Here is a 57,671-nt window from a genome sequence, read left to right as displayed (position 1 = left end):
CGAACATGCTCCGACCAATCCCATGCGGTACGAATTGACGATCAGCGTGGAGATTGCGGCAGGACGGCTGGGCATGACGTGGACCTACAGCCGTGCGCGCTATCGACGGGCAACCATTGAAGCCCTTGGCGCGTCTTATCGGCAACATCTTTGTGAATTAATTTCCCATTGTCTTTCGCTCGACGCCGGAGGCTATACGCCGTCTGATTTTCCGGATGTCGATATCGAACAAGGAGTCCTCGACGCCATTCTAGAGAAAGTGGAACGAAGCCATGCGAGATAAACCCGATATCGAGTCCATGTATTATCTGTCCCCGCTTCAGCAGGGATTGTTGTTCCATCGGATAGCCGATGCCGGAGAAGATCCTTATTTTTATCAGTATGTCTACTCGCTGAACGGTGCCTTGCATCCGGAAGCCTTCGAACGGGCTTGGCAAATGGTCGTGAAGCGCCATGCCATTCTTCGTACGGCGTTTGTCTGGGAAGGGGTGGACAAGCCTGTGCAGGTGGTGCGCCGGGAAGCGTCCCTATCGATCGAACGACACGATTGGCGCGAAATTCCGGAAGCGGAGCATCAGCCAAGGCTCCGGTCGCTGTTGGACCTGGACCGTTCGGCCGGATGGAATTTTCTTATGCCTCCCCTGATGCGGTTGCATCTGGTTCGCACGACAGCAGAGCAATGGCTGTTCATCAACAGTCATCATCATATTTTGCTGGACGGGTGGAGCATGGCCCTGCTGCTTAAGGATGTGTTGGCTGCCTACGAGGCGGTGGTGGAGAAGCGAACTCTCGCTTCCACGGCGCCTCGCCCCTATCGGGACTACATTTCCTGGCTGAACCGGCAGGATGTGCAGCAGGCAGAGTCCTACTGGCGGGAAGTCTTAAAGGGATTCTCAACACCGACCTCGTTGTTCATTGAGCCGCCTCAGGATCGTGTGGAGCAGAATTCGCTTCCTTTCGCCGAACAGTCCCTGCGAATCTCATCTACCCGAACGGCTGCTCTCCAGTCTTTCTCCAGGCAATTGCGGATCACGTTGAATACGATGATTCAGGGAGCCTGGGCGCTGTTGCTTCATCGATACAGCGGAGAATCCGATGTTCTGTTCGGGGCGACGGTTTCGGGTCGACCGGCAGATCTGCCCGGAGTGGCCGAGATGGTCGGACTGTTCATCAACACCGTGCCGATTCGATTGGCCATCCATCCCGACATGGCTCTTTCTGCATGGCTTCGAGGCGTGCAGGAACAGAATAGCCTTCTCCGCCAGTACGAATGGACGCCGCTCGCGAGTATTCAACGATGGAGTGAGACTGCAGGGGGTCGCGCACTGTTTGACAGTTTGGTGGTTTTCGAAAGTTACCCCGAAATGGATAATGGCGATCTTCCGCAGGCCCTGACGGTCGAACCCGTTTCTGTTCACCAGAATGAGACCTATGCGTTGACGACCGGTCGGAACAACTACCCCCTTTCACTGATGGTCGAACCTGGCCGGGAGACCGCGTTGATTGTCTCTTACGCCTATCGGCGCTTCGCGCACGCTGCAGTATCCAGGCTCTTGTGTCATCTCGATACGATCCTGGACAACATGATGACCGCACCTGAAAGACCGATTCGAGAACTCTCCCTTCTTCCTGACGAAGAGCGCCGGCAATTGACAATATGGAATCAAGCGACTTCGCCATGGCTGGCATCCGATGTCTGTGTGCATACATTGATCGAGGCGCAGGTTCAGGAATGGCCCGATGCCCTTGCGGTAGAGACTGCATTCGAACGCCTGAGTTTTCGGGAATTGGACTGTCGGGCCAATCGTCTCGCACACTATCTTCAGGAGCGTGGCGTGGGACCGGAGATACGAGTGGCGATATGTCTTGAACGATCGCTGGATCTGGTGGTGGCCTTGCTGGCGGTGCTCAAGGCGGGCGGGGCTTACGTCCCGCTGGATCCCGGTTTTCCCGAAGAGCGATTAGCGCACATGGTGACCGATAGCGGCGCAGTAGTCGTGCTCAGTCACAGTCGTCAGGCAGGGAAGCTTTCCGGGTTTCAAGACACTCTCGTGCTACTCGATCACATGGTCGGGGATATCGCACAATGTGATGATCATCGGCCATCAACAGGGGTCACGCCACAGAATCTGGCCTATGTCATTTACACTTCAGGCTCGACCGGTCGGCCTAAAGGCGTCGCGGTGGAGCATCGCCAGATTGTGCAGTATGTGCGCATGGTTATGGATCGCCTGGCCATTCCCGTCGAGGCGGGAATGGCTGCCGTCTCGACGGTGGCAGCAGATCTTGGGAATACTGCGCTATTCGGAGCGCTCTGCTCGGGGCGGTCGCTTCAACTGGTTTCGGCGGACCATGGGTTCGATCCCAATGCGATGGCAGCCTATATGCACGACCATGGGGTCGATGTGCTGAAGATCGTGCCCAGTCATTTACACGGGTTGCTCAGCGCCGAACATCCGGAACGGGTCCTGCCGAGACGCTGTCTGATTTTGGGTGGAGAAGCCGTTCGTCCGGAGTTGATCGAACGGGTCAGGACACTGGCACCTGCCTGTGCCATCGTTAACCATTATGGTCCGACTGAAACGACCGTCGGGGTACTCACGCACCTGGTGGAAGGGGTGAGTCATGGCGCAACGGGAGTGCCCATTGGCCGTCCGTTGCCTTTCACGCAAGTCTATGTGCTGGATCCTGATGGTCAGCAGGTTCCGATCGGCATGCCTGGTGAGTTGTATATCGGTGGAGGCCAAGTCACTCGAGGCTACCTCGGACGTCCTGAGAGCACGGCCGAGCAGTTTATTCCCGACGCGTTTGGCGGAGAGGCGGGTCACCGCCTCTATCGCACAGGTGACCGGGTGCGCATCCGCTCGGACGGCGCGATCGAATTCCTCGGACGTGTCGATAACCAGGTCAAGGTCAGGGGTTTCCGCATCGAACTCGGCGAGATCGACGCTCATCTTCGACACGAGCCCTCCATTGCAGAAGCGGTGACGGTGGTCAGAGAAACACCGGACGGCGCCCAGCGACTGGTGTCCTATCTTGTCGGAAATTCCACAATCGATACATCCATGATACGAGAAAGGCTGGCGCTCCGGCTTCCCGACTACATGGTGCCGCAGACGATCGTTGTGCTTGACGCGATCCCCTTGACCGCCAACGGAAAATTGGATCGGACGGCGCTTCCGGATCCGCAGCAGCGCGTATCTGTTGAGGATGTCGCGTATATCGCTCCACGCAATCCCATTGAAACGATTCTGGCTGCCGTCTGGATGGATGTCCTCCGGGTCGAACGAGTCGGCGTGCATGACAACTTTTTTGCGCTGGGGGGGGACTCGATTCGAACGTTGCAAGTGATCGCGCGTGCCAATCAGCAGGGTGTGAAATTGACCCCCAAAGAATTATTCGAGCATCAGACTGTTGCGACGGCTGCCGCCGTCGCGCGTTGGAAGGATGCGGCGCTTCCTCAAACGGGTTCTGTGCCCGAGACATCGTCGTCGGACCGGGCCCCGTCCCCGTCCCATAGTCAGGCTGCGAGTGAGAGCATCCAACCGATTCCGGAACAATTGCGTCCGGTTTTTCCCCTGACGGGGGTCGAACCGGACCGATTGCTCGAATTACGCGACGATTGGGACGGCATCGAGGATTGTTATCCTTTGTCGCCGATGCAGGAAGGGATGCTGTTTCACACGTTGATGAATCCTGGGTCTGGAATGTATTTGATGCAACAGCACTATGTCTGGGAAGGCCGGATGGATCGTGACGCCTTCGGTCGAGCCTGGCAGCGCGTGATCGACCGCCACCCAATCCTACGAACATCATTTATGTGGAAAGATCTCAATCAACCGTTGCAGCTTGTGCACCGAAGTGTGGACGCGGGGAATGTCATTGAAGACCTGGATTGGTCGTACCTGAGCGGGGAGGAGCAACGGGTACACATGACCAGGACGCTGGAGGAGGAGCTAGCCGTGGGCTTGGAGTTCACTCAGGCTCCTCTCATGCGGATCCGTCTCGTTCGACAGGGCACCGACCGGTGGACCATTGTGCGTAGCTTCCATCATATTCTCACAGATGACTGGTGTTTCTCCCTTTTGATGATGGATTTCATGGCGCATTATGAAGCATTCGTGGAAGGCCGTGATCTCAATGTGCCTTCTCCTCCTCCCTATCGGGAGTACATTGCGTGGCTTCAGCGACAGGATCTTGGTGTAGCCCGGCAGTTCTGGGAGTCGGAATTGGCCGGATTCACCACCCCGACTCCGCTCGGCATCGAATGCCTGGAACGCGACCTTCCTGTGACGGATTCGTCTGTGGGGGATGTGTATATGGAATTGTCACCAGAGGTTTCCCGACGGCTGCAGGACCTGGCACAGATATATCAATTGACTCCCAACACCTTCGTCCAGAGCGCGTGGGCTATTCTGCTGTCCAGATACAGCGGGGAGGAAAACGTGTTGTTCGGGGTGACGGTCGCCGGTCGCCCTACTGATCTCCCCGGTGTCGAAGCGATTATGGGCTTATTCATCAATACCCTGCCACTTCGCGTGACGGTCCTTCCCCAGATGTCATTGATGACCTGGCTCAAAGATGTATTAACCGCAAATTACCGGATCCGCCAGTACGAGTATGCGCCGTTGGTTCAGATTCAGCAGTGGAGCGAAGTGCCTCCGGGGCAAGCGTTATTCCGAAGTTTGTTGGTCTTTGAAAATGCACCAAAGGATTCACGGCTGGGCGAAGATCGCCAGGACCGTGTCATTTCGTACGAGCACGACCGGGTGCATACGAACTATCCACTGACGGTGGTCGGCTATCCGGGGGATACGATGGGTGTGCGTCTGTCCTATGACCGGCGAATCCTGGAACATGGTGCGGTCGAGCGCATGCTGGGACACCTGAAAATCCTGTTGGAAGCCATGGCGGCTTCTCCCAATGCCACAATCCATGAACTTCCGATAGTCGGAGAGGAGGAACGACAGCGCACCCTGATGGATTGGAACGATACCGATCGGGTGGAAAAGATTGATGAACAGTTTCCGGCATTGTTCGAGGCCCAGGTGGTGAAGACACCGGAGGCGATTGCGGTACAAAGTGGAAGCCACAGTCTCAGCTACAAGGAGCTCAACCGTGCCGTTAACCGAATTGCCCATGCCCTGCGCGCGTTGGGTACGGGACCCGAGACACTTGTGGCGGTATTGAATGAACGTGGGAGCACGCTCCTGTCGATGATCGTCGGCATCCTGAAGGCAGGTGGGGCCTATATTCCCTTGGATGTGCACCACCCTGTCGAGCGCCTTGCCCATGTGCTTACCGCCAGCTGGACGCGAGTCATCGTGAGCCGGGAGGACCATGCCGGGTTGCTGGCTAAGGTGATTGCGCTTCTCCCCAAGGAGCGGAAGCCGAAAGTTCTGTTCGTGGAACGGATAGCCATGGAGGACTGGCCCGAAGAAAATCCCTGTCCGATCGACGCACGAAGCCACCTTGCGTATGTCATCTATACATCGGGTTCGACCGGTTTCCCCAAAGGCGCCATGGTCGATTGCAAGGGGATGTTGAATCATCTCACAAGCAAGATTCCGACGTTACACCTCGGCCCTGCAGATATCGTGGCCCAGACAGCATCACAATGTTTTGATATTTCCGTATGGCAATTTCTCTCTCCGATTTTGTGCGGTGCCCGCGTTCACATCGTAGCGGACGACGTGGTTCGGGATCCTCAGCGGCTTCTGCAGGAAGTTGCTGACGGGAAGGTCACGGTGCTGGAGGTCGTACCGTCCCTCTTGTCCAGCATGTTGGAATGTGCCCCCGTGGCGTTGACACACCTACGGTGGCTCCTTCCGACGGGAGAGGCACTGCCTCCCGACTTGTGTCGTCGATGGTTGTCCCGTTATCCGCATGTCCCGCTGGTGAATGCCTATGGACCGGCGGAATGTGCCGATGATGTGGCCATCGCATGCATCGAGCACATGCCGGGCCAAGACATGACTCGAATGCCGATCGGCAAGCCGATAGATCGAGTGCGTCTCTACATCCTCGATCGCCATCTCGAACCTGTGCCGGCAGGTGTCGCCGGTGAGCTCTGTGTGGGAGGCGCGGCTGTGGGGCGGGGATATGTGTCTGATCCTGTCCGAACTGCCGAAGCGTTTGTGCCGGACCCTTTTAGTCGCGAGAGTGGGGGACGTCTGTACCGGACAGGAGATCTTGCACGTCATCGATCAGACGGGATGATTGAATTCATCGGCCGCCGCGACTATCAGGTCAAGATCAGAGGTTTCCGTATTGAATTGGGTGAGATCGAAGCGCGGTTATCGCAACATCCGGACATTGTTAGGAGCGTTGTGGTGGCGAGAGAAGACCAACCGGGACGTCAACAACTGGTTGCCTATATCGTGGCGACTCAGCCGTTGACTGGCGAAGCACTCCGCATGTTTGTCAGGCAAGCATTGCCGGATTACATGGTACCGGCCGCCATTGTGTTTCTCCCCGCGCTGCCCTTGACCCCTAATGGGAAAATCAACCGGAAAGCGCTGCCTGTCCCGGATAGCGATCGATCCGAGGAAACATGGGAGGCGCCGACTACCCCGACCCAGGATCTCGTCGCGGGAATTTGGTCGGAGGTTCTGGGAACGGATCGCGTTGGTCGTCACGATAACTTCTTCGACCTCGGCGGCCATTCCCTCTTGGCTACACGAGTGATGTCGCGCGTGCGGGCGGCGTTTCAGCTCGAACTCCCACTGCGGAGTCTGTTCGATTTTCCGATGGTCGAGGAATTCGCCGCCGCCATCGATCGGGCCGTGGTTCAGGATGCAGGCGGGCTGGCTCCGCCGATCGTGCCTGTAGCCCGGCAGGAACGTCTCCCGCTTTCGTTTGCGCAACAGAGACTGTGGTTTCTCTCTCAAATGGATCCGGAGAGCGGAGCCTATAACCTTCCATTTGCCTTACGATTGGAAGGGTCTTTGAACCGTTCCGCGTTAGAAGAGAGTTTTGCAGAACTGGTCCGTCGTCATGAAACATTACGAACCACCTTCCCATCACTCAATGGTGAAGCGCAACAGGTCATCGTTCCAGTGGAACGCTTCGCGCTTGAAACCGAAGATGTAACCGGATGTCCTGAAGAGGAGCGGGTGGCTACTGTCCTCCGACGTATGGAAGAAGAAGGACATCGGCCGTTCGCGTTAGAGCGAGATTTGCCGATTCGCGTCAAATTGGTACGGTTGAAGTCTGACGAGCATATTCTGTTGGTGACGGTTCATCACATAGCTGCAGATGCCTGGTCGTTGGCTCTCGTCACAAATGAAGTGGCCGCCGTGTATGCGGCACGGGTTGACGCATTGGCCCGGGCATCCGAAATCTCCGCGATCGCGCCGAAGGACGGTCTCCCTGACTTGCCGGTTCAGTATAGTGATTTTTCATCATGGCAACGGGAGTGGCTGCAGGGCATGCGGTTGGAAAAGGAAGTGAGTTATTGGAAGCAACGCTTGGGATCCAATCCGCCGCAGCTGGCGTTGCGGACCGATCATCCTCGTCCGGAGGTCCAGACTTACCGGGGCGGTCGTATTACGTTTCTTATTCCAAAGGAAGTGAGCGATCCATTGAGAGCGCTAAGCCGTCGTCAGGGGGCCACGGTCTTTATGACGCTATTAGCGGCATTTCAGGTGTTGCTGGCCCGGTCTACCGGACAAACCGATATTCTCGTCGGCACAGACGTGGCCAATCGAAATCGCCACGAGACCGAACATCTGATCGGATTCTTCGTGAATCTCCTTCCGCTGCGTACGGATGTGAGTGGTAATCCGTCGTTTATCGACTTGTTGGGACGTGTGCGTGAAGTGGCATTGGGAGCCTACGCGCATCAGGATGTCCCCTTTGAAAAGATCGTTGAGGCTCTCAAATTATCGCGGGATCTCAACCGGAACCCTTTGGTGCAAGTCTTGTTTGTCCTGCAGAACGTTCCCCCTCCTTCGTTACAACTTCCTGATTTGAAGGTGGAGGCGTTGGAATTTGAGCACGAGGTCTCACGGTTCGATCTTGGGTTATTTATGGAGGAGACCGAGGAGGGGTTCGTGGGTCTCTGGAAATACAGTCGCGATCTCTTTGAGCCCGACACCATCGCGGTGTTCGGACAGCGTTTTATGACTCTGCTCCGGCAAATCGTGATGTCGCCGGATCGTGGGATAGACCACCTGGATATACTGAGTGCGGAAGATAAGGAGGCGCGCATCATGGAAGCTAGGCAACGGGAAGAGGAGAAGTTGCAACGGTTTAAAAACATCAAGCCGAAGGCCGTGGCATTGTCACAGCGGATCCTGGTGACGAGTCGGCCGCTCTTGCCCGATCGTGCGCTTCCGCTGCTGTTTTCCCCTGCGGTGGAGGATGTCGATCTGATCGGTTGGGCACAGTCGAATCAGGCCATGCTTCAGCGCGACTTATTGAAGCATGGGGCACTGCTCTTCAGGGGATTTTCAACGCGAACGGTCGCGGACTTCGAGGCGGTCGCGCAGGCTGTCTGCCCTGACCTATTCGGTGAGTATGGTGATTTGCCTCGTGAGAAAAACGGGCGTCACGTCTATGGATCCACTCCGTACCCTCCGGATAAGGCGATTCTCTTTCACAATGAAAGCTCGCACCTGCATCGCTGGCCGCAAAAACAATTCTTTTTTTGTATGCAGGCCGCCCCTGAAGGAGGGGAGACTCCGATTGTCGATTGCCGAACCATGTATCAGGGCCTTCCTCCTGAACTCCGCGACCGACTCCAGTCAAAACAGCTCATGTATGTGCGAAATTTTACTCCCGGGGTCGATGTCAGCTGGCAGGACTTCTTTCGAACTCCCGACCCATCTGTCGTCGAGGAAATGTGTGCCCGGAACGGAATGGAATGCCTATGGATGGAGAACGACTCGTTGCGCACCAGACAGGTATGCCCGGCGGTGATCGAGCATCCCAGGACGGGCGAGTGGGTTTTCTTTAATCAGATCCAACTTCATCATGTGTCTTGCCTGGAACCGGCGGTGCGAGAGTCGTTGGTATCAATGCTTGGAATGGAGTCGATTCCGCGCAATGTCTACTATGGTGACGGCTCTCCCATCGACGAGGCGACTGTCGCGGATATTGGCGAGCTGTACGAGCGGACGGCGGTGCGGTTTCGTTGGCAGGAGGGCGATCTTCTCATGCTGGACAATATGCTTGTGGCGCATGCGCGGGATCCGTTTACCGGACCCCGCAAGATCCTGGTCGCGATGGGAGACATGATCAGCCAGGGCACTTTTCAATCCGTTACCGTATAGGAAGACGTATGCAACAGGAGATCCAAGTGCAAGGGCTTCGGCTGTCTCCCCACCAAAGGCGGCTATGGGGATTTCAACAACATGGCGAGGTGTGTCATACCCAGGCGGTCATCCGCATGGATGGTGAGTTCGACGGGGACCGGGTACATCATACACTCCGCCGGGTTGTGGCGCGTCATCACAGTCTCCGGACGACCTTTTATCGCGAACTCGGCGTCAAGGTCCCCTTTCAAGTCATTTTTGATCAGGATAATATCCTGTGGCAATGCCTCGACCTTCAGGGCCTTGCGCTCACCCGGCGTGAAGAGGTGGTTGAGGCCGAGCTGACGAACCAGCGCGCTGCCGCGGTCGACTGGGAACGGGGCCCGTTGGTCCGTGCCGCATGGTGTCTCATGTCGCCTGCACGATCACTACTGCTTCTTGATATTCCGGCCCTCTGTGCGGATCGGCGGTCGATCCAAAACATCGTGAGTGAGATGGGGCGATGGTACGGCGCGCGTGATGAAGATGATTCCACGGATGAGCCTGTCCAGTATGCGCAATTCTCAGAATGGCAGAATGAGTTGCTGACAGAGGATGAGGCCGAAGCCGGATGTGAGTGGTGGACCAAGCAAAACTTGTCTGCCTACCCGCCTCTGATCCTGCCCTTCGAACGATCACCAGCCCTCTCCTGCCGGTTCTCTCCGCTACGCTCGATTCGACAAGATGTGCCACAGGATGTGGCGAGGCGTTTGGAACAGATTGCGCGTGAGCAAAAGTCGTCAGTGGCAGTTATTCTCCACGCCTGCTGGCAAATGTTGCTCGCACGGGTGATGCGGCGACAAGATCTCATTTGTTGGTGGCGGTGTGACGGGCGTAAATACGACGAACTGCAGGACGGAATTGGACTATTTGAGAAATGGGTGCCGGTGTATGGACAACTTGACGGGCACATGTCTGTTCATGACGTGATTGTGCGAGCAGGGCAGGCCCATGGGCAAGCCATCGAGTGCCAGGAATACTTTCTCGGGGCAACGGACAGCGGGCAACGGAATGCGCTCACGGATCCGATCGGATTTGAATATGAGCGATTGGAGGATTCCTGTCGAATCGAGCAGGGCCTGCTGACACTCGAACGAACACTGCTCTGCACTGAACCGTTTAAATTACGACTGGCCTGTTCACAACAACACCGCTCGCTGTGTCTGGCCTGGCACTATAGTCCTGAACGGCTCTCGGGCGAATGGGTGGAACATTTGGCCGAACAATACATGACGTTGCTGGGCGGCATCCCAGAACATATCACCGATCCGATCGAGTGTCTGAGTCTGGTCGGCGTGCCTGAGCGTCAACGGCTGATCCATACATGGAATAATACGAAGCGCGCCTTCAATGAATCGGCGCCATTGCACCTACTGTTTGAAAGACAGGCGAGTCGACACGCTGCGGCCCCGGCTCTCGTCGCCGGTGATTGTGCCTTGACCTATGGGGAATTGAATGCCCAGGCCAACCAGGTGGCTCATGGCCTTATTCGCCGAGGGGTAAAGCAGGGGGATTGTGTCGGCCTGTGCATGGAGCGTTCCGCCGGAATGATTATTGGCTTATTGGGAGTGCTCAAAGCGGGAGCGGCATATGTTCCGATCGATCCGGCTCACGCGGACGTTCGCCTGGCGCCGCAAATGACTCAAAGTGGCGCAACGATTCTCCTGGTGGGGAATGAGTCGAGTGGCCCCTGGCCTGGATTCGAGGGAACGGTGCTGACACTTGATCCCCTCGCATCGGATTTTTCTGCAGAACCCGATATCGATCCGAATCGTCAGATTTCGTCTGACGATCTCGCCTATGTGATTTACACTTCGGGATCCACCGGAGTGCCGAAAGGTGTCGCCATTTCGCACAGGAGCGCGGTGAATTACACGCTGGCGCTCTGCCGGCAGTTGGACCTGAAGAAACCATTGAGGTTTGCAACAGTTTCTACGCTGAGTGCCGATCTCGGGAATACGGTGATCTTCACCAGTTTGGTTTCCGGAGGATGTCTCCATGTTATCTCTTATGAGATTGCGACAGATGGGCGATTGTTCGGTGCCTACATGGGATGCCATGCCGTGGATGTTTTGAAAATCGTGCCCTCTCATTTCAAGGCGTTGTTGGCCACTGCAACCGGCGGCCCCGTCTTTCCATCGCGTTACTTGATCCTAGGGGGCGAACCCCTGTCGCGCGAATTGGCTGAAACCGTGGCACAGCTCGGAAAGTGTATCGTGCTGAATCATTACGGACCGACCGAGACGACGATCGGTGCTCTCACGCATCGATGTTCCGAAGAATCGGACTCGACGCTGTCACAGAGTGTGCCCATTGGCCGGCCTCTCGACAATCTCGAAGCCTTTATCCTCGACCGACGGTTGGAGCTCCTCCCGGTGGGGGTACCCGGAGAACTGTATCTCGGCGGGGTGGGGCTGGCTCGCGGATATCTCGGTCTCCCTGACCGAACCGCCGAACGATTCCTGCCGCATCCCTATTCGACAGAGTCGGGTACACGCCTATACAGGACCGGCGACATGGCTCGGTATTTACCCAGCGGCGCAATCGAATTCCTGGGTCGACTCGATCATCAAGTGAAGATCAGAGGTTTCCGGATCGAACTGGGAGAAATCGAAACGATTCTGGCTCAGCATTCCGATGTTCAGGATGCCGTGGTGACGGTGCGCGAATCGGAGCAGGGCGAGCCTTATTTGGCTGCGTATTTGGTGGTGCGAGAGACGCTGTCGGACGGACAGCTGATTCAGGAATTTCTTCGGACGCGTCTTCCAGACTATATGATTCCGACAAGGGTGACGTATCTGCCTGCCTTACCCCTGACAGCAAACGGAAAGGTCGATCGGAAGGCCTTGCCTGAGCCGAACCCCGATGGAATGGGAAGAGCCGAGTTCGTGGCTCCTCGGACGGCCACCGAAGAAATTCTTGCTGGGCTTTGGAGCGAGGTGCTGAAGCGTGACACTCCGGGCATTCACGACAATTTTTTCGATCTTGGCGGGCATTCCCTTCTTGCCACACAAGTGATGTCCAGGCTGCGCCAAGCGTTTCATATCAATGTGCCGTTGCGGACGCTGTTTGAGTCGCCGAGTATTGCGCAATTGGCGGAGGTGGTAGATGCTGCTCGAACCCGCGGTGTCGATGCCTCCCGTCCCCCCGTTGTTCCGGTCTCGCGAATTGGCCCTATTCCGGTCTCGTTCGCGCAGCAGCGGTTGTGGGTGCTTGCACAGTTGGACCCGGACAGCCCGGCATACAATATTCCGATCGCGTTACAGATCAAGGGCCAACTCGATGTCCCAGCCTTAGAGGGGAGTTTCAATGAGATAGTGCGACGCCATGAGGTGTTGCGGACCACATTTACGACGGTAAACGGCGGGCTAATTCAGATTATGGCTCCCTCTCTCACGGTGATCTGTCCTCTCATTGATCTTCAACATATTCCAGAAAGGGATCGCGAAAGGGCCGCAATTCGATTAGCCGGGTCCGAGGCGCAACGACCGTTCGATCTTCGTTATGGACCTCTCTTGAGGGTAAGTCTCCTCCGGTTGCATCCGGATGAACATATCTTACTCCTCACTCTTCATCATATTGTCTCCGATGCATGGTCCGCCCATATTTTGATTCGTGAAGTGACGATTCTCTACGACGCTTTTCTGAAGGGACGATCTTCTCCGCTCTCCGATCTTCCTCTTCAGTATGCTGACTTTTCGCAATGGCAGCACGGATGGTTATCCGGTTCGATTCTGGAATCGGAATTACGTTATTGGAAAACTGTGTTGAGTGGCGAATTGCCGACCTTGCATCTTCCCACGGACCGTCCTCGGCCCCTTATTCAATCGTCCAGGGGAGGGATCGAAAGCCTGGTCCTTTCCGTGGATGTGTCGACGGCGGCTAAGGAACTCAGCCGCCGGACGAGTGCCACCATCTATATGACGTTGTTGACGGCATGGTATCTCCTCCTGTTCCGTTATTCGGGTCAAGGGGATTTGATCATCGGCACTCCCATCGCCAATCGCACCAGTAGAGAGGTGGAAGACCTGATCGGGTTCTTTGTGAATACACTCGCTATACGGATTCACGTTCGAGGATGTTCCACCGTGTCGGATATGATCGAACAGGTCCGCGAAGCGTGTTTGGGAGCCTATTCCCATCAGGACGTACCCTTCGAAAAGTTGGTGGAGGTGCTGCACCCGAGACGGGATATCGGCCGTGCGCCGATTTTTCAAGTCATGTTCGATCTTCAGAATGCGCCTTTCTCGGAGCTGGACGTACAAGGTCTTGAATTCACGTCGCTTGAAATTGAGAGTCAGACCGCCAAATTCGATTTATCGATGACGGTTCAGGAGTGGGATCAACAATTCGTCGTGTCGATCGAATACAGCAGTGATCTCTTTAATGCATCGACGATTCGGCGAATGCTCGAGCATTACGAACGGCTCCTTTCTGGTATGGCTGTGGGTCCCGAACGCCAGGTGATTGGCGTGCCGTTGTTGTCTCCTGAGGACAGACAGCAAATCCTCGCGCTCAATCGAGCGAATGAGCCGACACCGAGAGTTCGCTGCGTGCATGAAGAATTTGAGCGCCAAGTCGAACGCACTCCCGATGCCTCGGCAGTGATATGGGATGAACACGAGCTTTCCTATAGAGAACTTAATGCCAAATCCAATCAACTGGCTCGATTCCTGCGTGAGCGAGGAGTTGGACCTGAGAAGCGGGTCGGAATATGCATGGATCGTTCCCTGGATATGGCTGTGACGGTACTCGCGATTATGAAGGCCGGCGGCGCATATGTTCCAATCGATCCGAATTATCCCTCTCAGCGTCGGACTTCCTTAGCCCGCGATGCCGGAATCCATATACTCGTGACACATGAGGTCCGTATGGCCGAGGACAATGAGTTGTCGGACAACCTGCTATGTCTCGACGTTGCACAGGCTGAGATCGACGCATGCAGTCCGGACAATCTCGTCTCGCTCCCGGCGCTTTTGAATGCCGCATATGTCATTTATACATCGGGATCGACCGGCAAACCCAAAGGAGTCGTCATTTCTCATCAGGCATTGTCGCTTCATGCGGCGGCGGCGGCGCGAAGGTTTGGGATTCAATCGTCGGACCGCGTGCTTCAGTTTGCGGCGCTGAGTTTCGATGTGGCGGCAGAAGAGTTGTTTTCAACCTGGTTGTCCGGCGCCACAGTCATCCTTCAGCCCTGTCGGCTGTTCGATTCCATCCAAACTTTTCTGGATTTTCTCGTCCGGCAACGGATCAGTGTCGTGGGATTGCCTGCCTCGTATTGGCAACAGTGGGTAGGGCAGCTGGATGGGGCATTTGTTGAGGTTCCCCCGGATTTGCGGGTACTCATTGTCGGCAATGAAGCGGTTTCGGCGGCGGATCTGGGTCTATGGGTACAGCAGGTTGGAACACGCGTGCGCTGGCTGAATGCTTATGGACCGACCGAAGCGACTGTGACAGCCACGGTGTATGAACCTGATCTTGAACAACCGATTGTCGCGTCAGGTATCGTGCCGATCGGACGGCCGTTGCTTAACCGGTCGGTGTATATTTTGGATTCTACATTGAAGCCGGTTCCCATCGGTATGTCCGGAGAGCTGTATCTCGGGGGCGAGACTCTCGCGCGCGGGTATCTCCATCAGCCAGCTCTAACGGCTGAAATGTTTATGCCGGACGATTTCAGCGACATACCCGGGTCGCGTCTCTATAAGACCGGAGATTGCGCGCGCGTTAACAGCGACGGGACGATTGAATTTTTGGGTCGTATCGATGACCAAATCAAATTGCGTGGGTTTCGCATTGAGTTGGGTGAAATTGAGGCCACCCTTTGCCGACATCCCAATGTTCAAGAGGCGGCAATTGTCGCCCTGGAAGACGACAAAGCGGTCACGCGGCTGGTGGCGTACATCGTAGTTTGCGGTGATGTGAGCCCTGATCTGGGATGGTTGCGTCTATGGCTGGGAGAGTCCCTGCCCGACTATATGGTCCCTTCATTGATCGTTTCTCTCTCTCGTCTTCCTCGCACTGCTGGAGGAAAGATCGACCGAGCCGTGCTTCCGGATCCTGAATGGTCCGGCGAAAGCGGCGACGGTTATGTGGAACCGTCTACACCGATGGAAATCAGATTGGCCGCCCTCTGGAGCGAACTCCTCGGGGTGGGGACAGTCGGTAGCCATGACAATTTTTTTGATCTGGGCGGGCACTCTCTTCTCGCAGTACAGTTAATTTCAGGCCTCCAAAAAATCATCGATCGCCCTCTCTCTCTTATGGATCTGTTTCACGCGCCGACCGTGGCCGGCTTGGCCGGGTTGATCGAGAACGAGGAGGCGAGGACTTCATCGGGAATTGTGGTGTTGCGGGCGGGCAGCATTCATTCTCCGCTCTATTGTTTTGACCCCACCGGTACCCATGTGCAGGCTTATCGACCTCTTGCCTTGTCTCTGCCTGTCGAACAACCGGTCTATGGATTGTCGTTGAACCATATTTTCTCCATGAAGTGGCAGGAGATGTCTCTTGCCGCAATTGCGTCACAACAGGCGCGCTTGATCGTGAATCGCCAGCCGACGGGACCCTATCGCCTTCTGGGATGGTCGAATGGAGGAGTGATGGCTTTCGCAACCGCTCAGGTGCTGGAACAGCAAGGGAAGTCCGTGGACTTTTTGGGGGTCCTGGATACCCAGCCTGATCTTGCGGTGTATGGCGTGAAGGATGCGACGCCAATCGACGAACTTATGGCCTATATCCGGCGGGATCGAGAAGAGGCGTTCAACTCGATTTCCGAAAGCGAGCGAAATACACTCCAACAACGTCTCATGGATCTATCGGGAGATGCACGACTTGAATATGCCATTCGATGGGCGCAGGAGCGGGATTTTCTCTCGATGGCGGAGGCGGAGGCATCGGTCGGCGTCCTTAAGCTCGGCTATGCCTTGGCGAAAGAGGCCGCCCTTTTCTTGAACGCTTCAGAATCCGAACCGATTGCCGCGCCGATTCATGTCTGGTGGAGCAGTGCGACTCTAGCTCGTGTGGGGTCTGCTCCCATAGACTGGCGAAGGTACACCAAGGGTCTGGTTGAACAGTATACGGTCCTTGGGGAACATAGTGATGTCATTCAGAGTATTCAGGTGCATCAGACACTCGACGAGATCATGAACCGGCTCAATCACATGGCATAATTACTAGGGTTGGGGAAAACAGTTTCCCTAATTCGCCCTGCCTTGATCCTTCCATCCCCCGCTTGGCATAGTCGGACTCTCGATTTGGTGTGAATAAAAACACCGTCTAAATCAAAGCGTTTTGGCCTCGTCCTGCATCCTATTAGAGAGCATTGTTCAGATTCCTGGGCTTCGAAACGGGGCGGGGACAAAAACTCCTGCCAGCTATGGGCTCAGGTCGAATCTCGTGTCCAAATCATTCGAAATTAACCGCGCCACACCTTTCTAAATGAGCTGAAAGGCCGAAGGAGGAGTAGGTTTCGCATGTCCTTGTCCAGGTTCGATGTGGCGGTGTCTGCTGGCAGATGACCGACTGTCCAGGGCATGCGAATTTTTGGAGGCCCGGTATTGTGCGATCATGCGTGAGCGACTAATCCACGATGGCGAATGCCATCGTGGAAACCGGAATGGTCCAATTATGTTCTTCGCCTGAGTTTGGGATTAATGTGTGTTAGTAGTGCTCACCAGGCTCCATCCGGCATGGGGTCAGGTTTCCGGCCTTTTATGTCTTTGAAGGGAATGGACACCAATCGCTGACACCGCGCGCACTTAATTTCAATCCCGCAGTGTTCCCATCGTGCGACCAGCTTTCCACATTTACAGCGGATATCCTTTGTCATCTGTTCCGGTGTCCGATGAGGGCCGGGATTTTGGGAATTGTGGCCAGCCATTATATGTATTGCCTTCCGTGTCCAATCATGTGGCGTTCACCATCCATGCTGAACGCCATTTCGTCGCACCCGACTTCCCTCTCACAATGCATCGATGAGATGATGCTGAGATGTCATGTTCATTCCGATGACATTGAGCGGGCCTGTATTTTTTGAATTCATTCCCAAAATATATACGAGTGCAGATTTGGAGCCGGGACGAGGTCCTTTCCATTTTCTCTTTCTCCTTTAGAACCGCGTGGTTTATTGGCGATTTGATAAAGGAACATTCCGTTGTCTCCGGTCAAGTTGAGAACAGTGCTATTGGTTACTTGAAAACGACGCGGGACAGTTGGGTTGCGGGCAACTCGACTTCTCCAAACGCGGACTGACCTTTAAAGCTTCCGGCAATTGCCAGCTGGAATTCTCCTGTCTTCCCGTCCTTCAGAGTGACGTTTGCAACCGGCGGGGATTCCTTGCCAGAGGCTTTAAGATCGATTTCCTTTATGGAGAAAAACTTGATTTTCACCGTAGACGTGCCTCGCTTGACCGGTAATTCCCGAAGTTCGTGGGGAATAAAGGACGTTTCACTGACTTTTTCTTCATAATAAAAGATAATGTTGTCCATCTCCGTCTGAAGACCTTCTGTATCAGTTGCCACGGCCCGGAAGGATTCTCCGGACTCTGAGGCGGACCATGCTACTACCGGTGCCGCAACGCATAAAAAGGTACCGAACAACAGAACAACGTATGGGTTGGTCAACCTTCGATTCATTTTTTTGTTACACATCGCATACTCCTTTGGGTTAAATTCTTTGGTTGTTGGATGAATGATTGTCTTGGTATGTCGGATATCAGGGATGTAGAGGATTCCTCTTGTTGTTATCCATCGAGTTTATAGGTCAGAGGCACTAAAATGGTTATTTGCGGGTGCCCTAATGCATGATTAAGTGTCAACGGAGAAAGTTTCCACAGCAGGCTCAAGGCATCCTTATCAAGAATTTCATGCCCTGACGTTTCCGCCACCCGGAGGTGCAAAATTGTTCCGTCCTGGCGAATGACGGCTTCCAGCACGACTTTTCCTTCCCATTCATTCTGACGCGCTTCCCTCGGGTAGCTTTTGTATTTCTCAATTTGATGCCAAATAGTTTGTGCTAACCACCCATAATCTGCCTGGGCCTCAGGATACGACTGGATGGGGCGTTCCACCGCAGCGGTTCGCTGATGAATCCGTGGTGCTGGGCGTTCGCGAGCAATCTTCTTTTCTTGGGCTATCGGCACGGTCGGTTCGACTACTTCCGCTTTCGTCTGAATTGCCTGGGATTGCACTGAAGCTTCAGGGCGCGTCGTGGGTACGGATTCGGTCACCCGTTCGGCGACCAGGGTGGTCTGCATGGGAGAATCAACCCTTTCCCTGACCTCGGCTAAGGGGGTAGGGAGTGCTTGAGGAGAGGGCTCCGCCTGCTGAGTGAGACTGGTTTCTCGTTGCATGACCGGTTTCACCTGTTCCACGGATTTTGAATGGGTGGATGGCGAAAGAATGTGTTTGGCAGGCTCCGAGACGATCTCCTGTTTAATCGGCGTCGATTCCAGGATCGGCTTGGCCTGCACCGGTTCTGGAGTTTTTTCCTGTCTGGGCATTGGGACAGTGTCGGTATGGAGGACTTCCTGGGTTTTCTTGGTAGGCAGGGGTTTGTGTTCTTCGATGACGGGCTCTCTTTTCGTCATCGGTTGTTGGACGGGTGTTGGGAGAGGCACTTTCTCCGGTACGACTTGTTGGTGAACGGGCGTCGGTTTGGGCAGTTCCTGGGGTACCGGTTGGTTGTGGATTTTGGGAGGAGCCGGTTTAATGAAGGCCATGTCCAATTTCAACGGTTCTGATTGCGACGTCGGTTGCAGATCTGTAATGAGGAGAATGGCGAGACTGACAAATAATATGTGAACAAAGGTGGACCCTGCCCAGGCTTGAACCCGGCAATGGTCCGGAGCCACACTTAAGGCTTCTAGCGTGGCGAGGGTCATGATCGAATGACCTCGAGACTAATTTGCTCAAACCCTAATCCCTTCACCTCGTCCACGACCTCGACAAACCGTTCTAAGATTATGACTCGATCGGCACGCACGAGGATAAGAGAGTCTTTGGAGTGGGTTTGGAGAGCAAGGAGTAGGTCCGGGCGGGTCATCGGCCGGTCATTCAGGAAAATCTTTCCTTCCGCTGTCAGGGTCACCACCAAAGGAGTGTCCTTCTTTGTTCCGGCTTCCTTAGCCTTGGCGAGGTCGACAGGGATTTGACCAGTCGTGATAAACGTCGCGGTGGTCATCACGATGACCAAGAGCACTAACATGACATCCACCAGCGGGATCACGTTGATTTGGTTGAGTTCACGTTCCATGTTGCACTTTGTAGAGAGAGATTAATTCCGTCACTCGCCGTCTGAGCACATTATTCAGGACCACACAAGGAATGGCGACGAGCAATCCGATTGCCGTGGCTTTCAATGCCAGACTCAACCCGACCATGATGGTACTGACAGCCATCGTGCCGGATGTTCCCATGGTATGAAAGGTCAGCATGATACCCAACACCGTTCCCAATAAGCCGATATACGGCGCATTGGCGGCGACGGTTCCAATGATCACCAAGCGCTTGGTCAGGGCCACTTCAAACGTTTCCTGGTCGGGATATTTTCGAGGATCGACCTGCCGGTAAAACAACCAGCGTTCTATGGCAACAGCGATAGCCCAAAAACTCAAGGCGATTAAAAGCCCAATAATTCCGTAATCAATCAGTTGATGCAAAATTTCCATGGGTGTTATTCCTGACTTCTAAGGTTCGTGACCTTCACGGTGGTACCTCGTTGGGTTTATTGGAAATGGGTGTGTTTTATGTTAGGTAGGGCCTTTTGCGGGGATCCCGTGCCGGGACTGCATAAACTCTTTGACATAGAAAACGAGATGACATTAGTGACTTGGGTCGATCAAACCTGAACAGGTAGTGTCCGACTGGTCCATGGAGGGGAAACAGGTCAATCATGCCCGACACCGCAACAGGATTAAATTAATTGATAATGGTGATAGCGTCATATTGGGAGTAGACGTATGAATGAGGGAAAACCGGACATGCCGGACTATAATTTTTTAATGAATTTTATTGAATCCTATGCCTAATCCCGAGGTTGAAGGCTTCCCTTCGGTTTGTTGCCTTCCCTTGTCCATCGGTGGTTGCCATTTGAGGATGAAAGGTCTCGACGGGTACATTCATCTCAGTTTGCTTGACGAAGATTCGTCAATCCAATAAAAAAGTCAGCGGTACGGATAAACTGACCTGGTTGGATGGAAGAGGGTGACCCAAATCCAGCGGAGATGCTTGGCGTACGATGGTCAAAGCCGTTTGGTCGAGCACTTCAAATCCCGAACTTTCCTGGATTTCCATGTCGATCAGATGGCCACCTTCAAGAACTTTCATGTGGACCACGACTTTACCCTCCCATTTGTTTAATCGCGCAATTTCCGGGTAGAACTTTAACCGCTCTAACATCATCCTCAGATCTGTGATTAACCACCCATAATCGGGTTGTGTCTCCCGTCTCTGAATCGGTGGGTAAAATGCTCGTGCACGATGAATAACCCTCGGTTCTTCCCGGGCACTCGGTTGCATTACCTGTTCAGCCCGGTCTACGACTCTTTTGACCGGTGGAGGTACGTTTGCCGTATGACCGTGGGTAAACGGCACCGCGTTGATCCGTTCTTGATTCAATGGTTGAGAGTTTGCGGTAGTGGTTCTTGATGGTGATCTGGTCTGTTTTTGCCTATTGAACGATTGGTTGACCGGAAAATCCGTTGAGGGGAATGGCATCATTTTGGATTGGACAGTTGATGCGGTCGTAAGTTTTGTTGGACTTCCTTCTAATTTGGCGCGTGAGTGGTTACTTGATGCAACAGGTGCCAGGTGGTCAGAGGACTCAGAATGGGCTACCACGGTTTCTTGAGGAGGCGCTGAAGGCAAGGGAGACGGGGTATCGGATGTCACAGGCTCCGGGATGGGAGCGGTTGTCAGTGAAACATTCCAACGAAATGTGGAAGGTTCAATTTCCCTTTTTGGTTCGCCGGCGTGAAAGGCTACAGAATACCCAATCGACAAGATCAAGGCGTGCAACAGAAAAGAACCTCCAAGCGCTTTAGAGGATCTGAATCGGTTGCAGGAATGATACTTCGCAGGTCGCAGAATCGGATATGAAAAAGGCCTCTCATCAACCCAAATGGCTTTAAGCATGTTTTGACTTTCATGCCTTAACCATCAGAAAGAGGGATATAGGTATTTTGCCAAATGCTTCTCATTAACGAAGAAAAGCATTATGACCGTGCTGTTCCCGACATCATCACTCAAGACGCAAGACCCTAAAAACAAGGAGAGCCCAAAGGTGTAATGGACCTTTGGGCTCTAGTCTCACGGACTTCTAGCCTCTACTTCCTTTATGGAATGAGGGAATTTCTGCCTTGGTGAATTCTAAATACCCGAATCCTCTAACTTAAGATTTAATGGCAAAAGTTGATTTTTAGAAATACTGAGTATGAATATTGTAAGTATAAAATAAGTTTATTGATAGTGAGAATAAATATCATTAAATAATTGACACTGTCAATATGAATGGGAAAGTTTGAATTTTTTCCACTGTTTCTTTTCTAATGGTTAGGGATGTTGGAAGTCGAGGGTTCGGTGATCCAAAACACACCAACCGATTGGCTTTCAATAGGTGAAATTGACCCGTAGAGAGGTTTCCCTGGGCTTCATTTGTCGGGTAACAATCATCTCGAGGGCCAATCGAGGCAAGTAGACAAATTTGGGTCTTTACAACGCTACTAGCCGACATCCGAAGCCCCTGAGATCGGGCATCGATCCCACCTTCCATCCAGCCAGTGTTGGCTTTAAAACCTTAGGTTCATAGCCTATACTATCGCGTCGTTGACGGGTGTAACCCGACACACACAGGCCCAAAGGGCTCTAAAATGGGGTGCAAACCCAAGGCATAGGGGGCTGGCTGAAGTTCTGACAGGGTGATCTCTATTTTCCTATGACATACGCCGCGCAGGAATCACAATTTAATTTTCTTCATGTCAAGGGAGATGTTCTCGGTGGCTTGACCGCTGGAGTGGTGACCTTACCCCTGGCCCTGGCCTTTGGCCTTCAATCCGGACTGGGAGCGGTTTCCGGGCTGTATTGTGCAATTCTGCTGGGGGCCGTTGCCATTCTTTTTGGCGGCACGCGCACGCTCATCAGTACTCCAACCGGCCCCATGACGGTGGTCGCCGCGTTGACTGTTTCTCAAGCCATCAGTATCGCCGGGAGCCTGGAATTGGCCCTGGGGACGATTATCGGAATATTCATCTTAGCGGGTGTGGTGCAAATCGTCTTCGGGCTCCTCAAAATTGGCGGCAATATCAAATATATTCCCTTTCCGGTGCTTTCCGGGTTTATGACCGGCATTGGCATTATTCTGATCTTATTTGAAGTGTTTCCGTTAATGGGCTTGTCGGCGCCCTCCACCATCTATGGAGTGTTCACCGGGGGGGCGCAGGCCCTGCGCGACATGAATATACAAGCGCTTGCGCTGGGGGGCCTGACCCTGGTGATTCTGTATGCGGCCCCTAAGGTCAGTACCACCATTCCGGCTGCGCTGATGGCCTTGTTGGTTGGAACCTTCCTTGCACTGGCGACCGGTTTGTCTGTTCCACTGATTGGGGAGGTGTCCCAGGGCTTGCCTTCCTTTCAACTTGAACGGTTATTGAATGTGGACGTTTCTCAACCGTCCTTTATCATCACCGCCGCGCTGACCCTTGGAGCCTTGGGATGCATCGACACCCTCTTGACCGCTGTCATTGTCGACAAGATTACCGAAACCAAACATCAGAGTAACCGGGAATTAATCGGTCAGGGAATGGGCAATGTGGCGTCGGCACTCTTTGGTGGATTACCCGGTGCGGGAACGACCATGTCGTCGATCGTCAATGTGAAGGCTGGAGGTCGTACACGGCTCGCCGGGGTGGTTTCCAGTCTTTTTCTGCTGGCTGTGCTCTTAGGCCTGGGTGCATATGTTCAATATGTGCCCATTCCCGTTCTGGCGGCCATACTCATTACTGTGGGGTTGGACATTATCGACTATAAGGGGCTCAAGGAAGTGGTGAAAGTGGACCGGGCTGAAAGCGCCATCCTCTTCATCGTGTTGTTCCTGACCGTGTTTGTCGATTTGATCACAGCCGTCGGAGCAGGGATGACCCTCTCCGTCTTTGTGTTCATGAAAAAAATGGGGGACATCGGAGAAGAAAAAATTGTCCTGTTTCCCCTTCGGTTGCTAAAAATCAGAAAACCTTGCGACCTGAGGGAAGAATTCGTCTTACCACAGAATTATCTAGATACCGTGTATATCAAAACATTTACAGGTCCGGTTTTCTTCGGCTTTTCTCATTTTTTAATCGATAATATTAAACAATTGCCCACGGTCAACATTCTTATTTTTGAGATGAATCGTGTGCCGTATCTCGACCAATCAGCCGCTCATGCCCTGGAATTAGTCTTTGAATACATGCAAAAGCGGGGTATTCGAGTCCTGTTGGCCAACGTGAATCCCCAACCTCTGGAGATGCTCCGCGCGGTGAATCTGACGCCAAGACTCATTCCGGAACATCATATTTTTGGAGATATTTTCGATTGCGTGCGATGCCTGGAGGAAGAGTTTGTGGCAGGCGAATCTTCCCTGAAGCCACGAGTGATTGAAATTTAGAACGTCGATTGCCACAAACGGTGCCGGGAAAAAATGACAACGATCACGAACCTCAATCACCCCTATTCACCATGGCAGGAATCCTATGAGTAAACCCCTTTCAGCCATTCCCGTTTTTTCGATCACGACTATTGGCTATGTGGTCCTAATGGTCAGTGTTGCCCTGGTCATCTCCCTGGTTGATGGCATGTTTCCGTTGGGCGTGTCCATTAGTGAAGCCTATGCTGTGTTGGGATTATTGGGTTTCATGGCGAAAGATAAGCGGTTGATCTATGGCGGGGCCATTGCCGGGACGGTTCTCACATTAGAAGGGGCGTTTATTTCCGATCCCGGGGTGCCGTTATGGATGGGAGAGATCAATCGGGCACTTTCCATTTTCATCATATGGCTGGTTGCTGTGTTTGCCTTGGGACAACTGCGGTTTATCGAAGAGCAGAAAGAATCGGAAAAAATGAAAATGGCGTATAACCTTTTGAAGCAGGAAACAACCTTTCTGAAACTGAATCAGGAAATTGCCGTGTTATCCAATACCAATGATCCGGTGGAGGATGCCTTAAAACAGGCTATGAAAGTGATCTGCGACTATACGGGGTGGCCGGTCGCCCATCTCTATATCCGTGACGGCGATAATGATCTGTTGAGTCCCGGCAAAATTTGGATTCTGAGGGACTGGAGTAAGTTCGAAACGTTTCGACAGGTGACGGAATCAAGGAAGTTTGTGCCTGGAGAAGGGCTGCCTGGTCGAGTGTTGGCCAGTGGAAAGGCAGCCTGGATCAAAAATGTGACTAAGGATCCCAATTTCCCTCGCGCCCGTCTTGCCAAGGAAATAGGCGTGAAGGCCGGCTTTGCGTTTCCAATTTTAATTGGACCGAAAGTGGTGGCGGTGATGGAGTTTTTCTCGGAAGAAGCGATGGAGCCGGATAGCAAGCTCCTGGACGTCATGGAAATCATCGGCTACCTGTTGGGTCGTATCTTTGAACGAGATCACGCCGGTCTAAAACGAGGCGAATATGAGGACCACTTGAGACGTCTCTACAGCCGGATCAAAGCGGTGCGGGAACTAGAAAACGTGCCGGGTGATCACAAGAGAACTGCCGAAGGCATTCATGACGAATTACGATAAATAGTCTGAGCAGTCGAAATGTGTTCCATTTTCGCTACCCTTCAAAAGCAAGAAGTTGTCTAGTTCGTTCCGTGCAGAAGTCTCTACAACAGTTGCCTTGATGACATCAAGTCCTCGCGAATTTCAATCTCCCCAATCACGAAATAAGTGAGTCCTCCATGACGAGGTGGTGATTCTCTATACAACAGGACGTCGGATGTCTGTGGAAAACGGGTTCATTATTTCCATTGACAATTTATGTCCATACTTTAGAATGGCGCATTAAAAAGCCACCCCAGGGATAAGGAGTGATAGCAAAATAGGAACCATGGCCTTCATCTATTTTCAATAGGGGGTATGTATGCCTGATAAACCCGTTCGTGCCATTGATCCCCTCGGGATTATTGCTCTGGCCGGCGTCCTCGTAAATCATGGGCCCCTCTACTGTTCATGTGAAGGCAAGCCGGGCCCTGGCTGCTCCTGTCAGGACAAGCCTCCTGGGTGTTCATGCGAAGATAAGCCGGGCCCTGGCTGTTCCTGTCAATTGAAGCCGGTCAAAACAGATATTCTTGAGGTGGTGTCCAATCCGATTTTTCGTGAAGTTGTGGCGGGAATGGATATCAAAAAGCTCAAGAGCATAGAAGATTTCCTGTCTATTGTGGAGGAAATTCGTACGAAAATGAATTCCTCCAAGCTTCCGACTCGCTCCACGGGCAAGAAAAAATCCTAATGTCTGAAAGGAGAGTCTTCTATGCCTACAGCCTTACTGATGCCGCAGAAACGAAGCAGAATTCGCAGTCCTACTCCGGAGGATTTCATTGAAGAACGCATTGAAGGAGCAGGAGAGACCTTCCTTGTTTCGTTTTTAAACGGGTATTTGTACTACGCCCCCCTGTCAAATGTCAGCATGATTCTCGACGAATTTGGCGCATCGACCGTCAGGAAATATTTTCGTCAGGAGACGCTTTTTCCCAACGAGCAATCTCTGATCGATGATCTCGTCAAACGCAAAGTGTTCAAGGTCCCCGAGACGCAACAGCGGTCGTTGACCAAGCCCAGCACGCGATGGGCGCCAACCAGCGTGACCTTCTCCAATACTCAGAAATGTACCTTGCGATGCACGTACTGTTATGCCGAAGGCGGGAGGTTGGAAGATTTAGATATACCCTTGCCGGTAGCGAAAGGGGCCATTGATTTAATTGTTCAGAACGCACATGTGCAAAATGTGGATCCGTCCATCCGGTTTTTAGGTGAAGGGGAAGCCACGGCCAGTTGGGGTGTATTTCGGGAAATTATTGAATACTACAAAGAGCAGTGCAGGGCCAATCATTTCAAACCCTCCATATCGTTAAGTACGAATGGGGTATTCGCCCAATCACGGCTGGATTACATTGCAGAGAACTGCACCCATCTGACCTTCTCCTTGGACGGCGTGCGGGAAGTGCATGATGAGCATAGGGTTCTGCCGAATGGCGGGGGTTCGTTCAATCGTATTATTGCCACCATGAAGGGGCTTGAGATGCGGGGGAAAGCATACGATATCCGATCGACGGTGACAGTCTTAGGGAGTTCGACATTGTCGGAGTTTGTTGCGTTTGTCGGCGAGAACCTCCAATGCAAAAGTCTCCACTTCGAACCGGTCTTCGATGCCACAAATGTGACAAACCTGAAGGACCAGATTGACCATCTCGATGGAAAGATCTTCGTTGATCATTTCCGTGAGGCAAGACGAGTGGCTGCAGGTTTTGGAATTCAACTGCACTTTTCAGCCGCTTCCCTGAAACACCGGGAAACGTTCTGTGGAGCCAGTGATGCGAGTAATTTCCTGGTCACCTCGCGTGGAATTGTGACTTCATGTAACGAAGTTCTCCAACCTTCGGATCCTCGAGCCAAGTTGTTTCAATATGGAGCGTGGAATCAGGAGGACGGTGAATTCGTCCTGGATCATGAAGCGATTGATCGTTTAGGGAAACTCAATGTGCATGATATGCCGAAGTGCCAGGGGTGCATCGCGAAGTTTAATTGCGCAGGAGACTGCTATGCCAAGAGTGCTTCCTCGACGGGAGACCCGGCTTCGGCGGGATACACGGAACGGTGTCATATCACACGAGAATTGCTCAAAGATAATCTCCTCCTTGCACTCATATTTAAAATGGCTGGTGTAAATGCGAGTGGGTCACCCCAACATGCTTGTCCCATGTAGTAATCGAATAGAGCAAATTCCGATTGGAATTTGGTGAAGAGGGTTGTTCACAAATCGTATATAGAAAGAACCATGCCGATCAATCGATTCTAAACGTGCCCATTACAATACCCTGCCGTGATCAGACGCTGGAGTCCTAGCTGCAGAATGGCCAGAATTGATACCAGTGTCGACATCTGAACCGATGTTCGCATTGACGCAGTTGCGCACCGTACTGCCTGGCTTGCCAATCCACACGATTCGCGATACGCACGATCTTCGGCTTCCTCTTGTAGCTCCCACGCCGATAGCCCCCGCGACCTTCATGGTAAGCCAGATAGAGGCGCTTGGGATCCCATTTGGAAATGCCGAGCTCTCTGCTGCTTTTGTTGTTGTACCAGCCGATAAAGTCCAAGGCGTCCTCCATGGTTGAGCGGCTACTGAAGACCCCACCGGCCTCATCCTCATATTCCTCCCATGTCTCATCTTTAGCCTGGGCATAGCCTTCCGCCGAGGATTGGGGTCCGAGTGGAATGAACAGGAACCAATCCCATGGGGGCGTCGCGTCGTGGCGAAACGCCGACTCCTGTTTGACGAAAGCCATGAGAATGTGGGGTGGGGTGCCCCATCTTTCCTGAGATTCTTTGGCCGCATCGTACCACTCGGGGTATTGGTCGAATATTGTGCACAGATTCTCCTGATGCTTGGGGGGCATTGCTGCGCATCCCGCTAACAGTGCGATGGCCATCGCCAGCAGACAAGAAATTACTCGCGTCGAAATCATATGGTTGTCTGGAATTCCAATGGAATTGGATATCTTGGCAAATGCAATTCGAAGGCCTCCAGGCTATTCGACGAATCCCTCAGGTAGATCCTGGGCACGGTTGCAACATACATATATGCTCACGATTGTCAGGGCTCGTTTGTCGGTGGCATAAGTACTTTTCGAAAATGACATCGCTCAGGAATATGATATGGGTGGGTGTCTTTCATCTGATCCTTGCGTGGCCAAGAACGGCATGAGTCCCCTGATCGTTAGTATATCAATGGTGCGAATATTTTTTCGACGGCGAGATTGAGTGGTGTTCCATATCTTCATTCCTTTGTATGGACCCTCCAGTTATTTTGTGATTTAACCCTGGCAATGCTTCCCCTTTTGGAGTGAAGTTGTAGGAAACGGCCTGTGGAGGAGAGACCTGTGGGGAGAGTTCGGTTGGGTAGTGGTCAGTCTTCGAGACGCTGAACCTGGTTGGTGCTTTTGTCGCGGGCAAACTAATGACCTGATTCCGTGGATGGCACACTCTCACAATCAGATAAAAGCCAAACCTTATCAAGAGCCTTTATGGGAGTGTTGAATAATAAAGATTTTCAAGGGCAAATTTGCCCAGGATAAGATTACCCATCAAAGGCTCCGGGTCGGTTCAAAAAAGTCCGTCCAGCAAGGCCGCAGCCGTTTTTACGCGCGGAGCGTACATTTAGTACGGGAGCACGGGAAAATGGCGAGAACGCCGCTGGCGGCTTTTTTCAACAGACCCTGTATGGTTTGAGATCGATCCTCAGAGTATGCCTTTCTGGGTATGTGGACATTTTTTGTCTCCTTGGCTTGCGGTGACCATCTAAAATAGTCAAAAATTTCGTTCCACACGAATTAATAGAAGGGACTTCGTGCTTCCTCATTCTGTCCTGATTGATGAGAAAACCATTGAGACGAGGGTTGGCGAATTAGCCAAGCTGATCGCAACCGATTTGCCATCCCGACAACCCATCCTGCTTGGATTGCTGACAGGAAGCTTTGTTTTCCTGGCTGATCTCGTGCGACACCTTTCCCACCATGGTATCGAGCCACAAATCGAATTTTTAAAAGTTTCCCACTATAGTGGCACCAGTGAGGCCAGCGGGTCAGTCAGCTTTCTGAGGGAGGAACTCCCTCATATCACGAATGAAGTGGTGGTCGTCGTCGATGATATTTTCGATTCGGGGTTCTCATTGCACGCGGTCAATGAACATCTGAAGCATCAGGAACCGGCCTGGGTGCGTTTCTGTACCCTTTTGGATAAGCCAAGCCGCCATCAGGTGGCTCTCAGGGCCGACTACGTCGGATTTGAGATTCCGGATGTCTGGATCATTGGGTATGGCTTGGATTTAGGAGGTGAGGGGCGGGCATTACCCTATTTAGCGGCAGTTGAACGGGCAGGTCAGGAAGGCCAAATACCATAGATCTTACCGACAATCGAAAGCTTCTGTGGAGTGAATCCCGAACGGAAATCAACGATCCCCAATTGTCAGAACTGACTTCCTGCCACGCAGTCCGTCGGAGAAACCCCAAAAGGGGTTTTTAAAAATGGGAAAGTTACAGTCTTCCGGCATGGTCCTGAATTTCACCAATGAGTTTTTCCTTTTCTGTGTCTGACAGGAAGCTGGCCTTCACGCCATTCTTGGCCAATTGGAGGATGTCGGTTGGCTGGAGTTTGAGCGCGCGCTGAGCGGCAAGATAATTGTCGGTAATGTACCCCCCAAAGTAGGCAGGGTCATCGGAGTGGATCGACACGCATAACCCTCGTTGGAGAAGCACCTTTAAATTATGGTGTTCCAGTGAGGGAAACACTTGGAGTTTCACATTGGAGAGGGGACAAACCGTAAGAGGAATTTGGGTTTGAGCCAGATGCCGGACCAGGGGTTCATCCTCCAGACAACGGATTCCGTGGTCGATGCGGACGACCTTGAGTTGCTCGAGGGCCTGCCAAATATATTCCGGAGGGCCTTCCTCCCCGGCATGAGCTACGGTCAGCAATCCTTCGGTCCGTGCGCGGTCAAAAACATTCTTAAAAAGCTCCGGGGGACGCCCCTTCTCGGAAGAATCGAGCCCCACCGCACATACCCAGTCGCGATAATCCAGGATCTTTTCCAACGTCTGTCTGGCAGAATCGGGAGAGAGATCGCGAAGGAAACAGGGAATCAGCATGGAAGTGATTTTCAGCTCGGTGCGAGCTTGTTCGAGTGCGGCGTGAATTCCTGAAATGACGGTATGAAAGTCTACCCCACGGTTCATAAGCGCCTGGGGATCGAAAAAGATTTCCACGTGGCGGACATGTTCCTTCACCACGCGTTTCAGGTATGCCCAGGTCAGATCAAAGAAATCCCGTTCCTGTCGTAAAACCTGTGAGCCTTGATAGTAAATATTTAAAAAAGACTGCAGATCTTGAAAGTTGTAAGCCCGCTTCAGCTCCTCACTTGTCGCAAAGGGAAGAGAGAGGCCGTTACGCTTCGCGAGATCGAACATCAACTCCGGTTCGAGGGTCCCTTCGATATGAAGGTGAAGTTCTACTTTGGGAAGTTGAAGAATCCATTGTTCGAGTTCGTTCTGATTCATGGGCTAACCTGTAATTGGGGATTGATCCGTCCTGACATGATCTTCCCAAAACGAATTGAGCAGATGTTTTATTTTATGCCAGCAACAAGAATGCTGAAGGAATACTGAGTTATGTATCCGTGTATTACCCATTTGGCATTTCCACCGTTGCCGCCCGATTAGTGCAGGCGGCGGTAGATGTAAAGAAGGTTTGAAGATGATGGTGTCTGCCCTCGATCCCGACCCATCGGTGTACCCATCATTCCTCTGCAAGCTTGCAGGAGGGATTATCACAAAATATCAGATCCTCAGGAACTACCAGGCTAACACTTTTACAGAGTCCTTGAAAGATTGGTGAAATTTGGAGGAATCGAAAATATGGCCCTCACGGGGAATCAGGCCTTTTCGTCATTGTCAGAGATCCAATTTTCTTTATTCGACTGAATCTCGCTCACGTCCGGAGAGTTTGATTTTCCCCAAGACCCAGTAAACAACACCCATCCCCAGAACTCCCATGAGGACGATGGATTCTTTCCATGAGTACTCTTGATGGCGAACGACGTTGCGAAACACATGAAATTTTTCCTTAGCGGTTAACGTTTTTTGACACACGACATGTCTAGTGCCAATGTTTGTACGCCCGTATATGGAAAATTTTTGGAACAATTGCTGGAGATTCTCAATTTCCAAATGCCGGACTTGAATCCGCGGACAATATCGAACGACTTCACAGGAATAGGTATTGACAGCGTGTCGAACAAAGATCGTATCGCTTCCCCGTAGTCGCTCCACGAAAAGACCGAGTTCATTAAAGAGTTTTTTCTTCACCGCCATATTATTCGTATGCCCGTAATAGATTTCTTGCTTGTCGCTAGTAAACACATATTTGTGCTTTTCATCCTCATAGTCTGCAAACATAGACAGAAGAATAGAGTTTCCCGCAAATGTCCTTCGACCAAGAACAATACTGAGATCCGGCTTCTCCATGGCCAGCATGATTTCGTGCAACCAATCATGGGAGGGGACACAATCCGCATCAATAAAGGCCATAACTTCGCCTTTCGCTTCCCGAAGCCCGCGATTCCTCGCGGCATACGAGCCCTGCATCGTTTCGTGCAGCAATTGAATGCCGGGATATTGTCGCACGGTTTCAGCGGAGATGTCCGTAGAATTATTATCGATCATGAGAATTTCATATTGTTCCCGAGGATAGCTTTGCTGAAGCAACCCTTCGATACATCCCTTGATATACCGCTCTGAATTATAAAAAGGAACGATGACAGAAACCTTGATCATAATTTGCCAATGACCTGACAGGTAAAAGGAAATAACGGTGCTGTCTAGTGATCAAAGATGTATTCACAGCCATCGTCATCTCCCTTCCTGATGTTGAAGGCCAAACGAATAATAAACGTCTTATGCCCAATCCACATCCAGCCTCATCTTCTGTAGTAGCCACCGACATTGCAGATCCTTGAACGGTTTCATCCTGGCCATGAAGTCATGAATTTTTGAAAGAAGGGGTAGTAGATGGGAAGACTGAACGGGTTTGTTGATCCTCATTCCGAGTGTTCGACAACACCTGCCCGTTCATTGCCCCCTGACTTGAGTGGGGGGTTGTACCCGGTCCCGGGTTGATAGTGGATTTCTCCACGGTCTAATGCTCCCTGGTAGCCACCGGAATACTGCCATTCCTCCAGAACGGGTTCTCCATATTGTGTCACGTAGGGAGCTTCAGCTTTCCGTTGTATGTAGGTCGGCCCTCCGTAATTTTCTTCAAAGTGTCTGTAGATATTGTGCTGTGGGTTGGGAACGTATTCGTACCCTGGCTGAGGCGGATTATAGCCGGGAGGGAAATAGCCCGGCGCGAAACCTACGGGGGCTTGTTGCGTGGCGGGAGAGGCCGAGCCTGCCGCTTTTCCACCGCTCCCATAGAGCAACAAGACCCACGTCATTATGATAGAAGCTGCCCTCGCCAAGGAGAAATACCGGAGAAATCTTTTCACCACCATGATGTTCCTTATCACTAGCGTTAGATATGGTTCTTGCGAAGCGTGCTGAACGTGCGGCCCACTAAAAAAATCGCATACTGAAAGAAATGAAGTCAACGGCATGGAACGACGGCATGCCGGTTGTTGGACCCGTCAGTTCTGCACCACGTCTAGTAGCTCTGTCTGACCCATTATGTGTTGCCCATCAAAGATGCAACGAGTCTGGTGAACGTGAGCTTGAATAGGGATTGGCTTGGAACCATCAGATTTGATTGGCCACGTTCGCACCCCTGGTTTTCTCCCGCGGCAGGGAGGCCCTGAGTCGCCTCGACGATGAGCCACGAAGGGGTTGGGGGCCGAGAAGCCACACCGCTGGCACGGTAAACCAGACGATTTGTGATCCTTTGGAATAGACACTCGTCGGGCACTGACGGTTTTCTGGGGCACGAACGTTCCAAGGGCCACCGGCCGAGTCATATGACCCGGCTTCCATGGCCTTAATCCTGATGGGTGACTGGTGCGCCTCAGGTCACGAAGGCGACACTGAATCCAATGAAGGCCCAGGTGCGAATCAGGTTCATGATCGCAGAGAGAGAAGAAAAGAAGGCTGAAAAAATGAATGACCAACAACGGAGGAGTGCGCCGACTTGACAGAGGCTGCTCATGGGTGACCCCTCTACCTTAGAGTTTCACCCGGCTTCTCCTATTTTTCCTCCGGCTTGTATCCCTTATGGCATACTTTCGGCCAGATGATTTTCACGTAATTCCTCTTCTTCTAAGTAGTACTGACCTAGTATGCCTAAGACATATTGATGGGCTTCCGTATCTGATGAACCTGCGGAAATGTGTTTGGTAAATGCAGGTGAATGTTTGTCACTCGAAGCAAACTTACGTGCGTTAGTATCATCGCGTCCTTTGGCCGTGACGATTGTCCCATCTTGTAAGACCGGGTTAATCGGCAGTGAACTTGGGGCAGTCATCACGCGCACATTCAAAATTTGGTCATAATTTTCTGGAATGGTAATTTTATGGGAAAAAAAAGCGGTTCCTACAGGATTATTCTCATCGTCTGACTGTTGACCAAATGCGATAAACTCTGAGGAAGAGGGCCGTTTCCCCTTTGGATGTAGTTTGCTCCAATACACCGGCTTTTTGATCGTCACGTCTACGACTTTCAGAAACTTGCCAGATGACCGTTCAAAATGTCCCCCAAATAATTTGGCTTGAAAGGTTGTGCGAGTATTGTTTAATTCCCGTAAGGCAAATCGTTCGGTTGGCACCAGGGTGAAATAGGGGTAGAGAGGCTTTCCTCCTCGATTATCTAACATCTGGGCATGGCGATAGCTGTCTTCACCTTCTTTGTCTAAGGATACTTCCCAAATACCCTGGAATCGATGAGGGGCCACATACATTGGTAGATGACTAAGATAAATTGGGGAGGTCGCTTCTGGGGAACGATGACTCACCACTAACATACCGTGGATACCGAGTTCTAAAGGATTGGGTTGTTGAATCATGCCCACAGCCTCTTTAGCAAAGTGGCGAACATATTCATCAACATCATTTTCTGCAACTTTCTGTAATAGGGGAACGGCTGGAGTCGCAGGGTGGCCGATTCCGCCCAAGGCTTGGGCCGCGCGTATTCGTGAGGGGACGTCTTGTTCTTGTAGCGCGTTCATATGGGCAGAAACTTGAGGCCCGTGTGTCCCAAGTGGCTGAATATCATCTGCCTGGACAAAGCCTTGAACCCCATCTTTGCCACGCACGAGATGAAAACTACCCGACTCCTCCAGGAGGGCTACTTGTGTTCCAGGTTCCCATTCACCATCAGGAGGCAGGGCTTGCTGAGGACTCGTTAGGTAATACGGTGTTTTCCTGACTACCAGGTGCGTATGATCTTTTCCTTCTCCATTTCCTGATTGATCCGATACGAAGGAAAACTTTGGCAGAATGTGAGCTTTTTCGCCTAACAACTTGGTCATTTCTGCAGACAATCGGTCATACAAATTATATGTGGGTGTCCCAACAAATTGAATGTTCGGTCTCCAGAGGTAGCGAGGGTTCCCTTCCTGGCCCTTGGTTTTAAACAGTTCGTGGGTTACGCCCCAAACATTCCGTTGAAAAATTTCAAGTTTGGGGAAGACTTCCTTTTGGAGCCACTGTTCAAATTCTTCTTCCGGCGTATCAGGTTGGAGAATTACTAAATACGTGGGTTGATAGGATTGAAGGGACAGAGTCTCTGCACCAACCTGGGTAAGACCCGTAAAACTCACCATTATCATAAGAACAAGATGCCACCTTAGAAGCTTTGATGTAATCATTTTCATGACAACCTCCCTGTTAGCATTGCGATACGCTTTATGGTCTCGCAAGCTCTGTGCCTCTTTCTCGGTACCTAATTCTTGAGGTTATCTAGGCATTTCATTTAATTTTTTGAAGATTTTGAAGAATAGCGATCTCGTATAACCAGAAATGGAAAGGGGGGGAGATTATCTAATGAGATACGATTAAGTCACAAAAGGATACATTTGTTAAAAGACATATCTCACGTTTCTTCAGTCGAGTCTTTGAAACAGGCATGAAAAAATCTTCCATCAGACAATGAATATCTAAACTAAAATGTCGAAAGATTTGTGTCCATCGGCGCCGAAAAATAGTTAGTCTTTGGGTGTGAGATGCAAGAAAGATCGCAATATTGGAGAAAGACTTGATCCTTAGCGGGCTCAAAAGCGACAAACAACAAACGGATCCCAATCGGCTCAAATTAGGCATCATATCTTTTCGCATGATGCCCGAAGTTGAAATCCGGCTGTTTTGTAAAAATCCAAATTAGAGATTACGTCTGTTGTTCTATGCTAAGTCGCACATGGACTTGCTTCGTTTCCGTAGGCACCCACCCTACCCAAAAAATGAGATTGGGTCATGAACTTAGGGACGAATTGGGAAACTGAGCCTGTTTTTGGTTAGTGACGATTGGATTAAAAAAAAACAATCGGTGGACTCCGCCATTCCGAAAACCACATCGCCGGCAGTCTTTCGCGGGAAATCGCTTTAGCCTACGCTGATGAGAATTTGATTGGGGCCGTCGGTCAGAAGGGGGTAAATGTCGGTGCGTGGAATCCGAATTCCACCGGCGCGGTAGGGATTGTGATCGCGTGTAAATCTCATTTCGATTCTATTGATGGTGAGGGATTGCACCGAAGCCCGTTCATCACCGGCAATGGAGTAGATCACGGTGATGGGATTTTCATCGAGAGAAAAGTCAAATTGTAATCCATCCAGTTGTTTGGGCAGGACGGGATCGATGACGACATCGTCATACGACAGTCTCAAGCCCAAAAAGTTGCTGACGATTTGATTGATCAAAATGCCGGGTCCGCTGGAGTAGATGCGCCAGCCACCTTTCACCTGAACCTTTCCTGCCCGCAGCGCATCCCATAGCTGTTCGGCCTCATTACGATCACGCACATCCGCATCCGAGCTACTGAAATAGGCATTGCTTTGCCGTGTGACCGCATTGGATACCTGATCCTGAATCCTAATCGGTAAAATCTGCAGGATCCCATCGTAGGCTTTTTGGGCTTGGCCGATTTTACACATCGCTTCGATATAGCGAATGTGGGCGTGGACATATTGCAAACCGATCTCACGCCCGAAATGAGCCGACTCTTCGGCCCGACGGAATAGCACCCGCACCCCGCCTTGATAGGACACGGGTGTGTTCATAAGGCGGACACCGTCCGGGAAACGTAAATGAGACTCGATGAGCCGCAGGTGAGCTTCCGCTTGCTCAGGAGTAAATAACTCGCCAATCATGCTGCGGGTCATCGGCAAAAGCCGGTAGTGAATCTTCGTGCGCGTATCGCTCGGGTGGATGATGGGTTCTATCCAGCCATCGGGGTGGCTATAGCCAAATCCGCTCACAACCTCATCCGGTAGAAGATGCTGATTGAAATCTTCTTTGATGCGTCGGGCTAACTGCAGTAGCCGTTGTTCGTCGGTATGGAGCCCGGCCTTGCTAAAGGCGGTGCCCAATTGTTGAAACACTTGATAGGTTAAGGCGACCGTCCAGGTGCTGACCATATGCTCGCGCATGGCGGATTGAGCCGGTTGAAGGGTATCGTCCCAATCTCCGGCACCATAGGCTGATAGCGCCGTACCCGGGATAAAGCGGGATTCGATGGCGTCAATCGTGCGCCGAACATGGCGTAATAGAGTCGAACGGGTGGTACTGCGAATAAACGTGGGTATCTCGGTATAGGGCAACTCAATGTCCAGGATACTGAAATCATTACTGGCTTCGAGGTACATCGCCAGCGATTTTAAGGGCCAAAGGATGATGTCACCATGGCTCTCCGGATGCTGGATAGTGGCGAACCGGTCAAACATAAACCACTGTGGCCAATCAGCCGTTTTTTCATATTGCTGGGCAAAGACCGTTAACAGGATGTGCTTCGCTTCAGGATGGTGTTGGGTGGCTAACAGGAGTTCGATCGGGCCTTGGCAGACATCGCGGACACCCCATGCCGCACCGGAAAATTGTTCGAGACCATGGGGGATTGTGAGGTGCACCATGGCATTGTGGGCGTACCAGTAAAAGATGTCATTAAGTTTGTCACACAGCGGATTCGTCTTGGCGAGTGAGAGGTGAAATTGTCTGCTGAGTGATTGCCAAAATGACCAGCCGACCTGTTGGTCCTGCCGCAGATGAGCTGGCTGTACTTGATATTTCTTGCATAAGCTCTTGGCGTGTTCCGAATTGACGATTGAACCAGTGATCGCCAAAGAAAACGTCTGCACCGGTTTGGTACGAAATGTGAGATAGGGAAGTTCACGGGACTGGTGATCGGAAAACAATTCTTCATCTGTCCCGATGTGCTCGACCTTGGCCGGTTCTGATGTGGTGAGATAGAACACGGTATCCGGATATCGTTGGGCCATATCCGTACCGGCATAAGGCCTCAAGGTGGCGGTGGCGGTCCGGGCATCAATCTCGATATGGCCCTGATGATCCAGTTCATGGTTACCCAGAACCAGATTGCCGAGGATGACAAAGGTGTCGGTCTGATCGGACTCGATACTCACAAACGCGGCGGCGTCTTCCGGGCTGACCCAGGCATCGACCACAATCCATCCTTGATCGGTCTTGTAGCGCCATCGGCAGGAGTGCAGGCCGATTTCAAAACACGATGGCATCCCGAGAAGATGATACGTGGCCCCTCGCTTGATGAAAATGCGCAGGCCGCTCGTTTTAAAGATGTTGAAGGGGGTTCTGGTTATCGATAACAGTTTGTTGAACGACGTATTGCCGATGGTGAGATGGGAGTGAAAGATGCCGGCAATATGGGTGGTGGAACACAGCTCATCGTCCTGCGGAATCCTGGCGTTCCCACTGCGCAAAATATGGCCGTGGGGGCGTTCGACGAGCTGCTCTTTGGCTTGTAACACCACATGGGTGGCGTCCGCATAGAAAAACGACAACAACCTTCCGTCCTGGACTTCCTCATGGCGTCGCCGATCCGGGTACAGGCCTTGAACCTCGTCGTCGGTTAAATCCTGTCCGGTCAGCATCGTAAGGTTGTGCAAGATCGTGTCGGCGGCTGTTTGCGGCGTGAACACGCGATCGGGTGGTTGTTCTTGTAATTGTTCGATACGAGTTATCGCGGCCTGAATACGGTCGGCGTCAGCGGCTTGTGTGGGCTCCGGATGGTGCGGCACATATTCTGCGTAAAACGTGACCGATCGGGACTCGCCGGGGGCAAGCGATAGGATATCGGATTGCAGACCGCAGAATGCCATTTCGTATTGCTGTTTGACACTCACGAGGCAATCTTGTGTGAGTCCAACCGGGATATTGGTGTGCTTATACGCCAATCCATAAAAGGCCAGGCCATCGGTCACGAAGCCTCTGGTATGAGTGGTACTCCCCTGCATCAACCAGGGATAGTGATCTCCGCAGGCTTGATTCTGCCGTGAACACACGACGGGTCCGTAGAGGTCGTGGGTCAGAACATTATGATCAATGTAGTGGCTGCAATAGGCTTCGTTGTTCCGGACCGCTCCTTCGTGGGTCAGGCCGATATCCTGGGTATAGATCACATCGCAGAGACGATCCGTCGAGGCCGTGTTGTGAATATCGATGGTCCAAAACCACAGCGTGGCCTTCGGATGGAGCGTCAGTGAACAGGTATACGCCAGATCCTGCCAGCGCCCTTCCCATCTAGCTTGGCTTTGGGAGCATGCGAAGGTACCGGGTGATGGGGGTCCGATCAGTGGAACAAACGTGATCGAATCAGTCGTGCGGAGCCGTAGATACACATTGTTCAGTGACCCTTCAAGCGGGTTCCCCAGTATCTGATTAATCATCACATCATCACACGTCGCGTGGAATAACCCGCCATTCTGAAAAAATTCAAAGACAAGGCCGCTTGAGTTGGCTAAATCAATCGTTTCAAGCTCGTACCGTGATCGAAATGTCGACATAGTGTCTCCCGATGGTTCTGTCACAAATAGTTGAGGACCGCATAACAACAAAATCAACCCGGACTGACAAACTCGCAGCACAAGTTTGTCAATTCGTTATAGTTGGCGTTAGGCTATATAGCCTAACCTATTCGGGGAGTTCCTTCCCATCCAAGGAGGAAAGTCAATTTATGATTTCAAATCCAAGGATACTCAGAGTGCGAACCCCTTTACAGCGAAGTACTCTTTGGTTGCCGACTTGCGGGACGATGCTCCTGATTGGCCGCGCATGCCTTGTGACGGCATTGCTCGTGATGATGGCTGGGTTAGGTCAATCGGTTTATGCCGCAGGCGGAGGTCAGCCGAAATTTCAGCGTATTTCGACGCAGTACATCGCAGCATTGGGTGATCCAGATGCAACCTCCGGGAGCGGCGCGGAGTCGTGGGGTCTATGGCCGCTGGATCCAGGACCTCGGGGAGTGCGGTTGAGCCGCTTGGAAGAGTTGGAGGAGGCGGGGGGTGTCGCCCCGGCACGCTGGAAATTCGACCACACAGTCTGGTGGCTGGAGGAACACGGCCTCATTATGGAGCAGCCGACATTTCCGGTCCCTCCCGGCAAATACCTGGTCACGGGTGACCGCGAGGTCACGACCGTGCTGACTATTCATCCCGCTGACAAAGATGGAAATAACCGCTGGGAGCTTGATGATCAGGCGACGCTCTACGACGTGACGCACCTGAGGTGCCGCTCCGCGCGTTATACACCGACGACCGATGAGGGTTCGTGTTCTCCGGCAAACGTGCAGCAGACGGCGTTTCCGGTCGCACCAGGTGGGGCGATGCCTTCGGTCGAGGGCTGCAAGAAGCAAGACTATGCGGTGCTCATCGTGATCGCTGTAGCCGTGGAAGACGAAGGCCGATGACGTCGACAAGATTCGTTGCGTAGAGCGAGGTGTGGACCAACAAGCGCATGCATTCCGGTAAACCACCCGCTCCGCTTGCGGTCGTCTGCTGATGCGTTGCGTGATGTGGCGAGAACCTCTCCCAACCCAACGCAGGAAGAATGGTGAGGCCGTGAGGGCTAAAATTGCCTTGCCGCCCTATTACCCATCTGGAAGGATGTGAAACCACAGAAACTGTAGGTTCCTACCATTCCACTCTTGCTGCTCTTTAGGGAAGGCCGATTTTAGGCCATCGTCTCGAATATGGACGAACAGTCCTCCCCGAGGCCGCACGGAGAGCAGCTGATCAGCAGTCAGTGGACCTGTGGGAGAAAAGGCTTATTGGGAGGAGGGCAGGCGTCAGAGTCTGGAAGCATGAAACATGCTTTAGATCCTGTTTGGATTGGCTGGGGGTCAGTATGTCCCGCGTCCACCAGTTCTATAGTCCGCTATCCCCACAACACCGGCCGACTGATAAAGAATGGGTCAGTTGAATAATAGTTTCTAAAGAGATGCGATTTTCAAAAGATCGAATTTTTGGCAATTTATTCAACAGTCCCAGAATCAGTGGGCCAACGAGAGAAAAGTCTTTTCCGGTTAAGAGTTGGCAGCGGCGTCTTATGCCGCAAAACCTGTTTTGCGACCTGTTCGGACGACCCGGGTAATGATTAAAAGGTCAGATGAATTGTTGGACAATATGAGAAAACGGCGACGTTGATAGCTGGGTGTTCGCTTGTTCCTTCTGCCCCGCCTGCCAAACTTGAGTTAAGTAAAAAAAATAACTTAAAGCGGGATAAACGCTAGCACCAGATTAAGGGTTGCTGGATTCCGCCAGCGTAAATTTTATGTTCACCGGTTCCATTGCAAGCATGGGCCAGATCGTTAAAATGATATCTTGCCCACTTTTGGAGGCAATGGACTCATCCAGCCAGTGCGCATCAGGGATTATTTGGTCATCCAGAGCCAGCAATAAATCACCGGGCATTAGCTTAGCCGCGTGAGCGGGAGTGCCGTCAACAACATCCTGGACAATGACTGCGACATCACCCCCAATCCGCTGGTGTGCGCTGACTGGCGCATCTTCATAGTAAGCCCCAAAACTGAATTCTCTGACAGCCCGCCAGTACGTTGCTAGATAAAGACTTCCATTTCGCCACTGAAGCACCTGAGCCGCATCGAGACTACCACCAAAGTTCTTGGCCGAGATAGGTGCAACTATCGGCAAATGCCCGCCGACTAAATACGAGTAACCAACCATGGCGTAACCCTGTCGGTACATCTTCACAGACTCTTGGTCCATGTGTTTGACCCAACGATGGTCGATGGATTTCGCCTTGATCAGTCGGTTGTCCTCAGGATCGAGCAACGGATGATAACTCATGCTGTAAGGGTAGGCACAGCCGCCCAGGCCAGAAACCAGTATCGAAACGAGCAGAAGCAAGACTAAGTGCCGACCGGCATAAGGGTTCAATTTCTTCAGTATGAGTATAACCAAATCCACACCAGTCCTGGGCGCTTAGCGTCGCCCTGGAAATGCGCGCGGTAAAGCGCGCCCCATTCGGCCATTGGCTTGAACTAACCCACCCACGGCGGTGGCGAATTCCGCCAGTTCAAGTTCGGTGAACAGCGGTCCTCGCGTCTGGGTCCAGCCCAGGCTTGGAACATCACTTAGAGTTTCTACACCGCTTCGGGCTTGGTTAACGTATTGCTCTCGATAGTTGGTCAAACCAATTTTTTCGCAAGTCAATCCGCCTTGCACTCCTCCGCCCACATTGATGCACTCCCTGATTTCAGCCGATCGAGATTGGTATGCCGGCGGATTATGTAAGAGCTGCTGCTGAGCCAAACCATTAATTTGAAGTTGCGTCGAATACGCAGCACTGATATCGGCCAGGCCTTGTGTCGTGTTGACCAGGGCATCTCCCATGGCTTTGATATTGGTCGGTTTGGCATTTACCCAGGGGGCCTCGCGGTAGAACGATTCCACGCTGGTACGGAGTATGGTGCCGTCTTTACCGGTCGGAGTAGTGGTCGTACAGCCGCTGGACGCAATCACGACAGATAGAATGACTATGAAGGAATAGTGCGCGCGGATATCCAGCAAAATCAATGGCCTCTCAAGCAATGTGAGTTTGCGCAGTGTGCCTGGCTGAAGAGCCAGTCGCCCACGATGTGGACAGCAACGCATTTTCTACCCCTAACTTACGCATGTCAATCGAGGGAAGAAACGAAATGAGGATAACATTGATGGAGGAAACATTCTTTTTTGATTCCTTGGAATAATATTAGAGATAAACAAGTCTTTGTCAAAGATAGCTTGATGATTTTAAGATCAATTCTTGTCCATTAACATTGCCAGGTGTTCCTTGAAATTATTCGGTGACGAACAATTCCCTTTTTCTGGGATCGCAACGATGTGGAGCTAAAACTAATTCTTGAAAGCTGACGAATTGCAACGTATCGACCGCATACCATCATCTATCATAACGGGGACCCTGGGAAATGTCTCTGCAGGATCTCTTCCGAAGCTATCCGAATGGTTTTGGCCGGTGAAGCGGGGTAAACAAGTCATACTTGGAAAAGGTTCCCATCACGACCTTTTTCAAGGTGCTTTTGTTCCTCGTTAATGCGCCACGGCATTCAACTGGAGTTTCCTTCTGCTGTGCAAAGTGGGTTATTCTTTAGGCAAGTAAAACAGATCCCCATAAGAATTAGTCTGGCCAGGGAGAAAAGGGTCTTGGTTATAGTAGGACAAGGCGTACCTCTTATTTCTGGCCGAAATTATTTCTTCACTAATTGTGTTAACTCGTGCGTCATGACACTTGTCTTAAAGATACAGGATGTAAAAGTAGGGAGGAGCTGGAGAAAATAATGAGGATTTTATTAAATTTTAGAGTACAAAAGCCACGGGTAAGGATAGGTGCCTTGTCCTATGTAGGAGTTTATCTAATCATAATTTTTCTGGGGGGCTGTAGTACCACGGGGCGTTCCGAAAACAAACAAGAGCCGACAAGAAAACCCACCACTGAAGAGTTCCATTTTTTACCGATGGCTACTTCCTATAGCTGTTGGCCCTGTGGCCTCAGTAAAATGGGTCGCTCTAGTCTACCCAATGAAGATCAGCAAGCGAACTACTTCGAGGCTGGTGCGGATATCCCCATTGTTGCAGAATTGGAAAATGACAAAAATCAGCGATTTTATATGAAGCCGCCCAGCGTGCGCTCCAAAAAGGATTTGGCACTGCCCGCAGCGCGGGCCTTGTCTCCTAGTGATTTCACTATCACTTTAGCGGGCTCAGAATGGGAGAAAAAAGGCACATTTTTCATGATTGAAGGTTATCCCCATTTTCGCTGGGGTGAGAAGCTAAATCCTGAAGTCGTTATAGAGGGAATGGATGACGTCGAAATCAATTTGAGGATTCAGTATAAAAACGGGCCTATCCTGACAAGGAAACTGCGCCCTAACACGATAAATACCTGGGGATTGCCGCCAAAGCTTGCGCACATAGGGCCTCTTCAGCTTGATACCAGTCTCACATATGTAGTTGATGACGATGGCATGTTTGCTGACATCGATGGGAGAGAGGCCCCTAGTACCAGTAAATGGGGTTGGTATTCGCAACGTGAGAAACCCAATGGATACCAAGAAAAGCTATTAGGGATAAAGGCCGACGCATGGAACGTTATTGAATTTGATTTCACACAAGGAATAGGTCTCTTTTCCGGCAAACAGTGCACAGGAGTTCATCCTTCTCGCCTAATGGTGACAGGACAAAATCTTGATGTCCGAAAGCAGGGTTGCCAGTTGCAAATAAGGGCCCAGCAAATCACAGGGCCCCACTCTTTAACGGTGGTAATGGTTGGCGCGCCCGAAGTATATATTACCATTCCGGTTGGTATTAAACCCATGCAGGCGAATCTACCGCTTTCAGAAAAAATCACCAGGGTCTCCTGGGGGCACATTAAAAATGCGAGAAGCTACCAAGATCGCACAAAAGTCCTACCTGGAGATCGGCTCGGATATTCCTTGAAATTTCATGACCAATGGTACGAGTGGTATGGCCATGAAGACGGTGTTTGGCAGAAATTACAATTTAAAACCAGCCAAGGCATTCATATTGAGCGTGGCCCGACGACACGACAACGGGATGACCCTGAGTTTTACGTCGTCATTGATGGTGACTTAGCCAATGCGCTAACCGGTGCGTTGACTATGGAAGTCTGGTACGAAGGACGGCGTGATCTTGCCAAAAGTCTTGAATACACGCTCGATAGCACAAGCCTCTATAGTCCTTATTTGTTTAAAGCAAACAAAGACACCCTGGAAAAGAGAACTGGTCGGGTTGGTCGCCAGGGTCGTGATGGGCGTAAGGGGATAGACGGCCGGAGCGCACAATTCCAGAGCAGAGCCAATGGCGAACATGGTGGCGATGGCGAAGCTGGCAGGGATGGTCACAACGGCAAACCCGGCGTAAGCCCCGATCCATTAAATCTTACGGCTATGCAAGTCAAAGGCCTAGATGGGCAGGACTATGTCCTGTTTGGTTTTCAACGGGGTGAGGAGGCAGAAGAAATATCTTTGCTTCTACTGGGCAAACCGTGGAAGGTTAATTCGATCGGCGGACCCGGGGGCCAGGGAGGACGAGGGGGCCATGGGGGAGCTGGTGGCGACGGTGGGACAGGTGATATGAACCTGCGTGGCGGCAATGGTGGCCAAGGGGCCGATGCTGGCAATGGTGGGGATGGCGGAGATGCTGCCGATGGCGGCGATATTCGATTAGAGATCACTGACCGGAAGCTGGAAACGATGTTTCAGTTAACCTCCGAAGGTGGCCACGGTGGTGCCCCGGGTGAAGGTGGTACGGGTGGTAGAGCAGGAAGTGGTGGTCATGCTCGTATGAATGGACGAAATGGGAAGGATGGTCGCGCGGGCCGTGATGGTTCCTCTGGTTACCGTGGACGGAACGGGCAACCGGGCCATGTTGAGGTGAACATCGCTAACACTGCTAGCAAGCTTTGGTCGCGAGCCTCGGCCGACATGCGTGCGCTACTGGTAAAGCCGGCTCTATGATAACAATAGGTACTGTAAAGTTAAGTGAATTTAGCTAAAAATCAGACAATACACGAATTCATAACTGAGCGCGCTGGGGTACCATTACCACCAAACGTTACTCAAAGTAGGGTGATTCTCCGATTCAGTTGATTTTCAGATTTCGCTCTTTATAAAAAAGGTTGAAAGCTGACATCTATGAGTATACGGCTGGAAGAGCCGACGGAAGCGCCTTATTTGGTCATATCTCAAACGTATCGAGTTCGATGGTCAAAACTCTGCCGAGGGCTAATTGAGAGCGACCTCCCACCTATGGCTGAATGGTCATCCTGCGGTTTTGGGCGTACTAAACGGAGTAGCTGATCGGAAGGAAAAGAGGGTTGAATCCCACTGGTCTAATTATAGTCCACTAAGAATCAGAGCAGCTGATCCAAGGTCAGTGGGCATGTGCAGGAAAAGTTATTACGGGTGAAGGTTTTGCGCGGTGGTTGGGTCTGAAGAGGGAGCACGTTCTCAACGCCGAGCAGTTTCGCGACTTCATCACGGGCGGGGGCAACCAGGGCAGCAAGGAGGGCGCGGCTTTGGCGGACAGGAGCGTCCAAATCTTCACCAATACGAATGGGCGCCCGCTGACTTCCAATGTCAACGGCGTTCCAACGCAATCGGTGCTCGCCAGTTACGGGCTCTTCGTGAACAAAGATGGTCTACTAATGAGCTTGGCCAACCAAATCGCACCGACACGAATAGCGAACGTCTTATTGACGCCGGCCGCTGCCTGCCCTGAGAAGCCGCTGTGTGGCTACATCAATGCCTGGTTCCTCGCCAATGACGCCAAGGATTCCTTGGTCCAGCTCTACAGTTCGGCCTACACGGCGGAAGCCTTGTATGGCAACCATGCGCAAACGATCTCGGACCGGTGGCTACTTGTGACCAACACCAAAGATGGCGTGAGCACGCAGGTTGGGATGCCAATGGCATACCTGCTCTCTGGCTGCCCAACTTCGCCCTGCTTTACACCCTGAAACCAGAAATCGCGGCGAACATGCCTGCCTACTGGACACCGATCCCCGCCGCCGTCGCCCATGCAATTCTGGCGACAAAGAAAACCGGTTTCGTTCATTACAGCGAGTATGGGTCCTACTTTCCATCCTCGAATTGATGCGAGCGTCACGTACATGCCTGGGCAGGGACCGTGAGGTCACGACCGTGCTGACCATTCATCCCACTGACAAGGATGGTCATAGCCGCTGGGAGCTGGATGACCAGGCGACGCTCTATCACGTGACGCATCTGAGGTGCCGCTCCGCGCGCTATACACCGACGACCGGTAATGATTCGTGTTCTCCGGCAAACGCGCAGCAGACTGCGTTTCCGGTCACTCCAGGTGGGGCGATGCCTCCAGTCGAGGGCTGCAAGAAGCAAGATTATGCGGTGCTCATCGTGATCGCGGTGGCCGTGGAAGACGAAGGCCGGTGACGTCGGCAAAATTTCGTTGTGTAGAGCGATATGTCGCCCAACAAGCGCATGCAGTCTGGCAAACCACTGGCTAGGCTTGCGGTCTGCCGCTGATGTATTGCGTGATGTGGTCTTAACCACTCCCAACTCAAAGCAGGACAAATGTGGGAGCCATGAGAACTATATTTGCCTTGTCAACCTATTACCTACTTTGGAAGGATGAAAACGGGTGTTTACCAACCGGATGGTTGGTGAACAGGATTTTTAATTTGACATTTAAATGCCAATTTATTTCAATAAAAATTTCTTTGACGTAATACCATGCGAAATTTGGTGGTTGGATCTCACCATAAGTCCATTTTTAAAAGTGGGCTTATTATGAGGGTGTGGCGGAATGGAAGACGCAGTAGCCTGTCAAGCTACAGACCTTACGGTCATGTGGGTTCGAGTCCCACCACCAAATTTCGTATTTACAATATTTCAATACAAATTGATCTATCTATAATGTTTTGAAGAAAGACCTGCAGGTTAACTCAAAGAGGACAAAATGAAATACGGCTACCAGATGCAGAAATTTTCTCAAGCCCGACAATGTCTGATGTTGCCCCATCCCAAGGGAGAGGCAAGAAGTATTGCCCATGCATTCGACCATTGTAATCATGGTTTAGGTGAACTTCGTGATCTTGAGGAACTTGATGAGGATATAAGGAATTCGATCCAAAAGCTTAAAGGACTTATGGATACTTCTGGGCTCAATGATCCGAATGGGCGTGGTACTTGGGAGGTTAAGGCCGAAAAACTGACCGAGGCACAGAGGTTTGAACTTTCCCGAGTTATCGATGATTTGGCTGACTTTTTCCACAGAGAATTCTGGAGCGATAAATAAATTTGGATTTTTAGAAAGCAAAACCCCCTAGTTTAATTCATATCTTACAAAAGAGTTCCAATCCTCCATTGCCTCATTGATAGCATCTTGGTGTTTTTTGATTTTTCTTCCTGTTCTTCCACGAAATCTTGGATGCAGGCTTTATAATTTTTCACCTGGTATAAGAAGTTTTCATAATCTGCTTCCGTTTCAAATTGAAAAGGCTTATAAGGCTTTGAACAAGAATGAGAAGGTGAAAATATATCCGCGTTAGCAGGGAATTCTAACACCAATAGAAAAATCAAAATGAAAATTCCTTTAGGTATAAGCACGGGATAATTCTCCTCGTTGGACTATTTTATTTTTGATCTTGAATCATTTGAATTATAATAGAGAAAGGACAGGATTCCTCTGCGTATAATTAGTAAAACACTTGCATGATGGACTCAGTGTCCCATCACAACATTCTTGGCTATTCCCTTTTCATCCACACACGCCATTGTGATGGGAACAGCATCCTCGCCGCGCTATTGTGGAATCGGGAAATGCTGAGGTGGAACCAATGGTATCTCGACAAGTTTCCCTTTCTGCTTGAGGAGAGCGGTAGGGAAGTGACACAGTTGATTGAATTTTTTCACTAATTGCCAGACCATGAGAGAGGTGTAGGAATAGAAGAATGAGTAGAAGTGCCATGGGTTCCTCCTTTAGTCGGCATCCCGATTAATGCGGAAATAGCCACAAAGGTAGCACAAAGGGGCAGGCATGAGTATTGATTTATTGCTTCAATAGCTGGAGAACCCGCTTTTCCCACGAGCGCGTCAGCACCGACACATAGTGCGCATATAGACGGCTGATCAATGAAGGGTCGCGGTGCAGGCGCCGCCCCAACTCCTTCACGCTCAGGCCGCTCCACTCCCGCCCTGCATAAACAAGCAACGCGCGCGCCGCCACCCGGTCACGTTGCCGCCCTCTCTGAACCAACAGGTCGGGCGAATGCCCTGTGACGGTCGCCACCGCAAGAAGGATACGGGTAAAATGGACTCTCGGCCCCCTTACCGCCACCTCGTGTTTCGCCTCCGCTTTCTCCTAGATCTCTGCGAGGACCCGCTCGTCCCCCAAGAAGCGTTGATCTACGGCCTCGTAGTAGTGTGCTTGATGCCCCGTGCCCAGTCCCTCCTACACAAAGCGGCGATAGGCTTTCCGGGCCGATCCCACCTCCGGATGAAACTGCTCCAGAATCGCCGAGGTTTCGACCTGAACCGGCCCCACTTCCCCCAAATACATGCGGTGGCTGCTCCAGGGATAATCCCAAGGGTCCTGCGGGTGCCGTAACCGGGCCGGGTTCAAGTGCAGGTAGCGGACCAACTCCAGCAGATAAGCATCCCGATCACAGAGCAGGGCCTTATAGCGCCCTTGGAATAGATGTCCTGACTTCCGGTAGCGCCGAATATAATATCGGGTATAGGTGAATTGGAGCGTCTGCATCGTGCGCGCCAGCGGAACCTCGTCGGTTTCGACCAGTAAATGCACGTGATTGGCCATCAGGACAAACGCATAACACCGGAGATGATCCCGCCGCCGGTCCCGTTCCAGGCGCTCGAGATAGGCGTGATAATCCGCCGCATCATGAAAGAGGGTAGTGCGGCGGTTGCCGCGGACAATGACGTGGTAGAGGGCGCCGGGGGAAGTCCACGCGCGGTTTGCGGGCCATCGCGGGACCCTACAAACATAAATCAATACTCATGCCTGTCCCCACTTTCTGACCCGCCATTCTGGAAAAATCGCAAAGACACATTTCAGGCTAGGGATGGTGAATATATATGAGAGGGCTTGATTCCTAAGCAGAAAGCGGTACTGTAGATTTGTTTATTGGCTTAAATTGTTGAAGGTTGTCACATCTCCGACCACTGGGCGTTTGTGGTCCCATTTGGCGGATTAATAAGAAGAACTAAATGGACCGTCCAACTATAGACAGGAATTTTCAAAATAAAGTTGATAGAGAACTAATTGCCCTCATCAATTTAGTTGATAGAAATTTTCCTACAGCTAAGACCAAAATCCGGGGATGGCAAGAACTTTTATTAATTACAATGGAAACCTGCAAAACAACGTATGCGACTACAAAATATATTGCAGCAGATTCACCAAGGGAGATTAATAGGGATTTGAAATTTGTGTTAACTGTTCCTCTTTTAAACCGATTGCTAGCAGACCTTCTTTTTATAATAATTTTTATTTGTCAAAAGCCCTCAAAATATTGCAAGTGGTTTCATCAGGCAGGATGGCGAGAATTGGCGGAGTTGATTGAAAAATACACGAGGTTAAGGAGAAAACCTAAAAATTGGAATAGCGAAATACAAAGGATGAAATCCCAATTAGATTATCTCTCTAGGACATACCATATTCCCCGAAAAAAGATTGCACAACTGAAGGATATTGATTATTGGCCAATTCCGAGTCAAATGATAAAAACTCCTAAATGGAGTAACAAAAAGACATATATGTTTTTGAATTTTTTGTATTTATGGATATATCGAGATCTTTCACAGCACTCTCATTTCAGCGGTTCGGGAATAGTCCGAATGTATTCCGTTCTCCTTTTAGAAGAAGATCAAGGAATTGAAACCGCACTTCAAAATATTAAATGGAAAAACTTTCTTATGGCCACAACTCTTGTACTTGCACTTTGCACCGAAGTGAATCAAATAGGAAAATTCAATCGTAACTCTAGACTTTCCTATTTATGGACTCTTTTAGTTAATGAATTCGCTCCAGCAGAAGATCTCTATAAGAAACGTTACAAGGCACTTTTAAAATGATATCTTTTCAAGAATGATTTATTGTCCAACCCCCAAAAGGGTTAAAGTAAAGCTTCTTACTTTGAGTGCCGGAAGTTAAATTGAAAATCTTTTTAGACGAAACGGGCCACACTGGAGAAAATCTCCTGAACAAGGCGCAACCAATCTTCGTGCTTGCTTCAAATAATTTTGAAAGTGCGGAAATTGGTGCAATTCTGGGAGATTTTTTTGGCACAATAAAAGCCGATGAGTTAAAGCATTCTTCCTTAGCAAGGAAATCTTCCGGACAAGAACGCATAGCATTACTAATTGAATACTTACAAAAGAATTGTCAAGGCAGAGCTATTTCAGTTGCAGGTCATAAGGAATATATAGCCACGGCTATGATGGTCGAATGGTTAATTGAGCCAGCAATGTCCAAATGTGGTTATAACTTATACGCACAAGGAGCAAATATAGGTTTAGCTAATTTAATTTTTCTAGGTCTACCAGTTTGCACTTCTCCTTCAATAAAAGAAGGAATTTTGGATAGGTTTGAAAAACTAATGAGAATTCGATCAAGTAAATGTTTCGATAATTTTTGGGATTATGTCAATGGAATCTATCGGCATTTTCCCGACTCCCATGTGATACTTGACTTTTTGATGCCATCTCAAAAAATTCTCAGTCTTCAGGATATTATTAAATATCCCAAAGGCATCATGGAAATTGGCCTCACCATGGCCTATAACTCAATAGGTTTTTGGAGTTCAAAAACTCCAGCTTCATTAGAGATTATTCATGATAATTCATCTTCAATGGCAAGAGTTCAATGGTTATGGGATCAAATAGTTTCCCCAGACGTTGAAGAAAGGAATTTTTATTATTCGGGTATAAATTGGCAATTCCCTTTAAAGGTTTCATACACCGAATTCGCCGATTCGAAGGATTTCCATCAACTTCAACTATCGGATATTATTGCGGGCAGTACTTCCAAGTGGTTGGAATATAAATGGAGGGAGGAACAAAACCCTTATACCAAACAATTGGAAGACGCTGGAATTCAAAATCTACTTCACTGGAAAATTTGGCCATCCCAAGAATTTACACCACAAGAATTAGGAACAGAGGATATTGACTTCAACCAACACGTTGAATTTTTAGCTTCAAAGATAAAAATGCCTCACTTCCCTAACTAATTTTCCTCTTTCATTAATCGTCGGGAATGTGTCACCAAACAGTCTCGACGCCAAATAACGTATGCCGTAAAGGCGATGAGTGAAATGAAGAAGACGATGCGAATGCGTCCGTATCCAAAGCAGGCGAAGTTGGATGTGGCATTGAGAATGCCGAATCCGGCATAGGCCAGGTAGACAAATAAGGCCCAACGACGCAGTTTGAGAAAGCCATACCCGATGGCGATATGCAGCACTGGTGATTGCACTTTGAATAACACACCTAAGATGCCGGTAGGTTTGGTGCAAAAGACGGACAGGTGGTATTCAGGGTTTGCCAAAATAATGTACAGGTCCATGAGGGCTGTCCACAGAAATAACCCGCCAAGAAATCGCATGTCGTGACCACGTTTCCAGACAAGGCGTAATGTGGCCAATTGTCCTTGGGGGGTTGGGAGATACGCTTGATAGGCTTGAAGACACCACCACGGCAAAATCATCAACATGCCAAAGAACCAGCCCGCTCTCGGCCCCCCGACGGCTCCGAGAGCCCACGTGACGATCCCGAGCAGCCCTCCCACCATCAGCACCCAGGTCATTTGAACGGGATATCCTCGGACCAGGAGCCCGAGCCCAGGAAGGATAGCCGAGAGGATTCCCCCAAGCGGAGATGTGTTCGAATGATCGGATGCAGGCAAATTCAATTCAGATTCCATGGGAAGGACAAGAATAAATGGCTAAGATTCTGAGGACAAGCCGAGAAAAAGGGATCGACCGGATGCCATCGAATAAAAACCCGGCCTGCTGGAAACAAGAATTCAACGCCTCATTGATGCCATCGCCGCATTTCCAAAAACAGATCCAAAACAGGTTTGGTGGGAAATGGAGTCCGGATAGGAGTTCAAAATTGGGATGCATTACATTCAGTGATTTTGGCCATACGAATAGCACGCGCGGAAGAGTCACTATCGTTAAAACTGTTCCCGTAATGTGTCAGAGTTGTTGTTTCGAGCGCTCGTCGCATGCCCGTTTACCCCTTCGGTAAAACTGTCTGAATTTTTTTATAGCCATTTTGAATTACTTGCGCCAGTGTCAAGTGGCTGTATAATACCCCCGATGGAATTCATCCAGATGTACATAGACCTGCTGCCCACCTACCTCCTTAGTTGGAAGGCCTACGCAGTCCTGGGTATTTGCCTTGTACTCGAATATGCCTTCTACGTATATAAGAGGCCACTGCTTACCAGGGAATTGGCAGAGGATTTCGTGTTTGCAGTGTTCAAACGGTGGGTGTTTTTGCCGGCCTTCCTCGTGTATGCCGCTTTATACAAGGATTTCTACGAAATACTGTTTCCACCGGAAACCTGGAATCTTGCACGAGAGTGGCCGTTGGGTGTGCAGCTTGTTGTAGGCTACTTGGCGGGTGATTTTATGGTCTTTGCAACCCACGTGATGATGCATAAAGTAAAGCCATTGTGGTACTTCCATGCCGTACATCACAGCCAAAAAAATATAAACCCACTCACAACACATCGTACTCACTTTATCGAAGATTTCATTGAGGATGGAATCCAGTTTCTCCCTCTGGCTATCCTCGGAGTGGGTTACTCAACGTGGGTCGCTGTTCGTGGTTTCAATTGGTTATGGTCCCACCTGATTCACTCAAACATCCATTGGAATTTTGGCCCAATCGGCCGTGTTGTAGTTAGCCCACAATATCATCGCATCCATCATTCTGTGGACCCGGAATATTATGACTGTAATTTCTCAGCTAGGTTGGTGGTTTGGGATCAAATGTTCGGTACCTGGTGTCCCCGTAATGATCTTTACCCAACAACAGGAATTCCCGATCCAGATTATCCCAAAGAAACATCGGCACATCCGTTAGCTTTATTTCGCCAGGTGGTCCGCCAATATGTTTATCCTTTTCGAAAGTTGGTAGCAGCGTATAGGACCGCGTATTGAGATTTCATAAATCTGCCAAACAGCATCTTAAAAGAAAACCCGCCAGTCGTCAGATTTAGTCGTCACTTGCCGGTTAGTTTGAGTAATCGCTCAACAGATCTCCCGGCGAAGAATGCGCCAAAAACAAGGCAAAGGAGCGGCACGGCCATTGGGAACCATAGAAGCATGGCCGACTCGTTTCGTGCTATGTCCTTTAATCTTAAAATAAGCTTCGTGAGACGCCCGCCAGGATTCTTGTAAGGTTCATAATCACCTGCGAAGGGAATGTGAGCGAGAATGATGTTATCGAATCGCGCGGTATCACGCCCGGTCCAGTACAATATTTTCATGGCCATCCAGACACTTTCCGGCGGTGCGTGCTCGCATTGGGCTAGGGGCTGACGCAGTATCGGAATGTGAGCTGTCATTAATTGACGCGAGTAAATAACATTCTGGCCACCGCGAAGCTGCAAGCCCATATTGATAGGACAGGTGGCAAGGGTTCGCCGACGAATAGCCACATTGTTGAAGTACATCCCACGTGCTGGGGTAGGATCACGATCGCCTGAAAACCTTGGGAAAAAGTAAAAAAGCGCAGCTGAAAATGTAAACGGTCCGGTTATTGGGATCGTTGTCTCCCCTGCAACGGCTCCAACCTCGGGGTACTCGACAAAGGTCCGAAGAAGGGAGAAAAGCCAGCCTTGTCGATATATGCAATCAGGGTCTGCAAAAACGATGACCTCAGATTCCAGATTGTTGGCACCCAAAGCTTTCTGATCGCCATAGGTTTGGCCCTCAGGAATTCTATAGATCTTCAGCCAGGAGAATTCCCTACATAGTTCTTCAAGAACCGCCTCCGGCAGGTTGCCATCTTCAAGCAACGCGACTTCATCCGCGCTATGCGGCGATGGTTTCTGTCTGGAAATTGATTCGAGTGCAGTCCGAAGCCGTCCCACCTTTGCAAGGCGCAGATTGGCTGTTTCTATAAAGATGGAAAAACTGGGTAAATTGGTTTCCATTAAGGAATTTTTTAGAAGGGTGTTTTATAGAACCTTTTTTTGTTTTGTTATTTCTGACAAAGAACCTGTCAGTTTTTCTCAGTTGCTTTGCCATCCCATGCCCGACGGGCCGCCTGAGCATTTCCATTGCCTTTGGTAAGAGAAAGGCTTCCTAAATACTATCGTACTGAATTATCTCCAATCGGCTTATTCGTTTCTTAGGAGATGGTTAGAGGGTGCTCAGGTGTCAATATTCCCTGGTTTGTGTAATGTCGTTAGACAATACCCTTGCTCAGAAGATTCTCCTTTGCACTTTCTTCGGTAGTGAATAAATAATCTGAAACCCCATTAGTGAGACCACGATTGATTTCTTGTAGCGTCGAGCGAGTAAAACTTCGTAATCCGGCCTCAACGTGTGCATCCCGCACACCCAACTTTACGGACGTCAGGGCACAAGCGATGGTGGAATTCATATCTCCAACGAACAAGACCATGTCTGGTTTTTCCTAAGAACAACAGGTTCGCATTGCTGCATAAAGGTTGCCATTTGCTCAATATGAGATTCTGAGGCGACTTCTAAATTAATGTCTGGCTTGGGAATGCCCAGGTCATCAAAAAAATACTGGACATCTTTGGGTCAAAATGTTGGCCGGTATGCCCGAGGAAAGAAGAAACCTGTGAAAAATTTTCCATTTCCTCCATACGTGGAGCAATTTTCATAAAATTCGGTCGTGCCCCAGCTACAAGAACTATTTTCGTCTAAGACTTACCTCCGTTCAGCGGCGATCCGATCCAGCAAGCGAAGGGATGGCGAGTTCTTCGGTTACACGTGTCGCAATTAAACTATGGCCTAGAGCATTGGGGTGTATGCCATCTTTCTCGTTCATTAGGAGATTTTTGAAACCGATTGATTCAAACTTGGCGTAAACGGGAATACTCCGAAAATCTAACCTCGACAGCTCGTGCTCTACAATTTTGTAAACTGCGTGGTAGGCATCTTTGGTCTCAGAGGTCTCCAGGAGAAATGGAATCAGAACTACAATAACTTCAAACCCGTGTTCTCGCTCTAACTTTTTTAGACGTTCGAAAGCATACCTCAGTCGTCCTATGTACGGGAGCGAGGTGTACATTCCTACATACTGCTGGAAGCCGCCGCTTCCATCGGCAGGCATTAACTGCCCCAAGTTGGTCATCAGACTCCGTAGGGCCTGGTCTCCAGATACGTCTACGATATATGGTTTATTGTTTCCGACAAAGGCTGGTTCAGTATTGATGCGGGTGTTGAGCCGGGCCATCTGAATCCTATCGAGCTTTACTCTAATAAACTGAGCTAACCTCGATCGGTATATGGGGGACGAACGATAGGTTTCTACCTTCTTAATGTATTCGGCGCTGGGGGAGATGTCCCACAGGTCATTGATGCAATAGCCGAGAATGACCAGATTCGGTTTGAATTTAATGCCAATTTGCTCCAAGGTGGCGACTTCCTGCAACGTGTTATAACCGCCGTGACCCAAATTGAGCACTTCGACTCGATTGCCCTTCTGGTTGAGCAGCCCTTCGAGTTGTTTTGGAAAGGTCTTTTCAACCGCCAATGATTTACCGAATGTGATCGAATCCCCGAGGGCGATGATTCTATAGACGTCGGCCTCCTTTTCGACCTTAAATTCACGATCTCGAAAACCATGCGAATTCACCTTTACGTAAGTACCCCATGCGTTTCCCTCTGTATTAGGATTCAATATATATGGTCTCTCGTCAATAGCGGAGGGCTTTATGATCAACTCGCGCCCATCCATGAATTGAGCAAGAGGCTCAAATCCAACAATCCGTAAAGCGAGTTCTAGAATTGAGTACGCGACCAGTATGGAGCTAAATGCAAGCAGAACATTCAATAAATTCCCTTTCTCTTTATTGTAGTGGGTATGGTCTATCCTCATCGAATCGCCTGTCAGGATTGCCCGTGGCTTGGATAATTTTTGGTGAAGCTCGTTCGGCAAGAGTAAGGTAGGCTTATGGAGGGACATTTCGTCGCGATGCGCCAGGTTGATAGAAAGTCAAGTAGAACACTGAATGCTGATTGCTCCAACAATCTTAAGCCCGGGTTCAATTTGACATCTCTTGGCGTGCCTGTAGTACTTCATTGAAAATCTCGGCGAGTCTCCCGGTCAATGCGCGGCGATTATATTGACGAAGATATTCTGCTTTTGGAAATGAAAATTTAGGTAGAGATTGACTCTGCCATCTACTATGAAGTGTTCGAAGAGCTCCCATGATCGCCTCATGGTTGTGCTCAGTACAGGCAATAAAGTATCCCCCGAAATTCTCAATGAGTTCGATGTTATCTCCCTGAGGTGCGACTGCTAAAATGGGTTTTCCACTTCTGAGGTACTCATAAGTCTTTCCGGCCACTGAAGAAAGCTCAGCACTGGTTGCCTCTTGGTAAACCAAAAGCGCATCACAATCTCTCATATTTTCAATTGCAGATTGGTGGTCGATCATGGGTAGTGCTGAGATAATATCCTCAGTATCGGTTTCGCGAATTAAACGTTTAATTTCGCTCGAATCGTCACCAATAATTTTTAAATGCACAGACTTGCCTTCGTCGTTTAAAGACCGTAGCGAACGGAAAAACCATGCAGGGGAGCGATCTCCCACTCCCGCAAAACGGCCACAATACAACAAGTCCAGATAGGGATGTGGCACTCGGTGAACGCTCCCTGTTTGTGAGCTGTCAACGGGTTTGAAGTGGCTCTCGTCAAAGCCGTTTGGTAGTAAAACCGGGCCTCTTGTGCCGGCGGGGACATGGGGTTTATATGCATCTCTCACACTTTTAGTTGTCACCAGAAAACAGTCAGTCGTCGCTAGAATCTTTGCTTCAAAGGAGGGCCACAGCCAATTACAAAGTAAGCCTTTCAGCATAGCTTTCACACGACATCTTGGCCTGTAAGGGTCCAGTGACCAGGGATCCCTAAAGTCGACTACCAAAGGCAGTGACGCTTTTTTAGCAAGTGCCATACCGAGCACACCCAGGGGAAAAGGTGGGCAACTAATGTACAGTAAGTGAAATTCCTTTTCCCGGATCATGTCCTTCAATCTAAACCATGCTTTGATTGCCCAGAACCAAGCGGTTAGCTGGTAAGAGAAGGGGAACTTTGGTGCCGATATGCGGACCACATTTTCGGTTTTGGCGGCATTGGGAGACTCAGATTGTAATCGTGCTATGACTGTAGTGCGCCAGCCGAATTCTGGAAGATAATGCGCAAACTTGCTCGAGCGTACTGCCGCTCCTATTGCAGGACAGGGAAGAAAATCGTACGAGACAATGAGGACGTGCTTATTTAATGGGCGTTGTAGCATCATTCAAACACCCAGACGGGATTCCTGGAAGGTTTGTCGCTTTATTACATTCTCTCGGACTTTGGCATGCCAAAGTTTACCA

37 protein-coding genes (1 of these 37 cut by a window edge) are annotated in these 57,671 nt (G+C 50.8%); 16 read left to right on the top strand and 21 right to left on the bottom strand.

Annotated elements, in window-relative coordinates; genetic code table 11:
* The 3 genes from ACTRXD_RS12855 to ACTRXD_RS12845 form a co-directional block, all read left to right on the top strand.
* Positions 1 to 283: part of a condensation domain-containing protein coding region (locus ACTRXD_RS12855; RefSeq protein WP_442432198.1), annotated on the top strand (this coding region is incomplete at its 5' end). The annotated region extends 1,431 nt beyond the left edge of the window; the window shows 283 of its 1,714 annotated nt.
* Positions 273 to 9,275, top strand: a complete 9,003-nt coding sequence (locus ACTRXD_RS12850; protein ID WP_442432197.1) for an amino acid adenylation domain-containing protein — start codon at positions 273 to 275, stop codon at positions 9,273 to 9,275. The genes ACTRXD_RS12855 and ACTRXD_RS12850, both read left to right, overlap by 11 nt.
* A gap of 8 nt (positions 9,276 to 9,283) precedes the next feature.
* The gene (locus ACTRXD_RS12845) at positions 9,284 to 16,471 is read left to right on the top strand and encodes an amino acid adenylation domain-containing protein (RefSeq protein ID WP_442432196.1); all 7,188 of its coding nucleotides are present in this window, start codon (positions 9,284 to 9,286) and stop codon (positions 16,469 to 16,471) included.
* Positions 16,472 to 16,971: 500 nt separating this feature from the next.
* Here the strand turns inward: ACTRXD_RS12845 and ACTRXD_RS12840 are convergent, their stop codons facing one another.
* From ACTRXD_RS12840 to ACTRXD_RS12815, 6 genes are all read right to left on the bottom strand, one after another.
* On the bottom strand, positions 16,972 to 17,181 hold the full coding sequence (locus ACTRXD_RS12840) for a hypothetical protein (RefSeq protein ID WP_442432195.1): 210 nt from the start codon (positions 17,179 to 17,181) through the stop codon (positions 16,972 to 16,974).
* A 307-nt stretch (positions 17,182 to 17,488) separates the two neighbouring features.
* Entirely contained in the window at positions 17,489 to 17,950 is a 462-nt protein-coding gene (locus ACTRXD_RS12835; RefSeq protein WP_442432194.1) for a hypothetical protein, read from the bottom strand.
* 92 nt (positions 17,951 to 18,042) lie between these two features.
* The gene (locus ACTRXD_RS12830; RefSeq protein ID WP_442432193.1) at positions 18,043 to 19,182 is read right to left on the bottom strand and encodes a TonB family protein; all 1,140 of its coding nucleotides are present in this window, start codon (positions 19,180 to 19,182) and stop codon (positions 18,043 to 18,045) included.
* The gene (locus ACTRXD_RS12825; RefSeq protein WP_442432192.1) at positions 19,179 to 19,553 is read right to left on the bottom strand and encodes an ExbD/TolR family protein; all 375 of its coding nucleotides are present in this window, start codon (positions 19,551 to 19,553) and stop codon (positions 19,179 to 19,181) included. Before ACTRXD_RS12825 ends, ACTRXD_RS12830 begins: the two co-directional genes overlap by 4 nt.
* Positions 19,543 to 19,968: a TonB-system energizer ExbB gene (gene exbB / locus ACTRXD_RS12820; protein WP_442432191.1), complete on the bottom strand. Its 426-nt coding sequence runs from the start codon at positions 19,966 to 19,968 to the stop codon at positions 19,543 to 19,545. The genes ACTRXD_RS12825 and exbB overlap by 11 nt, the downstream gene beginning before the upstream one ends.
* A 478-nt stretch (positions 19,969 to 20,446) precedes the next feature.
* Positions 20,447 to 21,316 (bottom strand): energy transducer TonB, encoded by an 870-nt coding sequence (locus ACTRXD_RS12815; RefSeq protein WP_442432190.1) that lies wholly within the window; start codon positions 21,314 to 21,316, stop codon positions 20,447 to 20,449.
* 916 nt (positions 21,317 to 22,232) lie between these two features.
* On the opposite strand from ACTRXD_RS12815, the gene ACTRXD_RS12810 reads away from it, so the two are divergent.
* The 4 genes from ACTRXD_RS12810 (at position 22,233) to ACTRXD_RS12795 (ending at position 27,244) form a co-directional block, all read left to right on the top strand.
* Positions 22,233 to 23,939, top strand: coding sequence for a SulP family inorganic anion transporter (locus ACTRXD_RS12810; protein ID WP_442432189.1), 1,707 nt, complete (start codon positions 22,233 to 22,235; stop codon positions 23,937 to 23,939).
* A gap of 85 nt (positions 23,940 to 24,024) precedes the next feature.
* Positions 24,025 to 25,062: a GAF domain-containing protein gene (locus tag ACTRXD_RS12805; RefSeq protein WP_442432188.1), complete on the top strand. Its 1,038-nt coding sequence runs from the start codon at positions 24,025 to 24,027 to the stop codon at positions 25,060 to 25,062.
* 340 nt (positions 25,063 to 25,402) lie between these two features.
* The gene (locus ACTRXD_RS12800; protein ID WP_442432187.1) at positions 25,403 to 25,771 is read left to right on the top strand and encodes a hypothetical protein; all 369 of its coding nucleotides are present in this window, start codon (positions 25,403 to 25,405) and stop codon (positions 25,769 to 25,771) included.
* Between the two features lie 21 nt (positions 25,772 to 25,792).
* Positions 25,793 to 27,244 carry a radical SAM protein gene (locus tag ACTRXD_RS12795; protein ID WP_442432186.1) on the top strand — a complete coding sequence of 484 codons (1,452 nt, stop codon included), beginning with the start codon at positions 25,793 to 25,795 and terminating at the stop codon, positions 27,242 to 27,244.
* A gap of 136 nt (positions 27,245 to 27,380) precedes the next feature.
* Here the strand turns inward: ACTRXD_RS12795 and ACTRXD_RS12790 are convergent, their stop codons facing one another.
* Positions 27,381 to 28,007 (bottom strand): transglycosylase SLT domain-containing protein, encoded by a 627-nt coding sequence (locus ACTRXD_RS12790; RefSeq protein ID WP_442432185.1) that lies wholly within the window; start codon positions 28,005 to 28,007, stop codon positions 27,381 to 27,383.
* 881 nt (positions 28,008 to 28,888) lie between these two features.
* Between ACTRXD_RS12790 and ACTRXD_RS12785 the strand changes: the two genes are divergently transcribed.
* Positions 28,889 to 29,440: a phosphoribosyltransferase gene (locus ACTRXD_RS12785; RefSeq protein ID WP_442432184.1), complete on the top strand. Its 552-nt coding sequence runs from the start codon at positions 28,889 to 28,891 to the stop codon at positions 29,438 to 29,440.
* A 133-nt stretch (positions 29,441 to 29,573) separates the two neighbouring features.
* On the opposite strand, the gene ACTRXD_RS12780 is transcribed toward ACTRXD_RS12785, so the two are convergent.
* From ACTRXD_RS12780 to ACTRXD_RS12760, 5 genes are all read right to left on the bottom strand, one after another.
* Positions 29,574 to 30,593, bottom strand: coding sequence for an adenosine deaminase (locus ACTRXD_RS12780; protein ID WP_442432183.1), 1,020 nt, complete (start codon positions 30,591 to 30,593; stop codon positions 29,574 to 29,576).
* Between the two features lie 411 nt (positions 30,594 to 31,004).
* Complete coding sequence (locus tag ACTRXD_RS12775) at positions 31,005 to 31,868, bottom strand: glycosyltransferase (protein WP_442432182.1); 864 nt, start codon at positions 31,866 to 31,868, stop codon at positions 31,005 to 31,007.
* 263 nt (positions 31,869 to 32,131) lie between these two features.
* On the bottom strand, positions 32,132 to 32,584 hold the full coding sequence (locus ACTRXD_RS12770) for a hypothetical protein (RefSeq protein ID WP_442432181.1): 453 nt from the start codon (positions 32,582 to 32,584) through the stop codon (positions 32,132 to 32,134).
* 707 nt (positions 32,585 to 33,291) lie between these two features.
* On the bottom strand, positions 33,292 to 34,890 hold the full coding sequence (locus ACTRXD_RS12765) for a hypothetical protein (protein ID WP_442432180.1): 1,599 nt from the start codon (positions 34,888 to 34,890) through the stop codon (positions 33,292 to 33,294).
* A gap of 724 nt (positions 34,891 to 35,614) precedes the next feature.
* Positions 35,615 to 39,046, bottom strand: coding sequence for a GH36-type glycosyl hydrolase domain-containing protein (locus ACTRXD_RS12760; RefSeq protein WP_442432179.1), 3,432 nt, complete (start codon positions 39,044 to 39,046; stop codon positions 35,615 to 35,617).
* Between the two features lie 197 nt (positions 39,047 to 39,243).
* Here ACTRXD_RS12760 and ACTRXD_RS12755 point away from each other — a divergent pair, with 197 nt between their 5' ends.
* A complete protein-coding gene (locus tag ACTRXD_RS12755; RefSeq protein ID WP_442432178.1) occupies positions 39,244 to 39,948 on the top strand; it encodes a hypothetical protein in 705 nt (234 codons plus the stop codon).
* An 829-nt stretch (positions 39,949 to 40,777) separates the two neighbouring features.
* On the opposite strand, the gene ACTRXD_RS12750 is transcribed toward ACTRXD_RS12755, so the two are convergent.
* Complete coding sequence (locus tag ACTRXD_RS12750; protein WP_442432177.1) at positions 40,778 to 41,467, bottom strand: hypothetical protein; 690 nt, start codon at positions 41,465 to 41,467, stop codon at positions 40,778 to 40,780.
* A gap of 15 nt (positions 41,468 to 41,482) precedes the next feature.
* Positions 41,483 to 42,154, bottom strand: a complete 672-nt coding sequence (locus ACTRXD_RS12745; RefSeq protein WP_442432176.1) for a hypothetical protein — start codon at positions 42,152 to 42,154, stop codon at positions 41,483 to 41,485.
* Between the two features lie 620 nt (positions 42,155 to 42,774).
* On the opposite strand from ACTRXD_RS12745, the gene ACTRXD_RS12740 reads away from it, so the two are divergent.
* The 4 genes from ACTRXD_RS12740 to ACTRXD_RS12725 all read left to right on the top strand — a co-directional run bounded on the left by ACTRXD_RS12740 (position 42,775) and on the right by ACTRXD_RS12725 (position 47,356).
* The gene (locus ACTRXD_RS12740) at positions 42,775 to 45,036 is read left to right on the top strand and encodes a hypothetical protein (RefSeq protein ID WP_442432175.1); all 2,262 of its coding nucleotides are present in this window, start codon (positions 42,775 to 42,777) and stop codon (positions 45,034 to 45,036) included.
* Positions 45,037 to 45,503: 467 nt separating this feature from the next.
* On the top strand, positions 45,504 to 46,037 hold the full coding sequence (locus ACTRXD_RS12735) for a hypothetical protein (protein ID WP_442432174.1): 534 nt from the start codon (positions 45,504 to 45,506) through the stop codon (positions 46,035 to 46,037).
* Positions 46,038 to 46,173: 136 nt separating this feature from the next.
* Positions 46,174 to 46,491, top strand: a complete 318-nt coding sequence (locus ACTRXD_RS12730) for a hypothetical protein (RefSeq protein WP_442432173.1) — start codon at positions 46,174 to 46,176, stop codon at positions 46,489 to 46,491.
* A gap of 526 nt (positions 46,492 to 47,017) precedes the next feature.
* A complete protein-coding gene (locus ACTRXD_RS12725) occupies positions 47,018 to 47,356 on the top strand; it encodes a hypothetical protein (protein ID WP_442432172.1) in 339 nt (112 codons plus the stop codon).
* Positions 47,357 to 47,400: 44 nt separating this feature from the next.
* On the opposite strand, the gene ACTRXD_RS12720 is transcribed toward ACTRXD_RS12725, so the two are convergent.
* Both ACTRXD_RS12720 and ACTRXD_RS12715 read right to left on the bottom strand, forming a co-directional pair.
* Positions 47,401 to 47,667 carry a hypothetical protein gene (locus ACTRXD_RS12720; RefSeq protein ID WP_442432171.1) on the bottom strand — a complete coding sequence of 89 codons (267 nt, stop codon included), beginning with the start codon at positions 47,665 to 47,667 and terminating at the stop codon, positions 47,401 to 47,403.
* Positions 47,668 to 48,511: 844 nt separating this feature from the next.
* Positions 48,512 to 49,072: a transposase gene (locus ACTRXD_RS12715; RefSeq protein WP_442432170.1), complete on the bottom strand. Its 561-nt coding sequence runs from the start codon at positions 49,070 to 49,072 to the stop codon at positions 48,512 to 48,514.
* A 215-nt stretch (positions 49,073 to 49,287) separates the two neighbouring features.
* On the opposite strand from ACTRXD_RS12715, the gene ACTRXD_RS12710 reads away from it, so the two are divergent.
* Positions 49,288 to 50,154, top strand: a complete 867-nt coding sequence (locus ACTRXD_RS12710) for a DUF5677 domain-containing protein (protein WP_442432169.1) — start codon at positions 49,288 to 49,290, stop codon at positions 50,152 to 50,154.
* An 80-nt stretch (positions 50,155 to 50,234) separates the two neighbouring features.
* Positions 50,235 to 51,311 carry a DUF3800 domain-containing protein gene (locus ACTRXD_RS12705; RefSeq protein ID WP_442432168.1) on the top strand — a complete coding sequence of 359 codons (1,077 nt, stop codon included), beginning with the start codon at positions 50,235 to 50,237 and terminating at the stop codon, positions 51,309 to 51,311.
* Here ACTRXD_RS12705 and ACTRXD_RS12700 read toward each other — a convergent pair.
* Positions 51,308 to 51,991 (bottom strand): hypothetical protein, encoded by a 684-nt coding sequence (locus ACTRXD_RS12700; protein ID WP_442432167.1) that lies wholly within the window; start codon positions 51,989 to 51,991, stop codon positions 51,308 to 51,310. The genes ACTRXD_RS12705 and ACTRXD_RS12700 overlap by 4 nt on opposite strands.
* Before the next feature lie 427 nt (positions 51,992 to 52,418).
* On the opposite strand from ACTRXD_RS12700, the gene ACTRXD_RS12695 reads away from it, so the two are divergent.
* Positions 52,419 to 53,252: a sterol desaturase family protein gene (locus tag ACTRXD_RS12695; protein WP_442432166.1), complete on the top strand. Its 834-nt coding sequence runs from the start codon at positions 52,419 to 52,421 to the stop codon at positions 53,250 to 53,252.
* 62 nt (positions 53,253 to 53,314) lie between these two features.
* Here ACTRXD_RS12695 and ACTRXD_RS12690 read toward each other — a convergent pair whose 3' ends face one another.
* From ACTRXD_RS12690 to ACTRXD_RS12675, 4 genes are all read right to left on the bottom strand, one after another.
* Positions 53,315 to 54,250, bottom strand: a complete 936-nt coding sequence (locus ACTRXD_RS12690; protein ID WP_442432165.1) for a glycosyltransferase — start codon at positions 54,248 to 54,250, stop codon at positions 53,315 to 53,317.
* Between the two features lie 254 nt (positions 54,251 to 54,504).
* Positions 54,505 to 54,723: a UDP-N-acetylglucosamine 2-epimerase gene (locus ACTRXD_RS12685; RefSeq protein ID WP_442432164.1), complete on the bottom strand. Its 219-nt coding sequence runs from the start codon at positions 54,721 to 54,723 to the stop codon at positions 54,505 to 54,507.
* A gap of 282 nt (positions 54,724 to 55,005) precedes the next feature.
* On the bottom strand, positions 55,006 to 56,169 hold the full coding sequence (locus ACTRXD_RS12680) for an SGNH/GDSL hydrolase family protein (RefSeq protein WP_442432163.1): 1,164 nt from the start codon (positions 56,167 to 56,169) through the stop codon (positions 55,006 to 55,008).
* A 166-nt stretch (positions 56,170 to 56,335) separates the two neighbouring features.
* Positions 56,336 to 57,592 (bottom strand): glycosyltransferase, encoded by a 1,257-nt coding sequence (locus tag ACTRXD_RS12675; RefSeq protein ID WP_442432162.1) that lies wholly within the window; start codon positions 57,590 to 57,592, stop codon positions 56,336 to 56,338.
* Positions 57,593 to 57,671 lie beyond the last annotated feature (79 nt).

It is taken from the genome of Nitrospira sp. T9, from assembly GCF_052156535.1.
GTDB lineage: Bacteria > Nitrospirota > Nitrospiria > Nitrospirales > UBA8639 > Nitrospira_E.
Note: the sequence above shows the minus strand (reverse complement) of the source record. Positions and strands in the feature narration are given on the sequence as shown.

Bases quoted from the DNA above. Each gene is read 5' to 3' on its own strand.
- ACTRXD_RS12730 (WP_442432173.1), top strand. From the start codon at position 46,174: ATGCGAGCGTCACGTACATGCCTGGGCAGGGACCGTGAGGTCACGACC.
- ACTRXD_RS12795 (WP_442432186.1), top strand. From the start codon at position 25,793: ATGCCTACAGCCTTACTGATGCCGCAGAAACGAAGCAGAATTCGCAGT.
- ACTRXD_RS12835 (WP_442432194.1), bottom strand. From the start codon at position 17,950: ATGTGTAACAAAAAAATGAATCGAAGGTTGACCAACCCATACGTTGTT.
- ACTRXD_RS12680 (WP_442432163.1), bottom strand. From the start codon at position 56,169: ATGAGGATAGACCATACCCACTACAATAAAGAGAAAGGGAATTTATTG.
- ACTRXD_RS12845 (WP_442432196.1), top strand. From the start codon at position 9,284: ATGCAACAGGAGATCCAAGTGCAAGGGCTTCGGCTGTCTCCCCACCAA.
- ACTRXD_RS12710 (WP_442432169.1), top strand. From the start codon at position 49,288: ATGGACCGTCCAACTATAGACAGGAATTTTCAAAATAAAGTTGATAGA.
- ACTRXD_RS12790 (WP_442432185.1), bottom strand. From the start codon at position 28,007: ATGATTTCGACGCGAGTAATTTCTTGTCTGCTGGCGATGGCCATCGCA.
- ACTRXD_RS12780 (WP_442432183.1), bottom strand. From the start codon at position 30,593: ATGAATCAGAACGAACTCGAACAATGGATTCTTCAACTTCCCAAAGTA.
- ACTRXD_RS12675 (WP_442432162.1), bottom strand. From the start codon at position 57,592: ATGATGCTACAACGCCCATTAAATAAGCACGTCCTCATTGTCTCGTAC.
- ACTRXD_RS12770 (WP_442432181.1), bottom strand. From the start codon at position 32,584: ATGGTGGTGAAAAGATTTCTCCGGTATTTCTCCTTGGCGAGGGCAGCT.
- ACTRXD_RS12830 (WP_442432193.1), bottom strand. From the start codon at position 19,182: ATGACCCTCGCCACGCTAGAAGCCTTAAGTGTGGCTCCGGACCATTGC.
- ACTRXD_RS12690 (WP_442432165.1), bottom strand. From the start codon at position 54,250: ATGGAAACCAATTTACCCAGTTTTTCCATCTTTATAGAAACAGCCAAT.
- ACTRXD_RS12850 (WP_442432197.1), top strand. From the start codon at position 273: ATGCGAGATAAACCCGATATCGAGTCCATGTATTATCTGTCCCCGCTT.
- ACTRXD_RS12840 (WP_442432195.1), bottom strand. From the start codon at position 17,181: ATGGCTGGCCACAATTCCCAAAATCCCGGCCCTCATCGGACACCGGAA.
- ACTRXD_RS12695 (WP_442432166.1), top strand. From the start codon at position 52,419: ATGTACATAGACCTGCTGCCCACCTACCTCCTTAGTTGGAAGGCCTAC.
- ACTRXD_RS12775 (WP_442432182.1), bottom strand. From the start codon at position 31,868: ATGATCAAGGTTTCTGTCATCGTTCCTTTTTATAATTCAGAGCGGTAT.
- ACTRXD_RS12810 (WP_442432189.1), top strand. From the start codon at position 22,233: ATGACATACGCCGCGCAGGAATCACAATTTAATTTTCTTCATGTCAAG.
- ACTRXD_RS12760 (WP_442432179.1), bottom strand. From the start codon at position 39,046: ATGTCGACATTTCGATCACGGTACGAGCTTGAAACGATTGATTTAGCC.
- ACTRXD_RS12745 (WP_442432176.1), bottom strand. From the start codon at position 42,154: ATGCGTTGCTGTCCACATCGTGGGCGACTGGCTCTTCAGCCAGGCACA.
- ACTRXD_RS12825 (WP_442432192.1), bottom strand. From the start codon at position 19,553: ATGGAACGTGAACTCAACCAAATCAACGTGATCCCGCTGGTGGATGTC.
- ACTRXD_RS12800 (WP_442432187.1), top strand. From the start codon at position 25,403: ATGCCTGATAAACCCGTTCGTGCCATTGATCCCCTCGGGATTATTGCT.
- ACTRXD_RS12725 (WP_442432172.1), top strand. From the start codon at position 47,018: ATGAAATACGGCTACCAGATGCAGAAATTTTCTCAAGCCCGACAATGT.
- exbB (WP_442432191.1), bottom strand. From the start codon at position 19,968: ATGGAAATTTTGCATCAACTGATTGATTACGGAATTATTGGGCTTTTA.
- ACTRXD_RS12805 (WP_442432188.1), top strand. From the start codon at position 24,025: ATGAGTAAACCCCTTTCAGCCATTCCCGTTTTTTCGATCACGACTATT.
- ACTRXD_RS12685 (WP_442432164.1), bottom strand. From the start codon at position 54,723: ATGGTCTTGTTCGTTGGAGATATGAATTCCACCATCGCTTGTGCCCTG.
- ACTRXD_RS12765 (WP_442432180.1), bottom strand. From the start codon at position 34,890: ATGAAAATGATTACATCAAAGCTTCTAAGGTGGCATCTTGTTCTTATG.